49 protein-coding genes and 1 riboswitch (2 of these 50 running past the window's edge) are annotated in these 57,671 nt (G+C 49.9%); of the genes, 21 read left to right on the top strand and 28 right to left on the bottom strand.

Translation table 11 applies throughout. The annotated features are described in order from the left end of the window. The 6 genes in view from ACYQ2L_RS04390 to ACYQ2L_RS04365 are tightly spaced (at most 26 nt apart) and all read left to right on the top strand, a layout consistent with a single transcriptional unit that may run on beyond the window. On the top strand, positions 1-31 hold the 3' portion of the coding sequence (locus ACYQ2L_RS04390) for a polysaccharide deacetylase family protein (RefSeq protein ID WP_460051499.1). The gene continues 2,282 nt to the left of window position 1, outside the view; only the last 31 of its 2,313 coding nucleotides appear in the window; the start codon falls outside the window, past its left edge; its stop codon occupies positions 29-31. Positions 32-57: 26 nt separating this feature from the next. Continuing rightward, positions 58-480 (top strand): flagellar export chaperone FliS, encoded by a 423-nt coding sequence (gene fliS, locus ACYQ2L_RS04385; protein WP_460051497.1) that lies wholly within the window; start codon positions 58-60, stop codon positions 478-480. Continuing rightward, entirely contained in the window at positions 480-935 is a 456-nt protein-coding gene (locus ACYQ2L_RS04380) for a hypothetical protein (RefSeq protein ID WP_460051489.1), read from the top strand. Before fliS ends, ACYQ2L_RS04380 begins: the two co-directional genes overlap by 1 nt. A gap of 18 nt (positions 936-953) precedes the next feature. Further along, complete coding sequence (gene polA, locus ACYQ2L_RS04375) at positions 954-3,722, top strand: DNA polymerase I (protein WP_460051487.1); 2,769 nt, start codon at positions 954-956, stop codon at positions 3,720-3,722. Further along, complete coding sequence (gene coaE, locus ACYQ2L_RS04370; protein WP_460051484.1) at positions 3,722-4,294, top strand: dephospho-CoA kinase; 573 nt, start codon at positions 3,722-3,724, stop codon at positions 4,292-4,294. The genes polA and coaE overlap by 1 nt, the downstream gene beginning before the upstream one ends. 17 nt (positions 4,295-4,311) lie before the next feature. After that, positions 4,312-5,199 carry an SPOR domain-containing protein gene (locus ACYQ2L_RS04365; protein WP_460051482.1) on the top strand — a complete coding sequence of 296 codons (888 nt, stop codon included), beginning with the start codon at positions 4,312-4,314 and terminating at the stop codon, positions 5,197-5,199. Here ACYQ2L_RS04365 and ACYQ2L_RS04360 read toward each other — a convergent pair. The 10 genes from ACYQ2L_RS04360 to aspS form a co-directional block, all read right to left on the bottom strand. Then, entirely contained in the window at positions 5,183-7,156 is a 1,974-nt protein-coding gene (locus tag ACYQ2L_RS04360; protein WP_460051479.1) for a 7TM diverse intracellular signaling domain-containing protein, read from the bottom strand. The genes ACYQ2L_RS04365 and ACYQ2L_RS04360 overlap by 17 nt on opposite strands. Positions 7,157-7,222: 66 nt before the next feature. Further along, entirely contained in the window at positions 7,223-8,113 is an 891-nt protein-coding gene (locus tag ACYQ2L_RS04355; RefSeq protein WP_460051476.1) for an adenylate/guanylate cyclase domain-containing protein, read from the bottom strand. 3 nt (positions 8,114-8,116) lie between these two features. Then, positions 8,117-8,497, bottom strand: coding sequence for a DUF1987 domain-containing protein (locus tag ACYQ2L_RS04350; RefSeq protein ID WP_460051474.1), 381 nt, complete (start codon positions 8,495-8,497; stop codon positions 8,117-8,119). 18 nt (positions 8,498-8,515) lie between these two features. Then, on the bottom strand, positions 8,516-9,055 hold the full coding sequence (locus tag ACYQ2L_RS04345) for a SiaB family protein kinase (RefSeq protein ID WP_460051472.1): 540 nt from the start codon (positions 9,053-9,055) through the stop codon (positions 8,516-8,518). 45 nt (positions 9,056-9,100) lie between these two features. Then, a complete protein-coding gene (locus ACYQ2L_RS04340; RefSeq protein ID WP_460051470.1) occupies positions 9,101-10,357 on the bottom strand; it encodes a GGDEF domain-containing protein in 1,257 nt (418 codons plus the stop codon). 65 nt (positions 10,358-10,422) lie between these two features. Then, complete coding sequence (locus ACYQ2L_RS04335; RefSeq protein WP_460051468.1) at positions 10,423-11,328, bottom strand: DMT family transporter; 906 nt, start codon at positions 11,326-11,328, stop codon at positions 10,423-10,425. Between the two features lie 10 nt (positions 11,329-11,338). Next, on the bottom strand, positions 11,339-12,436 hold the full coding sequence (locus tag ACYQ2L_RS04330; RefSeq protein ID WP_460051466.1) for a peptidylprolyl isomerase: 1,098 nt from the start codon (positions 12,434-12,436) through the stop codon (positions 11,339-11,341). A 17-nt stretch (positions 12,437-12,453) separates the two neighbouring features. After that, positions 12,454-13,623, bottom strand: coding sequence for a phosphoglycerate dehydrogenase (locus ACYQ2L_RS04325; RefSeq protein ID WP_460051464.1), 1,170 nt, complete (start codon positions 13,621-13,623; stop codon positions 12,454-12,456). A gap of 103 nt (positions 13,624-13,726) precedes the next feature. Beyond that, complete coding sequence (locus ACYQ2L_RS04320) at positions 13,727-14,566, bottom strand: M15 family metallopeptidase (protein ID WP_460051461.1); 840 nt, start codon at positions 14,564-14,566, stop codon at positions 13,727-13,729. A 2-nt stretch (positions 14,567-14,568) separates the two neighbouring features. After that, positions 14,569-16,359, bottom strand: a complete 1,791-nt coding sequence (aspS, locus tag ACYQ2L_RS04315) for an aspartate--tRNA ligase (protein WP_487247719.1) — start codon at positions 16,357-16,359, stop codon at positions 14,569-14,571. Positions 16,360-16,448: 89 nt separating this feature from the next. Between aspS and ACYQ2L_RS04310 the strand changes: the two genes are divergently transcribed. Beyond that, the gene (locus ACYQ2L_RS04310; RefSeq protein ID WP_460051458.1) at positions 16,449-17,876 is read left to right on the top strand and encodes a citrate/2-methylcitrate synthase; all 1,428 of its coding nucleotides are present in this window, start codon (positions 16,449-16,451) and stop codon (positions 17,874-17,876) included. A gap of 294 nt (positions 17,877-18,170) precedes the next feature. Here the strand turns inward: ACYQ2L_RS04310 and serC are convergent, their stop codons facing one another. Together serC and ACYQ2L_RS04300 are read right to left on the bottom strand one after the other, a co-directional pair. After that, positions 18,171-19,247 (bottom strand): 3-phosphoserine/phosphohydroxythreonine transaminase, encoded by a 1,077-nt coding sequence (gene serC, locus ACYQ2L_RS04305; protein WP_460051456.1) that lies wholly within the window; start codon positions 19,245-19,247, stop codon positions 18,171-18,173. A 129-nt stretch (positions 19,248-19,376) separates the two neighbouring features. Next, positions 19,377-19,718 (bottom strand): histidine triad nucleotide-binding protein, encoded by a 342-nt coding sequence (locus ACYQ2L_RS04300; protein WP_460051453.1) that lies wholly within the window; start codon positions 19,716-19,718, stop codon positions 19,377-19,379. Between the two features lie 80 nt (positions 19,719-19,798). On the opposite strand from ACYQ2L_RS04300, the gene ACYQ2L_RS04295 reads away from it, so the two are divergent. Continuing rightward, positions 19,799-20,218 carry an Lcl C-terminal domain-containing protein gene (locus ACYQ2L_RS04295; protein WP_460051451.1) on the top strand — a complete coding sequence of 140 codons (420 nt, stop codon included), beginning with the start codon at positions 19,799-19,801 and terminating at the stop codon, positions 20,216-20,218. Here ACYQ2L_RS04295 and ACYQ2L_RS04290 read toward each other — a convergent pair. From ACYQ2L_RS04290 to ACYQ2L_RS04275, 4 genes are read right to left on the bottom strand one after another with little or no spacing between them, the layout of a single operon-like run. Then, positions 20,209-21,081, bottom strand: a complete 873-nt coding sequence (locus tag ACYQ2L_RS04290; RefSeq protein WP_460051448.1) for a mechanosensitive ion channel family protein — start codon at positions 21,079-21,081, stop codon at positions 20,209-20,211. The two genes, ACYQ2L_RS04295 and ACYQ2L_RS04290, sit on opposite strands and share 10 nt — an antisense overlap. Positions 21,082-21,128: 47 nt before the next feature. Continuing rightward, positions 21,129-23,129, bottom strand: coding sequence for an ATP-binding protein (locus tag ACYQ2L_RS04285; RefSeq protein ID WP_460051445.1), 2,001 nt, complete (start codon positions 23,127-23,129; stop codon positions 21,129-21,131). A gap of 49 nt (positions 23,130-23,178) precedes the next feature. After that, positions 23,179-24,585 (bottom strand): Gfo/Idh/MocA family protein, encoded by a 1,407-nt coding sequence (locus ACYQ2L_RS04280; RefSeq protein WP_460051443.1) that lies wholly within the window; start codon positions 24,583-24,585, stop codon positions 23,179-23,181. Then, complete coding sequence (locus ACYQ2L_RS04275) at positions 24,566-25,942, bottom strand: MFS transporter (protein WP_460051441.1); 1,377 nt, start codon at positions 25,940-25,942, stop codon at positions 24,566-24,568. The genes ACYQ2L_RS04280 and ACYQ2L_RS04275 overlap by 20 nt, the downstream gene beginning before the upstream one ends. A 114-nt stretch (positions 25,943-26,056) precedes the next feature. On the opposite strand from ACYQ2L_RS04275, the gene ACYQ2L_RS04270 reads away from it, so the two are divergent. Beyond that, positions 26,057-27,442 carry an MATE family efflux transporter gene (locus ACYQ2L_RS04270; RefSeq protein WP_460051438.1) on the top strand — a complete coding sequence of 462 codons (1,386 nt, stop codon included), beginning with the start codon at positions 26,057-26,059 and terminating at the stop codon, positions 27,440-27,442. A 23-nt stretch (positions 27,443-27,465) separates the two neighbouring features. Here ACYQ2L_RS04270 and ACYQ2L_RS04265 read toward each other — a convergent pair whose 3' ends face one another. Together ACYQ2L_RS04265 and ACYQ2L_RS04260 are read right to left on the bottom strand one after the other, a co-directional pair. After that, positions 27,466-27,981 (bottom strand): phosphatase domain-containing putative toxin, encoded by a 516-nt coding sequence (locus ACYQ2L_RS04265; RefSeq protein WP_460051436.1) that lies wholly within the window; start codon positions 27,979-27,981, stop codon positions 27,466-27,468. 63 nt (positions 27,982-28,044) lie between these two features. Beyond that, the gene (locus ACYQ2L_RS04260) at positions 28,045-29,475 is read right to left on the bottom strand and encodes a pectate lyase family protein (RefSeq protein WP_460051434.1); all 1,431 of its coding nucleotides are present in this window, start codon (positions 29,473-29,475) and stop codon (positions 28,045-28,047) included. Between the two features lie 324 nt (positions 29,476-29,799). Here ACYQ2L_RS04260 and ACYQ2L_RS04255 point away from each other — a divergent pair, with 324 nt between their 5' ends. The 5 genes from ACYQ2L_RS04255 to ACYQ2L_RS04235 all read left to right on the top strand — a co-directional run bounded on the left by ACYQ2L_RS04255 (position 29,800) and on the right by ACYQ2L_RS04235 (position 37,050). Then, positions 29,800-31,254, top strand: a complete 1,455-nt coding sequence (locus ACYQ2L_RS04255) for a hypothetical protein (protein WP_460051431.1) — start codon at positions 29,800-29,802, stop codon at positions 31,252-31,254. 32 nt (positions 31,255-31,286) lie between these two features. Then, positions 31,287-34,073, top strand: coding sequence for a right-handed parallel beta-helix repeat-containing protein (locus ACYQ2L_RS04250; protein WP_460051429.1), 2,787 nt, complete (start codon positions 31,287-31,289; stop codon positions 34,071-34,073). Between the two features lie 62 nt (positions 34,074-34,135). Then, positions 34,136-36,343 (top strand): Ig-like domain-containing protein, encoded by a 2,208-nt coding sequence (locus ACYQ2L_RS04245; protein WP_460051425.1) that lies wholly within the window; start codon positions 34,136-34,138, stop codon positions 36,341-36,343. Positions 36,344-36,429: 86 nt separating this feature from the next. Continuing rightward, a complete protein-coding gene (locus ACYQ2L_RS04240; RefSeq protein WP_460051422.1) occupies positions 36,430-36,627 on the top strand; it encodes a hypothetical protein in 198 nt (65 codons plus the stop codon). Between the two features lie 33 nt (positions 36,628-36,660). Continuing rightward, a complete protein-coding gene (locus ACYQ2L_RS04235; protein WP_460051419.1) occupies positions 36,661-37,050 on the top strand; it encodes a dienelactone hydrolase family protein in 390 nt (129 codons plus the stop codon). Between the two features lie 71 nt (positions 37,051-37,121). Here the strand turns inward: ACYQ2L_RS04235 and ACYQ2L_RS04230 are convergent, their stop codons facing one another. Beyond that, positions 37,122-39,368: a 7TM diverse intracellular signaling domain-containing protein gene (locus ACYQ2L_RS04230; protein ID WP_460051416.1), complete on the bottom strand. Its 2,247-nt coding sequence runs from the start codon at positions 39,366-39,368 to the stop codon at positions 37,122-37,124. An 87-nt stretch (positions 39,369-39,455) separates the two neighbouring features. Here ACYQ2L_RS04230 and ACYQ2L_RS04225 point away from each other — a divergent pair, with 87 nt between their 5' ends. Beyond that, positions 39,456-41,615: a PAS domain S-box protein gene (locus tag ACYQ2L_RS04225; RefSeq protein ID WP_460051413.1), complete on the top strand. Its 2,160-nt coding sequence runs from the start codon at positions 39,456-39,458 to the stop codon at positions 41,613-41,615. Here ACYQ2L_RS04225 and ACYQ2L_RS04220 read toward each other — a convergent pair. Continuing rightward, on the bottom strand, positions 41,590-42,888 hold the full coding sequence (locus tag ACYQ2L_RS04220) for a hypothetical protein (protein WP_460051411.1): 1,299 nt from the start codon (positions 42,886-42,888) through the stop codon (positions 41,590-41,592). The genes ACYQ2L_RS04225 and ACYQ2L_RS04220 overlap by 26 nt on opposite strands. Positions 42,889-42,983: 95 nt before the next feature. On the opposite strand from ACYQ2L_RS04220, the gene ACYQ2L_RS04215 reads away from it, so the two are divergent. Continuing rightward, complete coding sequence (locus ACYQ2L_RS04215) at positions 42,984-43,820, top strand: EamA family transporter (protein WP_460051408.1); 837 nt, start codon at positions 42,984-42,986, stop codon at positions 43,818-43,820. 72 nt (positions 43,821-43,892) lie between these two features. Next, positions 43,893-45,962: a methyl-accepting chemotaxis protein gene (locus ACYQ2L_RS04210; RefSeq protein ID WP_460051406.1), complete on the top strand. Its 2,070-nt coding sequence runs from the start codon at positions 43,893-43,895 to the stop codon at positions 45,960-45,962. 18 nt (positions 45,963-45,980) lie between these two features. Here ACYQ2L_RS04210 and ACYQ2L_RS04205 read toward each other — a convergent pair whose 3' ends face one another. Further along, positions 45,981-46,895 carry a hypothetical protein gene (locus ACYQ2L_RS04205; RefSeq protein ID WP_460051404.1) on the bottom strand — a complete coding sequence of 305 codons (915 nt, stop codon included), beginning with the start codon at positions 46,893-46,895 and terminating at the stop codon, positions 45,981-45,983. A gap of 128 nt (positions 46,896-47,023) precedes the next feature. On the opposite strand from ACYQ2L_RS04205, the gene ACYQ2L_RS04200 reads away from it, so the two are divergent. After that, positions 47,024-47,584, top strand: coding sequence for a hypothetical protein (locus ACYQ2L_RS04200; RefSeq protein ID WP_460051403.1), 561 nt, complete (start codon positions 47,024-47,026; stop codon positions 47,582-47,584). Here the strand turns inward: ACYQ2L_RS04200 and ACYQ2L_RS04195 are convergent. Beyond that, the gene (locus tag ACYQ2L_RS04195) at positions 47,571-49,112 is read right to left on the bottom strand and encodes an HAL/PAL/TAL family ammonia-lyase (RefSeq protein WP_460051401.1); all 1,542 of its coding nucleotides are present in this window, start codon (positions 49,110-49,112) and stop codon (positions 47,571-47,573) included. The genes ACYQ2L_RS04200 and ACYQ2L_RS04195 overlap by 14 nt on opposite strands. A 137-nt stretch (positions 49,113-49,249) precedes the next feature. Between ACYQ2L_RS04195 and ACYQ2L_RS04190 the strand changes: the two genes are divergently transcribed. Then, positions 49,250-49,999 (top strand): glutamine amidotransferase, encoded by a 750-nt coding sequence (locus ACYQ2L_RS04190; protein ID WP_460051399.1) that lies wholly within the window; start codon positions 49,250-49,252, stop codon positions 49,997-49,999. A gap of 10 nt (positions 50,000-50,009) precedes the next feature. On the opposite strand, the gene ACYQ2L_RS04185 is transcribed toward ACYQ2L_RS04190, so the two are convergent. From ACYQ2L_RS04185 to ACYQ2L_RS04170, 4 genes are all read right to left on the bottom strand, one after another. After that, positions 50,010-51,683: a ribonucleoside-diphosphate reductase subunit alpha gene (locus tag ACYQ2L_RS04185; RefSeq protein ID WP_460051397.1), complete on the bottom strand. Its 1,674-nt coding sequence runs from the start codon at positions 51,681-51,683 to the stop codon at positions 50,010-50,012. A 9-nt stretch (positions 51,684-51,692) separates the two neighbouring features. Further along, positions 51,693-52,967: a ribonucleotide-diphosphate reductase subunit beta gene (locus tag ACYQ2L_RS04180; RefSeq protein WP_460051394.1), complete on the bottom strand. Its 1,275-nt coding sequence runs from the start codon at positions 52,965-52,967 to the stop codon at positions 51,693-51,695. A gap of 98 nt (positions 52,968-53,065) precedes the next feature. Continuing rightward, a riboswitch (adenosylcobalamin-variant (AdoCbl-variant) riboswitch) is annotated at positions 53,066-53,144 on the bottom strand. 129 nt (positions 53,145-53,273) lie between these two features. After that, positions 53,274-53,798, bottom strand: coding sequence for a YeeE/YedE thiosulfate transporter family protein (locus ACYQ2L_RS04175; protein ID WP_460051392.1), 525 nt, complete (start codon positions 53,796-53,798; stop codon positions 53,274-53,276). Continuing rightward, on the bottom strand, positions 53,795-54,364 hold the full coding sequence (locus ACYQ2L_RS04170) for a YeeE/YedE thiosulfate transporter family protein (RefSeq protein ID WP_460051389.1): 570 nt from the start codon (positions 54,362-54,364) through the stop codon (positions 53,795-53,797). Before ACYQ2L_RS04170 ends, ACYQ2L_RS04175 begins: the two co-directional genes overlap by 4 nt. 264 nt (positions 54,365-54,628) lie before the next feature. Here ACYQ2L_RS04170 and ACYQ2L_RS04165 point away from each other — a divergent pair, with 264 nt between their 5' ends. Then, positions 54,629-55,558 (top strand): InlB B-repeat-containing protein, encoded by a 930-nt coding sequence (locus ACYQ2L_RS04165; protein WP_460051387.1) that lies wholly within the window; start codon positions 54,629-54,631, stop codon positions 55,556-55,558. An 81-nt stretch (positions 55,559-55,639) separates the two neighbouring features. Here the strand turns inward: ACYQ2L_RS04165 and ACYQ2L_RS04160 are convergent, their stop codons facing one another. Together ACYQ2L_RS04160 and ACYQ2L_RS04155 are read right to left on the bottom strand one after the other, a co-directional pair. Beyond that, positions 55,640-56,278 (bottom strand): hypothetical protein, encoded by a 639-nt coding sequence (locus tag ACYQ2L_RS04160; RefSeq protein WP_460051384.1) that lies wholly within the window; start codon positions 56,276-56,278, stop codon positions 55,640-55,642. A 143-nt stretch (positions 56,279-56,421) separates the two neighbouring features. After that, a complete protein-coding gene (locus ACYQ2L_RS04155; protein WP_460051381.1) occupies positions 56,422-57,423 on the bottom strand; it encodes an aldo/keto reductase in 1,002 nt (333 codons plus the stop codon). Between the two features lie 124 nt (positions 57,424-57,547). On the opposite strand from ACYQ2L_RS04155, the gene ACYQ2L_RS04150 reads away from it, so the two are divergent. Continuing rightward, positions 57,548-57,671, top strand: the beginning of a protein-coding gene (locus ACYQ2L_RS04150) for a helix-turn-helix domain-containing protein (RefSeq protein WP_460051378.1). It continues 461 nt past the right edge of the window; only the first 124 of its 585 coding nucleotides appear in the window; its start codon is at positions 57,548-57,550; the stop codon falls past the right edge of the window.

The following is a 57,671-nucleotide window of genomic DNA, read 5'->3' as shown; positions in this document are numbered from 1 at the left end:
CGTGTCGACATTACGTGACCGGGTGCGATGATTGAGAGAAAGAAAGGGAGGCTGAGCATGGGATATTCCCGAAATGCACTGAACGCGTATAAAGAGACTCGTGTCCGGACTGCCAGTCGTGGAAAGCTCATTGTAATGTTGTATGACGAAGCAATTCGTCAGGTGGATGTTGCCATAGATATCCTGCAGCAGAAAACCCTGCAATACGATCAGGTGAATAGTGCGCTGACCAAGGCGAAGGACTGTATAACTGAACTCATGGTTTCAGTTGATTTCGAGCAGGGCGGGGAGATCGCAAAAAATCTTTTCAGCCTGTATAACTATTTCAGTCATCAGCTGCTCGAAGCTAATATTCAGAAGAATGCTGAAATACTGATTCCGCTCCGCAGACAGATGAGTACACTGCGGGATGCATGGGCGGAAATCGCCGGAAAAGCCCAGGACGGCAGCTCCATGGGTGGTGTGAACGTAGCTGGCTGATGAGCGGCGATATATCACAGCATGAAGCCATACTAAGACGGCTGAGGAAACTGCTCGAACAGCAGCGCAGCCGCTTTCAGGACTACCTCGACGTTCTGGATTCGCAATACGAGCATCTGGAAGCAGACAGCCTGGAAGGGCTGGAATCCAGGCTCTCTCTCGAGACAGAGATTCTTGAACAGTTAATTGAAACACAGAAAACGATTGCTCCTCTTGAGCAGATGTACCGCCGCCAGCCAGGTGCCGGACAGCTACCTTCGGATATTCTGAATATGCAGCAGAATCTGACGGGTTTGCGTGAGCGCATAGCGCGGCGGACAGAACAGAATCATGTAAAACTTGTGGAAAAGGCCGAATTACTCGGAAAAAAGATTACTGATCTGCGGATTCCCAAGCGCTATACCTCTCCATATGCCGGACAAAGCAGCGCTCAGATGCTGGATATTCACGGCTGAAACCCCTATTATTGAGGCATGAATCAGGAAAGCCTCTTTATACTGGATGGATACAGTGTTATCTATCGATCATATTTCGCCTTCATTCGAAGCCCGCTCCGGAATTCCAGGGGTGAAAACACCTCTGCCTTGTTCGGTTTTGCCAGGACTATCCTTCAGCTCTTCCAGCGTTACAGTCCTGGATATTTCGCAGTTGCTCTGGATTCAATCGGTCCTACATTCCGGCATGAGCAGTATCCCCCCTACAAGCAGACCAGAGATAAAACTCCGGATGATCTGATTTCCCAGATACCGCTGATCGAATCATTTCTGGATGCCCTCGGAGTTCCCCAGATACGGGTTGAAGGCTATGAAGCCGATGACATTATGGCAAGCTATGCACGCCTGGCCAGAGACTGCGGAATGAACTGTTACGTTGTATCCGGGGACAAGGATTTGTTGCAGCTTGTTGCAGGATCTGTAAAAATTCTCAAACCCGAGAAGGGTGGCCTCACAGAAATGGGCCGGGAAGAGGTTCGCGATGCGTGGGGTGTCAAACCTGAGCAGATTCTTGATTATCTATCGCTGGTCGGTGACAGTGCCGACAACATTCCGGGGGTAAAGGGCATTGGTGCTAAAACTGCTGCAGCTCTCCTTGCTGATTATCAGGATATGGATGATATCTACGCCAATATAGAAAAAATCAGCTCGAAAAGTCAGCGGAGTAAACTTGCAGAAGATCGTGAGAATGCCTATATGAGCCGTGAACTTGTCAGGCTTGTAGAAGATATGGAGCTTCCCTTATCACTTGAAGAGCTTCATGTACCCGAGCTCAGGTTTGCCGCCGCTGCCGGAATACTCGAGGATGCAGAAGTCGGATCGATAGCCGCTGAGCTGCGCAACCGTGCTGCCGCTGCCGGAAATTCAGCAACAGGAAATCCAGTCAGCGGCGAATCTGCTCCCGTTACACCAGCCGTCAGCGAAACAACTGAAGCTGCACAAACACCGGGCAGTCAGCAGCAGCAGGGGGATTATATCCTCGTAGACAATATAAAGAAGCTTGAGGAGCAGGTGCAGGCTGCCCGTAAGGCAGGAGTCTGCGCCTTCGATACCGAGACTGATTCTCTTGATGATATGACAGCCAACCTGGTGGGATTTTCCATGAGTTCAGAACCCGGGAGCGGCTGTTATTGCCCCCTGAAAGGGCCTGATGGACCAGTGCTGGCACTGGATGCAGTAGTTGAGACCCTACAGCCCCTGTTCGATGATGACTCAATCTGCCTGGTTTTCCAGAATGCAAAATATGATTACAAGGTGCTGCAGCGCCATGGACTTCGAATCCGGTCCATTGGATTCGATACCCTGCCAGCAGCCTGGGTCCTTGATGCATCTTCCAACAGCTTCGGTATGGATGCCCTTGCCGAGCGTTACCTGCAGTACAGCACCAGTAAATATTCCGATGTAGTGCCGAAAAACAGCAGTTTTGACCAGGTGGCTATGGAAAATGCAGTGCAGTATGCTGCTGAGGATGCAGATATTACCCTGCGTCTCTACACCGTATTCCGGCAGCAGCTTGCACAGCGGAAGCTGGAAAAAGTGTATTATGAGCTTGAACTGCCATTGATCCGTGTTCTGGCTGAAATGGAGCTTGCGGGAATTTCCGTCGATGTTCCGTATCTGGATGCGCTCGGCGCAGAGCTGGAAAAGCGTCTTGAACAGATCACTGCAGATATCTACGAACTTGTGGGCTACGAATTCAATATCAACAGTACGCAGCAGCTGCAGCAGGTGCTTTTTGAAGAAAGGAAACTCAAGCCGATCAAGAAAACCAAATCAGGGTATTCCACCGATGTTTCGGTGCTTCAGGAACTGGCAGCCGAGGATCCTGTACCGCAGCACGTCCTGCAGTACCGTCAGCTGGCCAAACTCAAATCGACCTATGTAGACAGTCTGCCGAAGCTGGTAAACCCTGAAACAGGAAGGCTTCACACCCATTACCATCAGACAGGAACTGCAACCGGGCGTCTGTCCAGCAAGGACCCCAATCTGCAGAACATTCCTATCCGTGAGGATGAGGGACGTAAAATCCGCGAGGCATTCAAGCCGGCAGATGGACATGTCTTTGTCAGTGCGGATTACTCCCAGATAGAACTGGTGGTACTTGCTCATCTCAGTGACGACCCCGGATTGAAGGCGGCCTTTACCAGTGGTGAGGATGTGCACCGCAGTACCGGATCACTGATCTTCGGAGTAAGTCCTGATGAGGTAAGTTCCGAGCAGCGGAGAATTGCTAAAACCATCAACTTTGGCGTAATGTATGGAATGTCCGCTTTCAGATTGAGCCGGGATCTAGGTATATCCAGGAAGGAGGCGGATCATTTCATACAGTCATATTTTGCTACCTATCCAGCCATTCAGAGATTTATTCAGGAAACCGTTCACAAGGCAGAGGAGAGTGGCCACACAACTACACTGATGGGACATGAGAGGGTTCTTCCGGCAATCAACAGCAAGAACAAGATGGAAAAAAGCGGGGCTGAGCGGGTAGCTGTTAATACACCCATACAGGGTACGGCGGCCGATATAGTCAAGCTTGCCATGCTCCGCGTAGACCAGAGGCTGCAGAAAGAGGGCCTCAAGAGCCGTATGCTGCTGCAGGTTCATGATGAATTGATACTCGAGTGTCCACTTGAGGAAGCTGACCGTATAGAGGCAATACTGGCGGAGGAAATGCCTGCTGCTATGGAACTCAGTGTTCCTCTGCAGGTAAGTATCGAACGGGGAAAGAGTTGGGGAGACATGCACTGATGGTCCTCGGTCTCAGCGGGAAGTACTGTGCGGGGAAAAGCAGTGCTTCAGCCTACCTCAGAAGTAAAGGCTGGCAGCATATTGATGTCGACCAGGTGGGGCACCGGCAGCTTGAAGCTCATTCTGCCGAGGCTGCTGAACTTTTCGGAAAGGAAATTATTCATGCTGATGGCTCGGTAAATCGCAAGGAGCTCGGCCGAATGGTGTTTTCAGACCCGGAAAAGCGCCGTCAGCTTGAGACTCTGCTGCACCCCGCGATGGTTGAAGAAATCCGTGTCCGGATTTCAGCGAAACCTGAAGCTGATTTTGTCCTGGATGCAGCCCTGCTGTTTACTATGGGGCTGGATAAACTCTGTGACAGGGTGCTGATTATTGACGCACCCCTGCTCAAGCGCTGGCTGCGTGCCAGAATACGCGACGGGAGATCAATTCCTGATTTTATTGCGAGGAACAGGGCACAGAAGCATATTGTTTCTCAAGCCCGGGACTCAGAAGCCGATATTCAAAGGGTATCGAACCGCGGGTTCCGCTGTAGTTTCTACCGAGCGCTCGAGCGCCGGCTGCCGCGCTGAATCAGGAAGAGGGAAAAATGGATCGAAATCGACAATTAATCACCGGACTGGGTGTAGCTCTGTTTTTGACATGTGTAGTATTAATTGGAACGTATTGGTTCTATCCGCGCCAGCAGGCTGCGGAAAGTGCCCTCGCGGCACGCGCAATGGATTTTGACCCCTTTGCCGAACTGGAAGCGCGCCAAAGACCTTCAATCAATGAGGTTCCTTTCGGTGAAGATCTCGAAGCTGATCAGCCTGGAGATCAGGCTCAGGACAAAGCTCAGGACCAGGCTATCAGGCAGGAGCTTCATGAAGACGGGATAACAATAGTCTTTGGGATCCGTGACGATGACTCCCTGAGCCGGGCTGCCAGACAGCGTCCTTCGGGTGTGTCGGCAGATGCTGCTGCCTATGAACAGATGCCGGAAAGCGATGAACCTGCTGCGGCCCTGGATCATACCAGCGATCGAATCAGCACAGAAACCCCGGTGCAGGATGCCCGGGTCAGTCAGACCGCTTCGAGCAGGGATCGTACAACCGCAGAAAGCACAGCTGCTGCACCAAAATCTACCACCACAACTGCGACAGCAACAGCTACTGCTACTGCAGCTGCAACCGCAGCAAGACCGTCAACCTCCGGATCCACAACAGGCAGACAGCCATCCGCCCCAAGCCGAGCAGAACAGGAGTTCTGGATTCAGATTTTCTCCGGCAGGAGCCGGGGTGGCGCAGATGCAGCCAGGGAAAAATTCTATGAGGAAACCTCCATGCATCCGCTTATGACTACGATTGACCATGAGGGCCAGATATTCTATCGGCTCAGGGTCGGTCCCTATATTGACCGCAGAGATGCCGAGCAGTTACTGGCTGGTTTATCTTCGGGAAGTTTCGGAGAGTCCTACATTTCTATTGTATATAATTAAGGCCGATAATAGTCAGGTCGGCCGCAGCTTTTCCATTGCGCAATCCAAGCAGCTCAATCAGCTTCTGGCGGTGGTTGCCGAAATGATCCTGTGCAAGTTCGGATATTGTCTTCAGAAAAGCCTCGTTTGCAGTTTCCGCCTCAGGCCGCAGGCTATGGGCATGCTGCATCGCAGCCCTGTTACATAGATACAGCGATTCTCCTGCCTCAACCTGAAACATGCATGTCTTGTCTGCAGCCGGTATGATTTCCTTTGCCTGTCCGTTGGATATCCGGAACAATCCGCAACCAGAAACCAGGGCCTGGATTCCGGCGTCCTTCAAGACCAGGACCAGCAGATTACTCTCTGTATGCAAGCGGCTGGTCACCTCGTTAAGGCTTTCCTTGAGTCTGGTTAATGTGTCTGCATTGTCCATGTAAGCAAGGCCTGAACGCAGCAGACTTAGAGTCTGCATTGCCATCATAGCTCCGGGAACTCCGCTGACTGCTGAGTCTCCGACTACCAGGCTTCTGGTGCTGTCGATACTGCTGAACTGATAGAAATTCCCTCCGATTATATCGCTGGTGTAATGAAGCAGATAGCTCTTCGTAAAAATTTTCTGCAGATCGGACTCCTCCTGCAGATTCGCTTTTTGTATCATCTGCGCATAGCTTATGCTTTCTTCAAGCTCCTGCGTGCGTTCCTGCAGTTCTCTGGTTCTGTCAGCAGCCATAATCTCAAGCTCACCTGAATATGCCTTCAGTCTGGCGCTGAGTTCCTGAACCTGGTTCAATGAAAAGGAAAACCGTGAGGCAATATAGTAGGCCTGGAAACACACAAAAGACAGAATTCCAACCGGTGAGAGGTACAGGGATTCAATAATATTTTCGCTGTAGAGCATATCATTCAGCCCGGCGAGTCCGAGTATCATTATACTGATCAGAAAGGTTGTGCTGCCGGGGCGTCCTTTCCTCATGGCCCGTACAAGCAGCCAGCTGCCGTATGCCAGGGCTGCTATTGTGATGGGGTGATACCATCCAAGCATATGAGTGATAAACGGCATATCTGTCAGGAATGTAACGAGCGTGAAAATAAGACCGGCTGCGGTGAACACACGGAAAACGGCAGGCTTCGCCTCTTCCTCAAATAGATTATGCAGGAAATACAGGACTGCCGGCGGTATCAGATAATAGCTGCTGAACCAGATTCTGGCGTACAGGAGAAACGGAAACTGCATAATTCCAAGCATTATCCGTTCACCCTCCAGCATTCCCCTGGCCGCGAAGACGGCACAAACGAGTGCAAAACTGAGCGGGAGAACCTGGTCACGACGGGACAGATACAGAATGAGGTGATACAGGCTGATGAGCAGCAAGGCACCAGCGATCAGGCTTTCTATAGCTATAGATCTGTGACGAAGATACATCGCGTTTTCGTTTGTGCCAATGAGAACAGGCCGTCTCCGTCCACCCTCACGATCAAGGAAATTCGCTGCATGCAGAACAATATCCAGCTCTTCTGCACCTCCCCGGTAATAACTGTTGGTCTGTGGAATAAGCTGCGGGTTTGTTGATTCTCTGTCTGTACCCGGGGATCCTGCGCGGCTCACCAGCTGACCATTGACATACATGGCAAAAGAAGTGCTCATCTCAAGTACTCGTATTCCGATTACTTCCGGCCAGGTTTCATTCAACTTCACTCTCAGGCGAAAGCTGGCATAGCCCTCAGCTGGCAGCGGGCCTTCAGGATGATCAACTGTATTCCATAGTGCAGGTTGGTAGACAAATACCGGCTCGCTGGAGGTAATACTATTGCCTGACATTCTGATTTCTGCAGAGGGCTCAATGAATTCCATCCAGTACATTTCCCATTCACCTCTCAGGTCAAGCATACCGTCCTGCTGGGGGTTCCAGCTGCCGGCGTCCAGAACGCCTTGTACTGCTTCCGGAGCTTCTGCGGAGCTGCATGAAATTAACATGAAGAGGGTCAGGATAAAGGCGGCAGCAGGCATGTATGTTTTTGCTGTTAAGCCGAGGAGCATCGCTTATACCTCCAGTTGAAGTGTGTGGGCCAGTGTTTGTATGGTATGTGCTTCTATCTGAATTATCTCGATCGGCTTCATTCGTCCTTTGACATACAGAGGAGTGCGGGGAAGCTCGTAAATACAGGGCTGATCTTCCTGCAGACCAGCTTCATCCAGGCAGGAACGGCTGATCATAATGCCTCCCGGCAGGGCATGAGTCTGCAGTCTGGCAGCTATGTTTACATTATCTCCCATATAGGTGTTGTCCTTGCGCCGCTGACCACCTACATTCCCGATTATTACACTGCCTGAATTGATGCCGATCCGGAGACCGAGATGCTGCATACTGTTTACCATGAACTGAATTCTGATTGCTGTCTCGAGGGCTGAACGGGCATCGAGGTAGACTGCAAAGATTGAGTCACCGATAAACTTATCAATGTCGCCTCCGCTCTGATGAATAAGCTCGACAACCGGTTGAAAAATAGTATTCAGGCTCTGCATGACCTCCTGCGGATTTCTCCGTTCACTGAAACGGGTAAAATCCACAACATCCAGGAACATGCAGACGCGATGTACTTCTTCATTGGGTATTTCGAGGTTCGGTGTGTGCGAATTCAGGTCGGCTTTTTCCCAGGTGTTTCTGGGGATATATTGCTGAATAATATTCTGGAGATTCTGATTCTTCTCGTTTTCATAGCGCAGGGCATCGTTTGTTTCCGAGAGCTGTCTCTGCAGTCTATCGCTGATTCTCATCAGCTTCCGGCTCTGTCTCAGCAGCTTGTGATAATGCCGTGATAGATTTTCCAGCTCATTCCGGTATTCGCTGCTGTCCTCCGGTTCCGTTTCAGCGAGGAAGTTCTGGGCATGTGAAAGAATGCGTTCCTCGTTATCAAAACCGGATTCGGCCACAATCTACTCCTCTAGCTCTCGTATCAGAAATGGGATCGACAGGTCTTCGCTGAACTCCTCTGCCAGTTCGACAGAGCTGTCATTTTCGGGATCGTACAGCCATTCTATCGTGATTCTATGACCAGCGCTATAAGATTCCTCTAGTAAATCAATAAAATCCATGAGGCATTTAGAGGAGGATGTGTTGAGATAATCAAGATTGAGCAGTACCCTGCATTCTCCATTGAGCGTTCGCAGATATTCTTCTATCCAGATGAACACCGGTTCGAAGAACTGGAATGAATTTTCAGGGTACGACTGGCCGCTGATTTTCAGAATTCCGGTGTCTGGTTTGAAATCAATTTCCGGTGATGATTTTGTTGACTCTATGAATAAAGCTTCCATGAATAAGCCTCCGTGCTGTTACAGTTGTACGCTGAGCGAAAAAAAATCATATGATGCGTCTACAGATGTAATGCTGTAGACGAGCTGTCTGTTTGCCTTCCGGGCCATGTCGATAAAGCCGAGCCCGGCGCTTGCGTTTCCCCGCTCGGAGCGAATAGTTTCCTTGTATAACTGTTTGAGTTCATCCTTGTTCATGGCCTGTATTTTTTTCAGCCGTTCTTCCAGGTCTTCACGATGACCTTTCAGTATTCTGTTCCCGGATTTTACGAAAAAACCATCCTCATTTCTTCCAATCACTACAATGCCGGATCGTTCGGCAGCCGCATCATGAAGCGAATCAAGGTAACGTTTGACGTTCTGACTCTGTTCAATAAAAACGGCAAAGACGTTTCTGAACACCGAGCGTGGTTCTTTTTTGTTATCCATGCTCTCGAGATAATTCTGGATCGCCTTCCCCAGCTCCTCAATCAGTTCCTGATGGAATGGACCACTGAAACAGAAGAGAATCATGCTTTCTCCGAGTAGTTCGTTCAGCTGAGGCAGTTGTGTGTCCTTCATGTGTAATTCCTGCTTTTTTTACCGTAGTTTCATCTATACCGTAGTCTATCCGATGGGATTGTGCAAATTCGAGCTGGCAATTACTACCCGATTTCTACCTTTCTTTTTGGCGGCGTAAAGTGCCTTGTCGGCATTCTGCAGCACCTGCTGGGGATTGGCTGATTTGCTGTTTGATTCAGATACTCCGATGCTGACTGTAATCACAATGCCCTCATGCTTCCCGGTTTCGGTCCTGATTTCTCTGTTTCTGGGAGATTTCCAGGTCCTGGTTGAGCGCTTGGTGAAGGGATCTTTTTCAATCTGTCTTCGAATGCTGTCACAGCAGGCAGCTGCGGCTTTGCTGTCCTTTCCAGGGAAAATGATGGTAAATTCCTCGCCTCCATATCGGTATACACGACCCCCGCCTTCGACTTTCAGAAGCTGGACTGCGGTCTTTTTCAGGGCCTGGTCACCTATCCTGTGGCCGTAGGTATCGTTGAATTGCTTGAAATGGTCGATATCCACCATTGCAATTGAATACTTCTGTCGCAATCGCTGGAGCTGCTCCTCGAGTGCTCTACGGTTGGGAACGGTGGTCAATTCATCCAGGTATGCCATGCTGTGGGCATGCTGGATCAGACCCGTAACAAGCACGGTTCCGGAAGCAGCAAGCCAGACAAGTGCTATGGAACTGTTCTCCATGTAGATAAGCGCAGTTTCAAGCGCAAGATAAGTACCGATCCAGGCAACCGAGAGTTGGGTGTCGGTGCGATGAACCGGTACTGCAAGAATAATACAGACAAAACCAAGAACCCCGATTAATGCACTAAGGTCGGTCATCGGAAGCAATGAGAGAGGTACCGGTAGAAAATTGAGGCTGTGTACACTCCGGATAAACCCCTGCAGCCAGTCGTAATGCTGGGTTCCCCAGGAAAGCAGCCAGATCAGTGCTATGAGCAGGATCCAGATCAGACTGACTCCGCCCAGAATGCGTCGTTTCGGAGAGAGAGCAATCAGAACGATGTACACAGGTACAGTGAGTCTCAGCAGATCAAATACAGCGCTGTTCGAGAAATCTGTGAAGAAGGCGATTTGCGGTGAGTGAAATACCAGAACCAGTATAAGAATGATCAATGATGCAAAGAAGGGCCGGCTGCGGTGAAACCAGGCGCTCATCATGATCCCGGCACTGCTGACAATAATAGATATGAATTGAACCGCTGATATCAGAGGAGGACCGAGTTGTCCGCTAAACGAAATCGAAGCCACCACTGTTATGAGAATCAGTAGAAGAGAAGGAAAAATATTTTTTAGATACACCACAATAAGAATAATAAGGATTTACACTGAAATTTCAAGCGCAGGAAATCGATATATATGGAATTTGATCAGGCTTCCTGAATTCCGGTTCTGGGAATAATTCTGGTTTGGGCAACTGAAACACCGGAGATTACTATGGCCATGCCGACCCAGACGCGGAGGACAAATGGATCCCCGAGAAAGAATATCGAGAAAAGGGTAGTAAAGACGGGAATGAGATTGGCAAAGGCATTTGCCCTGCCTGCACCAGCCTTCCGTATTCCATTGCTGAGCAGTACGAATGCTATGGTGGAAGGAAATACCGAAAGGAGAAGCAGCATCTGCCAGGACGTCGGGCTCGCAAGCAACAGATCAGCAGGTCTTTCAAAAAACAGGAAAAAAGGAAGAACCATAGGAATGCCCAGCAGGTTCTGCATTCTTACGATGGTAAATGCATCATATTTCTGCGGAACCCGTCGGACTGCTACGGCATATCCGGCAGCAGCGGCCACAGCAGTGAACAACAGGACTATTCCTGCGGGATCAACATAATCCCCTGAGCCGTCAAGACTGATCACAGCCACTCCGGCAACCGAGAGCAGCAATCCGACTACATTAAGTCTGGTAAGTTTTTCCCTGAGTATCGGGCCGGCTATCATGGGTGTGACGACCGGAATCGTACCGATAATTATAGCAGTGACGGATGGGGAGACCCTGCTTAGTCCGAAATTTTCCGCCATAAAATAGAGAAACGGCTGGAACAGGGCTACAAGCAGGAATGCCGGGAGGTGTCGTTTTTCTACAACTGATCTTCTGTTGCGTGTGCTGACTGCATGGATCAGATGCAGCAGTATGCTTGAGATGCTTATTCTTACAAGCAGTATGCTGATTGGCCCGAGCTCCTGCAGTACAAGGCTGGTGAGAATGAATGAAAATCCGTAAAAAAACATGGCGGCTACCAGACCCAGGTAGACCGCCATAAGTGATTTCTGCAAGGTTTCCTGCTTATTCGAGATCAAGCAGTTCGATTTCAAATACCAGATAGGCATTCGGAGGAATTACACCGCCGGCACCCTGACTTCCATAGGCCAGTGATGGAGGTATAACAGAAGTTCGTTTTTCTCCCACACGCATATCCCGCACACTCAGATCGAAGCCGGGAATGATCTGGCCGCCCTGAATCTGGAACTTGAGTGGTTCCCGTTCCAGAGAGCTGTCAAAAACCTGACCGTTCACAAATGAGCCGGTGTAGTGAATGCTGACAGTCTCGCCGGCTTCGGGTTTGGGTCCGCTGCCTTCCTGCTCAATCCGGTACCGTATGCCCTGCTCACCATCCTGCAGATCAGCGAAGCGTTGATTTATTTCTTCCTGCTGCTTCTCTGCCGCGCGGGCTGCTTCTGCTTCGGCAGCTTCCTGCATGCCTGCCAGATGACGATCGAAGTCTTCCTGGCTGGCGGTGAAAGCCTCGGCATCTGTACCGACACGGAGAATGCTGAGAGTCTCAATGCTGTCACCCTGCTGGATGGCATTTACCACATCCTGTCCGACAACAACCTGACCGAAAACGGTGTGGCGTCCGTCGAGCCACGGGGTCGGTTCATGGGTAATGAAAAACTGACTGCCATTGGTTCCCGGTCCGGCATTCGCCATGGAGAGTATACCTGCGGTATCGTGACGGAGCTCGGAGCGTATTTCGTCGGGAAAGCGGTAGCCCGGGCCGCCGCTTCCGGTACCCTGCGGGTCGCCACCCTGGATCATAAAATTATCTATAACACGGTGGAAGCTAAGACCATCGTAGAACGGTCCATCCCCGCGGGAATTGCTTATTGTTCCTTCTGCCAAACCTACAAAGTTGGTTACGGTCAGAGGTGTTTTTTCGAATTCAAGGTTAAGCAGAATGCTCCCCTTGCTGGTCTGCATAAGGGCATAAAGCCCTTCTTCCATTGTGTGGTCAATTGTTGACCCGCTGGCAGTCGTTAATTGCACTGCATCTCCTTGTGATGAAACGCGGCTTGCCTGCACAGAGTTTGATTCCTCTGCCGAGGTGCATGCCGCCAGTGCTGTGATTATCACAGCACTGATTAGTAGTGTTCGTATACGCATAGCGTTCCCTTGTTTTTTCAGACTTTGATAACCCTGACAGAGATTATTCCATCAATGGCCTTCAGTGTCTCAAGAATATCATTTCCAGGTTCTTTGTCAACATCTATAATGTTGTAGGCAATTTCACCTCGGTGGCGGTTCATCATGTCTTCGATGTTGATTCCGGCATCTGCCAGGGCAGTAGTAATCTGACCGACCATTTTCGGCACGTTTTTATTGCTTACAGTCAGTCGGATATTACCGCTCATCGGCATGGAGCAGGCAGGGAAATTTACTGAGTTGATTATGTTTCCGTTTCTCAGGAAATCATCCATCTGATTGGCTGCCATAATAGCACAGTTTTCCTCTGACTCAGGGGTTGAAGCTCCGAGATGAGGAATTGCAATAACATCATCCCGACCCAGCAGACCAGCATCCGGAAAATCAGTTACATAGGCATAAGCCTTGCCACTGTCGAGTGCCTTCAGCATAGCTGCATCGTCAACCAGACCACCGCGGGCAAAGTTGAGAATCCGTACTCCGTCCTTCATTTTTGCCAGACTTTCGCTGTTGATCATGTGCTTGGTGTGTTCATTCTGGGGAACATGGAGTGTGAGATAGTCGGCCTGTTGCAGTACCTGGTCCATGTTGGCTGCTTTTTCAACGGCTGAAGACATTCCCCAGGCTGATTCAACAGAAAGATAGGGGTCGAAACCCACAACGCGCATACCGAGTGCGGTAGCGGCGTTGGCTACCAGGACTCCAATAGCTCCGAGGCCGATTACACCGAGGGTTTTTCCGGCAATTTCCGGTCCGGCGAAGTTTGATTTTTCACTTTCAATCAGTTTCGGGACATCATCACCTTTGTCCTTGATGCTTTGTGCCCATGCAAGTGCTGGATATACCCTGCGTGAGGAGAGGAGCATACCGGCAATCACAAGTTCCTTCACACCGTTGGCATTTGCTCCAGGAGTGTTGAAAACCACAATGCCTCGTTCGGTACAGTTGTCTACCGGAACGTTATTGTAGCCAGCCCCGGCACGAGCGATCCCGAGTACCGAATCAGAAATTTCATCCGGCTGCAGTTTGTGACTGCGCAGGATAATACCCTCGGCATCAGTTGCGTTCTCGTCGATGGTGTAGCCCTTCGCGCTGAGAATATCCAGACCCTGGCTGGATATTTTGTTAAAGGTTTTAATCGTGCTCATAAACTCTCCTCCAATATATTGGTATATGCAGTTTCCTGAATGGCTCAAGGCTATATTACAGTTATACCTTGGTCAAGCAATACGGCTGCTAATAGTTAATAAATTATCGACTCATCAGCAGTTCGGGCCGGAATTCAAAATGAAAGCTATCGTAGTGGTACCATCTTCCGCCCCAGATAAATCCCTCATTCTCGAAAATTTCAACAATTTCCAGGGGGAGTCTGATTCTGTAGCGGTATTCCGCATCCCAGCGCCAGTAATCACCAAGGGCAGGATTTATATCGATTGCAATGCCGTAGGAGTGCATGCTCAGGCGCTCTGTCCCGGCTATTCTCCGCCAGTACCAGGTTCCGGCAGGAGGAAGCAGGTAGGGCAGGTATTCCTCCGGCAGCTGTTCGAGCCGGTTTGAGATCCGACGAAGGCGCTCGGGAATATCGAAGGCGGAATGAACCTGCAGCGGCGTGCCTGCATCGGGATGCCCGGCATTCGGCATCCAGTAGATTTCTTCGAGCTGTTCTTCTATTTCAATGCGGCTTCTTCCATACAAAGCACGGAAAAATCCTTCGTGGCGGATTCGTCCGGGATCAAAATTCTCCGGCGGCGGCTGTGAAGTCCTGCTGCCGGATGTATTTCCGACAGCAGGATAGCTGTAAAGAAACATATCCTTCAGATTGGGACGGGCCAGGAGATCCTCATATGATTCATGTTCGATACCCTCGTCCCATGGAATAAAGGTATTGTCGGGGAACAGAACTCCCCATTGCTCCGGGCGCTTCACAATTTCAAAAGCTCCCGGATAGGCCTGTGTAAGCAGCTGAAGATTATCCGGTGCGTCCTTGTACGTCCTGTTCTCTGTGCTGTCAGCAGACAGCTGGCTGCTGACAAGAAGCAGCAGCCAGAATATCAGAAACCGGTCAGCCACTGACCGCAGACCCGAAAACATGATTATTCTGTTTCAGTTCCGGAATCTTTTACAGGAATCCGCTGTAATCCCAGGTCCTGCAGCTGTATTTCATCGATCGGCCCCGGGCAGTCGTCCATCGGACTTATTCCCTGGGTGTTTTTCGGAAAGGCAATGACTTCGCGGATAGTAGGTGCTCCGCACATAATCATGAGCAGTCGATCCAGACCCGGCGCAATGCCTCCGTGCGGCGGTGCCCCGTACCTGAAAGCCTTGAGCAGAAAGCCGAAACGCTGTTCAGCCTCTTCACGGGGGAATCCTACTATCTGGAAAATTCTCTGCTGAAGCTCGGGATCGTGCACACGGATTGATCCCGATGCCATTTCGTATCCATTACAGACAAGGTCATAGAGATCACCCTTGACGGCGCCTGGATCGCTTTCCATGCTGTCGATGTATTCGGCACGGGGCATGGTGAACATGTGGTGTGCAGGTTCCCATTTCTCGAGTTCATCATCCCAGTCGAAGAGCGGGAAGTCTACAACCCAGGCAAAGGCGAATTTCGAACGGTCGATAAGGTCCAGTTGAGTGCCCAGCTTTGATCGGACTGCACCCAGGGCAGTACAGCTGACCTTCCAGCTGTCGGCAACAAACAGCAGCAGGTCACCGGTCTTTGCACCCAGTGCTTCCTTGATTTCTGCAGTTTTACTGCTGAAGAATTTTCCGATGCCGCTCTCGAGGCTGTCATCCTGAACCTTTGCAAAGGCCAGGCCCTTGGCATGGTAGGTTTTGGCTACATCCTCAAGCTCGGTAATCTGTTTCCGGCTGAATTCTGCTCCACCAGGAACGACCATAGCCTTTATCGATCCTCCGTTTTCCAGGGTGCCTTCGAATACACCGAAACCGCTACCCGGGACAAAGGTGGAGAAGTCCTGGAGTTCCAGATCAAAGCGCAGATCAGGTTTGTCCGAACCGAAGCGGTTCATGGCTTCATGGTAACTGAGTCGGGGAAACTGTGCAGGAAGTTCTACATCCAGACAGGTCCGGAACACATGCCCCATCATTCCTTCGGTAACCTGGAACACATCCTCCCGGCTGACAAAACTCATTTCCATATCAATCTGGGTATGTTCAGGCTGACGGTCACCCCGGGCATCCTCATCACGGAAACAGTGTGCCAGCTGAAAGTAGCGATCGAATCCGGATACCATGAGGAGCTGCTTGTAGAGCTGAGGACTCTGCGGCAGGGCATAGAAGCGGCCGGGATTCAGTCTGGAGGGAACCAGAAAGTCACGGGCACCCTCAGGTGTGGATTTGATCATTGTCGGAGTTTCAATCTCCATGAATCCCTGTGTCTGCAGATATTCACGTATGCTGAATGATACCCGGCTGCGCAGGGCAATTCGTTTCTGCATTCCGGCACTTCTCAGGTCCAGGTAGCGGAACTGAAGGCGCAGATCTTCTCTGGCTGAGGATTCATCCTCAATCATAAAAGGGAGAACCTCACAGCGTGAAAGAATCTGGATCCGGGCGGCTGAGAGCTCGATCTGGCCGGTCGGCATATCGTTGTTGATCATATTGTCAGGGCGCAGGCGGACAAGACCGGTGACCGAAATGCAGTATTCAAGCTTCAGACCTTCGGCAATTGAGCGCACTTCATCTCCAGCATCCTGGTCAACCACAACCTGGGTGATTCCATAGCGATCCCGGATATTAATGAAATGAATGCCGCCATGGTCTCTGGTCCGGTGAACCCAGCCGTTCAGTGTTACAGTCTGATCTTTATACTCGGGGTTTAGTTCCCCGCAGTTCATTGTTCGCTTCATGTATTCCATACCCTGAATGTACAGGAAATTCAGCCGTTTTGAACAGTAAGCAGGTAAGCTGTTTGCGTAAATCAGTGTTTTCGGTATATTCTTCTGGTATGTCAACAGAGAATATAGATAATAAAACGCTGGAAGAGCAGCACCTGGCTCAGGTAACCGAATTGATTTTAGCTGCCAAGCAGAAGGCAATGGATGAGAACGGGGGTGAGCTTGAACAGCGCGCGCCGAGTTCACTTGAATGGCCTCTGCAGTGTACCGTTGGCCCGGGGCTCGAAGGGGCAATCGCCTGTGAGACCAAGATCGGCTATGTAAACGGTGCTCAGGGTATGCTTTACTACCGGGGTTATAATATTTTTGACCTCTGTGCATATTCATCGTACGAGGAGACCGCATATCTGCTACTGCACGGGAAATTACCTTCAGCTGTCGAGCTTCGGAAGTTCGGCCGTATATTACGCAGGGAAATGCATATTCCTACAACTCAGCGACTGCTGCTTACCTTTCCGGTCGAGGAAATGGGGCCGATGGCTGCCCTGCGTTTAGGCACAAACCTGATGCGTCAGAAGCAGACTTATCGCGACCAGGATGCCGAATACTATTCGAATGAAAACATTGCCTCCGATGAAGATTCTATCGCGATGGAAACGAAGCCCACTGGGTCAAAAAAATCCCGATTTGAATTCCTGAAAAAAGTCATGAACCGTCCTGATGATATCGCTAAAAGCCTGGTTAGTGCTGAGGAGATCGAGAGTTGTTATAAACTTCTCGGCGGTGTCTGCAGTATTGCAGCAACAATCGGCCGGATCAGAACCGGACATATGCCGCTGGAACCGCTGAAGGATCTAAGTTTTGCCGGAAACTATCTGTACATGCTCACCGGAAAGCGACCGAGCAGGCTTGAAGAGAGGATTATGGACATCAGTCTGATTCTTCATGCCGATCATGGTATGAACGCCAGTACATTTGCCTCTCTGGTGGTGGCCTCAACCCTTTCGGATATATATTTTGCGATCGGTTCCGGGATTGCTGCCCTGAGTGGTCCACTGCATGGCGGAGCAAATGTCGATGTTGTTCACATGCTTGAGGAAATCGGATCAGCGGAGAATGCCAGGTCCTGGTACAAGAAGGCTCGTGCCGATGGGAAGAAGGTGAGTGGATTCGGGCACAGGGTCTATAAATCCTATGATCCGAGGGCCCGCATTCTTGGTCCTCTGGCTGGTCTTCTTGCAGAGGAAAACGAGAATCTCAGCCAGAGTTATGCGACTGCAAAAGCCCTGGAGAAAGAGGTGATTGAAACACTCGGCAGCCAGAAAGGTATTTACCCGAACGTTGACTTCTATTCCGGCATTGTGTATCAGAGTATGGGAATCCCAACTGATTTATATACCACTATTTTTGCTGTGTCGCGTGTTGCCGGCTGGACCTCACGCGTTCTTGAGTACCTGCAGCATAACCGGATTTTCCGTCCCCGGGCATATTACACCGGCACCCTTGACGAGCAGTATGTTCCAATCGAGGAACGCTGAAGATTCCAGGTTTCATTTTAGATATAAGGTCGATAAACTGCTCGTTGCAAAAAAAAAAGCCGGCCTTATGCCGGCTTTTATCACCGTCTCCCGGAGCACACATGGTGGCGGGAAGATCGGTCAATTTTTTTTCGGGGCCTCACGGACCCACTTTTCGGTACTTCATGCCGACATCAATATGTCAGCTGAAGCTGTAAGGCGGTTCAGTTGCTCCATTAGCCATGACGAACTCCTTGATTCAAGTATAAGTTCGGTCATGGCTATTGTCAAACAAATGATGCAGCAACTTTCTCCTTATGAATGTGCTTTGGCAAATGCATCCATGAACGCTGCGAGCTTTTCGGCACCTTCAATAGGCATTGCATTGTAGATAGATGCGCGGCATCCACCGACAGAGCGATGTCCCTTCAGGCCGATCATACCTTCTGCTTTGGCTTCGGAAATGAACTGTGCTTCGAGTTCCTCAGTCGGGAGACGGAAAACAACATTCATGTTCGAGCGAACCTTTTCATCTACCGGACAGCTGTAAAAATCACCGTGAGCAGCGATTGCATTGTAGACCGTAGCAGCCTTCCTTTCGTTGAGCTTTTCGACTCCGCTGAGGCCGCCGTTTTCCTTGACCCACTTCAGTACCTCGCCCATGGCCCAGATTGCAAATACCGGTGGGGTATTGTAGAGAGACCCGGCTTCGCTGTGGCTCTTGTAGTTGAGGTAGGCAGGCAGACTGTCAGGACATTTCTCGAGCAGTGCCTTGCTGATAATTACCAGGGTTACACCGGCTGGGCCGAGGTTTTTCTGGGCTCCAGCATAGATCATGCCGAACTTCTCGACTGGCAGGGGGCGGCTCATGATGTCACTGGATGCATCAGCGATCAGGGGAACATCTCCGGTATCCGGGAATGTTTTCCACTGTACACCGCCGATTGTTTCATTGCTTGTAATGTGCAGATAGGATGCCCCGGGGGTACACTTCACCGTTTCAGGCAGAGTAGTGTAGGAACTATCCTTGCCGTCGAAGATAATGTTGACCTTCCCGACTTTCGCAGAATCGGCAATCGCCTTTTTGGCCCATGATCCGCTGTGAACAGCATCACAGCTGCCTCCCGGCTGCATGAAATTGAGCGGTATCATTCCGAATTGCAGTGTAGCACCGCCTTGAAGGAGCAGGACCTCATGGCTGTCCGGAACCTGCAGCAATTCTTTTACCAGAGATACAGTGCCGGAATGTACAGCATCGTACTCAGGGCTGCGGTGACTGGCTTCGACAAGGGACAAGCCCATTCCCTGGTAATCTACCAGATCGTCTCGTAATGTCTCCAGCACGCTCACAGGAAGCGTTGATGGACCGGCGGAAAAATTAAATTTGCGCATATCAGCCTTCTCCTTATGAATATCTTTTTATCGAATTATTGTCGATTGGTCAAACCCGCAGAGCGTTATTTCCGGAATATGTGATGGCTGATGCACTAATCAATAGTACTGTAAACAGGTTTATCTGACTCAGCCGGGTGGCCATGACATTTTTCTTCCACCAAGAATGTGGGCATGAAGATATTCAACTGTCTGCAGGGCATCCTTTCCGGTGTTGAACACGACCCTATAGCCATTGTCTTCAAGACCGAGTTCTTTTGCTGTCAGTGATACCCCAGCCATGAATTTCCCGATCGCTTCGGCCTCGTCGGCATGTAGATCTGCAATACTTGTCCATCGTTTTTTTGGTACCACCAATACATGCACCGGTGCTTGTGGGTTGATGTCTCTGAAGGCAAGTACATCATCGTTCTCGAATATCTTCTCGCAAGGAATCTCTCCTGCCAGAATTCTGTCAAAAATTGTATCCATTGCTGACCCTCCATTTTCATGCCTTCTTCCTGGCAGTATACAATCTTGTGTTTTAGTATTCAATGAATTAGGCTGTACCTATGAAGATAGCTGTAGTCATGTGTCTGTGCTTGTGCCAGAGTCTCTGCCTGTCTGCGCTGGATGCTTCGGAGGATGAACTGGACGGATCGGTATATTTTGATTACTTCCAGTCGGCACCATATGACTGGTACTCCGAGGATGGTGATCCTTTGCTTGAGCTTGAATCTGCTCTTTCTCAGCTGGAAATACTCGAGATCGGAGGGCTGGGGGACTGGCGCTTACCCGAGGAAGATGAGCTGCTGCAGATGTTTGAAAATCGTCATGAGCTGTCCGGTCTGACGGTTCCCGGCTTCTACTGGTCAGCAAGCCGGCTTTCTGTGGGTATGAGGGTTGTTGATTTCTTTTCCGGGTATAAAGCCGAGAGCAGACCGGGTGATCGGCATCGTGTGCGCCCGGTCCGTTCCCTGACTCAGGATTGAATAAGCTTGCGGTGCGGAAATGGAATCTCGATATCTTCCTTATCGAAGCGTTCCTTGAGCATTCGCCGGTATTCCCTGCCGACCGCCCACTGCTGAATCGGTCTGGTCTTGATTCGTGCGCGGATTACCAGCGCACTGTCGGCGAAATCATTAAGTCCCTGAACTTCAATTGGTGCAATTATTTTATCACCCCATTCAGGCAGCGCCTGTAGTTCATCCCCGACTTCCTGCATGACCTGCATAACCCTGCGCACGTCTTCCTTGTATGCAACCCCGATGTCCAGCACAATAGCCGACCATTCCTTGGTCATGTTTGAAAGACTGTTTATTTTTCCGTTCTGGAATACATGCACCACCCCCGATGCATCGCGAAGACACGTTGTACGCAGTTCGATTTTTTCAACAACACCGCCGGTACCATTAATTACGGCGACATCACCGGTACGGATCTGATTTTCAAGAAGAATAAAGAATCCGCTGATTACATCCCTTACCAGCTCCTGTGCGCCAAAACCGATCGCCAGGCCGAGAATACCGGCACTTGCCAGAATCGGGCCTACGTTAACTCCGAAACGGGGTAGGAGGAGCATGAGCAGGAGAAACCACAGCAATATACGGACAGCTCCGCTGGCAATTGATATCAGTGTATTGATACGCTTGCCTGCTTCCTCGGTATCGGTGTCGGGGCTCAATTCGGCCCGCTGTAGTAGATAATTCCGGGTCTGGCGGAAAAAAGCTCCGACTGCCAGGCGGAGGATGAAAAATGACAGAATAAGCATGAGTGCTGCAGGCAGATCCCTCAGCACCCAGGTATTCAGGACTTCCGCATATCTGTATAGATAATTGTTCATGAATGACTGCATGAGCTTCAGTATAGTAAATGGCAGAGGGAATGTAAAACTACTGCCTGTTATTCTGTTTTGAAGTGAGCAGACAGGGTGAAGCAGGAGCCTTGTCCGTAGGTACTGTCAATTGAAATCTGCGCCCCCATTTTCTCTGCGAGTTGATGTGAGATTACCAGTCCTAATCCTGTGCCTCCGTACTTCCTGGTAGTTGAGCTGTCTGCCTGACTGAAGGCCTTGAACAGCCGCTTTTTCTGGTCGTCACTGATTCCGATACCGCTATCACATACAGTAAAGTCGATTTTAATCTCTGTGCTTTCTGTGTGTTCATACTTCAGTTTTAACTCAACAAAGCCCTTGTCGGTGAATTTCACAGCGTTCGATAGCAGATTGACCAGAATCTGTTTCAGCCGCACCGGATCGGTATAGATTATATCAGGCATTCCTTCAGGGATTTTTTTTACGATCTCGATTTTTTTTCCGTCGGCAGGAAATTTAATAATATCCAGGGAATCGTCCAGAATCTCGCTCAGCTTGCAGGCTTGAATTTCCAGTTCAAGCTGTCCTGCTTCAATTTTAGAAAAATCCAGAATGTCGGAAATAATCTCGAGCAGTAGTTTCCCGGAGGTATGGGCATGCCTGGCATAGGCTTCCTGTTCTGTGTCCAGGGGGCTTTCAAGGAGCAGGCCAGTAAAGCCGATTACGCCGTTCAGTGGGGTTCTGAGTTCATGACTCATGTTTGCCAGAAACTGTGATTTTGCGATGCTGGCAGCTTCTGCGTTTTCCTTGGAGTCCTTCAGATCCTGTATAGTGGTATTCAGTTGTTCCGACATCCAGATAAAAGTCCGGCCTAGAATACGGATTTCGCGGATCCAGCTCTGGACAGGAATGGTATCCGTGTACTGACCGGATGCAAGACTGTGGGCTGATCGGGTCAGTTCAGCAATCGGCGCATTGATCAGTTTGATAAGCTGCTGTGCAAGAATGAGAAGCAGTATCAGTATGACTGTCATTATGGTGAGCGCAAGCCGGTAGTTCTCCTGTACCTTCCGCATATAGCTGCTTTCAGGCACGACCGTGACAATGTACCAGTCCAGACCGCTTTCAGACTTGAAGCGGCTTGCAAGTGCCGTATGGACCTCGCCGTCCAGAGAAAATGAAAGCTGATAATACTCATTTCCGGAGTTCTGTTCCGCACCTCTGCTAAATTCTTCCATAAGGACGGCAGCAGTCCGGGCAGTGAGGCGATCGTTGCTGGCGGATGCGGCGAGGCGGATCCCTGTCTGTCCGCTGTCGCTTTGGCGGAAGGGGTTTTCCCCGCTTGATGATGAAATCATCAGGCCAGAGCGTTCCATAATAAAACTCTTTTCGGCTCTGTCGGCTGCAATGTCCGAAAGATAGCTGGTAATATGCGAAAAGAAAAGATCGACAGCCGTTACGCCAAGCAGGCTTCCGTCGCTGCTCCGTACAGCCTTACTGGCCGATACAGCCAGGTCCTGTCCGGTGAACAGGACATAGGGTTCGCTCCAGACAGTCCCGGTCTGCCCGAGGGCATCCTGGTACCAGGGGCGTTCACGCGCATCAAAATCGGGAATGGAAGAGACCAGCTGGGCAGGACGTCCTTCACTGTCAGTTGCATATTTGCTGAATCTACCGGCACTGAAATCCTCGGTCGTAATCTTGTAGAGGCTGCCGTCCAGGGCTTCACGCCCGGCATTGGTCAGACCACCTTCCGGGTTACCGAAATACATGCTGCTGACGCCGGGGAAAATCTGAATCAGCTCCCAGAAATAACTTCCAAGGCTTTCCTGGTCGTCATGGGGAATGTTTCCGCGCTGTATGGCTCCGGCAGTGGCTTCGTTTATTCTCGGCGGAAGTGAAAAGAAGCTGTCGAGATGTTCAATAATTCTTTGATTGACTTCTGCTTTCAGTGAATCTGCGATACTGGCAATAGAGTCCCGGCTGGCAGTATATGACAGCGAACCCATAACAATAATGACTGCAGCAACCAGAAGGATGATCAGACCCGTCAACAGACTGCGGAGTGATAGTACGGGTGCTGCTCTCATTTTACCTCCATCATTATTCAGTGATTTAAATGATAGTCTTTGTGGAATCTCAAGTAAAGTCCCGGAGTAAATCTTCGAGCAGAATAGAGTGCTGCTGCTGTACTGATTCATCCGCAGCGAATGCCATTATATGACTGAGGGCTGATTCCCTCGCGGATGTTGTCAGCGGAGCGCCAGCGAGAACCTTGACCCAGTTTTCCACAATAGCAGTGTCGGCTTCGCTGTGACCGATAAAATCGCTGTGTACCGGAAGCTCTTCGGTCTGTCCGCTGTGGTGATGATGGATGCTGATTGATGAGCCACTTCCGAACTTGCCTCTGAGACTGGCCAGGCTGCCGTCTATTCTGATGCTGCGGCCCTCCTCATGGCTAAGTCCATGAAGCCGGAAGACAGCAGTTGCGCCGGAGGCAAAGTCGATAAGGGTTTCCTGGTGTTCAGGCTGATTTCCGCCGGTTTTCCAGGCACAAACCCCGTATGGTCCTTCCCTGAGCGCGCGGCTTATTCCTTCATGACTGAGATCATCACTGATGGTGCTGGTCGGCCATTCCTTCCAGATATGGTAGTTCTTCAATCCGGGGATTTTCCGGCTTATTGCCGGATGTTTCAGACTGAATCCTGCAGCCGCCCCGAGGAAGCCTGGGCTCCGCGACAGTGCCTGTTTGAGAGGAATGCCGTGGAGATAGGTCCGTTCCGCTTCGTAGGGGCAGCTGTCGGCATAACGGCAGCCGTCGGTGCAGCGTCCTGCGGATCCAGGAGGTGCTGCCTGCTCTATGAACAGGCGACGCTGTGCACTGCTTGAAATACGGGTAGGAGGACTGTCCATGAGCCACTGTATAATATCCAGGTCGTGGCAGCTTTTGGCCAGAATCAGCGGGGAAGAACTTTCTGAGTCCCTCCAGTTACCCCGGACGTAGGAATGAACGAAATGATACCATGCAACATTTTCTGCATAATACATGCTCGCGATCTGTCCGAGTATGCCAGAATCAACCACCGATTTCAGGGTCTGAAAGAAGGGACTGTAGCGCAGTACATGGCAGATGCTCAAGCTTCCTTTGGAGGCATCTGCTGCTTCGCAGATTTTCCGGATATCCTCTCTGCGCACCGCCATTGGTTTTTCAAGCAGTATGTGCGTGTTCAGCTCGAGAAAGGCCAGCGCAGGTTCGACATGTTCGTGGTCTCCGGTGGCAAGTATCACAGCGTCGATATGGAGGCTGCCTCTGCGGCAGGCATCAGCTGCCTCTTTATAGTCGGAGAAACAATGGTCTGCGGGTATATGGTGACGGGTAGCAAAGCTGCGGCGGCGCTGCTCGATTGGCTCGGCAACGGCACAGACTCTTGCTGGAGACTTGTGGCCTCCGGAGGCCTTGCCGAGCAAGGCATCGCTGTACACACGCCCCCTGTTTCCCGCGCCGACAAGCAGTATCTGTTTCTGTTCAGCTGTTGACTGCTGCATTTCTGAACTCTTCCAGCTCTCTGCTGATTTCTTTCTGGGGATAAAAGCGGAATACAAAGAAACCGATGAGAACAAACAGTCCTCCAACCGGTCCGGTCAGCATGACTCCCAGCGGTTCAGCTGCATCCTTGCCGAAAAATGCGAACAGACTCGCGGTAATCGCCAGGGCAATGCCGTAATTGACCTTCATGAACAGGCCCTGGGTGCCGAAGAACATGGCTTCGCGGTTTATACCCCGTCTGAAGCTGTCGAGCTCGCTCAAGTCGGCTACTGCGGCATTCGGAATAACCAGCAGTATGGATACCGGAAAACCGAGAACAGCCATCTGCACCAGAGCAGCCGCTGAGGCATATTCACCGAAGGCCGGCACAAATATCGTGAACGTCATTCCGACCGAGAGGCTGAGCATGCCGGCCAGCATAAGCTGCTTGTTACTGAAGCGTCTGGAAAGCAGAGGAAGGAAGAAAAATACGATAAAGGCTGTTCCGAAGAGGGCTGCCATCAGCAGGGTCTGAAAGCCTGATTCTCTATTCAGCAGTACAATCGGATAATATGCGATTGCAGCTCTGATCATGTTGAAAGCGAACCAGTAGAGGATGGTGCCAATCATATAGATAATGAACCATCTGTTCTGCACAGTCATTTTTATTGATTCCATGAGCTTCACATTGGCAGGTTTTCCCCGTGAGTAGCGTTTTTCATTTACCGGGAGACCGGAGGTAAACATGGAGACCGCAGCGATAAGTGCGAGAATCAGCATGCTGAACTGGAAACTTCTGCTGACGCTCAAGCCTGCCGTCTGGAAGGCTTCCCAGATAATCGGGCTGACTATCATGACGATTATTGCACCGACCAGGGTGAAAACGGCCTGCATTACAGTGAGATTGACCCGGTCGGCGTTGTTGCGGCTGAGTTCGGGTATGAGCGCCAGGCTTGGTGCCATGAACCAGGTATAGAAAAAGAAAAACAGACCAAGCAGCAGGGCGGTGTACCAGGCATTGGCGGTGCTGATTCCAGTGGTCGGCTGGAAGAACAGCAGTGCCCCGGTGAGTGCAAATGGGATAGACCCGGTCAGAATAAAGAATTTCCGCCGTCCGATTCTGAAAGTGGCATTGTCACTGAGCCAGGCAATAAAGGGATCGGCCAGAGAATCGATGATTCTGCCGAATAGATTGATGATCCCGATAATGGTAATGCCGAACAACAAGGGTCTGTTGTCGATGAGCTCCGGCATTCCCAGTTCTTTCGGGGGCAGCAGAAAGAATACGAGGTACACCCCGTATATATTGTCCATAATCGAAAAGCCGAGTGTACCATTGGCATACACGAGCTGGCGCCAGCGAGGAAAACGTTCCATTGTGCCCCCTGAATGTGTCTTCTCACAGGCTATGCCTGCCTTGAGCTATTGTCAAGAAAGATTGATCTTTCCCACTGTATTGCTTCAATTATATATAATCAGTACTGTATCTCAATGGAAAATCAAAAAGCCCAGGCAGCAGCTGCCCGGAATGAAAAGCTTGGCAGCCTGCCCATAGGGCCGCTCCTGATGAAACTCTCGATACCGGCCATGGTCGGTATGTTTGTCAATGCACTGTACAATCTCGTGGATACCATTTTTGTCGGGCACGCAGTCGGTGCTGCCGGAATTGGCGGTTTGGCAATTGCCTTCCCCTTCCAGATTTTTCTTTTTGCCATTGCAACCATGATCGGGGTTGGATCGGCTTCTGTGGTGAGTCGGGCACTCGGAGCTGGAGATGACGAAAAGGCATCGCGTGCTTCAGGCAACGCCCTGGCTGTAGGTGCGGTAACCGGCATTCTGGTGCTGGTCTCGGCCTGGTTTGGGCTGGATCACATTCTTGTCGCATTCGGTGCAACCGAAAGTCTGCTTCCCTATGCCAGGGATTATCTGCAGATTGTATTGCTCGGTTCACCGTTTCTGATTGTTGTGGTCACGGCGAACAACCTGATCCGCAGTGAGGGACATGCCAAGTCCGCTATGCTTTCTATGCTGATTGGTGCCGGAGCCAACCTGATTCTGGATCCGATCTTTATTTTTGGATTCGGAATGGGAGTTCGTGGCGCTGCTCTGGCAACGGTGCTGGGCTTTATCCTTTCGTTTTTGTTTGTACTCGTCTATTATATAAGCGGTCGAAGCAGCGTGCATCTGCATCTCAGGAGCTATATGCCTGAGCGTGCGCTGATTCGGGAAATACTGGTGCTTGGCTTTCCGAATTTCGTGAAGCAGGTCGGAGGCAGTATACTGGCAGTTGTTCTGAATAATGTCCTCCGCGTCTATGGCGGTGATATTGCGATCTCGGTTTTTGGAATAATCAACCGGGTCATGATGTTCTCGATCATGCCGATGTTCGGTATCGTCCAGGGTTTTCAGCCTGTAGCCGGATTTAATTATGGCGCAGGTAACTATGCCAGGGTCGATGAGGCGGTGAAGAAGGCATCACTGGCAACAATCGGTTTTACCCTGATTGCGTCGCTTTTCATGCTGCTGTTTCCGCAGTGGATTATGCGGGCCTTTGGAAACGACCCCGAGATGATCGCCATGGGGGCTTCTGCCTTGAGAATTGTGGTTCTGGTTCTGCCGATTATCGGTCTGCAGCTGGTCGGGGCAGCGCTGTTCATGGCAATAGGCAAGGCTCTGCCGGCATTCTTTCTTTCGATATCCCGGCAGATCCTGTTTCTGATTCCTCTGGTGCTGATTTTTCCGATGTTCTGGGGGCTGAGCGGTATCTGGTTCGCCTTTCCGGTGGCGGATATTCTGGCCAGCAGCATAACCGTTCTTTGCGTGCGCCATGAGCTGGGTAAGATGAAGCAGCTGGGAGTGCAGCCGCTGCAGGCTTAGAATCGGCTCAGATTATGCCCAGGTCAGGCGCTGACAAACTGCTGTATGTAGTTCTGATGCACTGGAAGCTGAAGGGCATTCGGACGCAGCTTCCTGATTTTTTCGGCTGCTTCTTCCAGTTTCCATCCCGCAAGCAGCAGAATGCGGGCCGCAACAAGGCCCGTTCTCCCGGTCCCGCCCTTGCAGTGAATACTTACACCTTCGTTACTGTCCAGAATCAGTTTGATTTGCGGCCAGACAGCCATGAATGCCGGTTCGAAGTCCGATTCCGGGGCATGATCATCTTCTATGGGGAGATGCAGCCACTGCATGTTGAAGCGTGCGCAGAGAATCCGCATCTGGTTCAGTCCGTTCTGTTCAAGCTCTTCCCATGGCATGAGAGAGATCACCATGCGGCTGCCGGCAGCAGAGAGCTGGTCCAGGCTGCTTTCCAGATTGATGCCCTTGCTGCCCGGGCAGGGTGTGAGCAGCAGAAATCCGTTTTGTTTTGTATTGCCGTTTTCCGACAGTTCAAGTTTCCAGAATGGGTGTTGATTCATGCCCCTTAATATACGCAGCCCCGGGACATGAATCAATCTATTTCTCTCTATATATTAGCTGGCCTACATGCTGGTAATCTGCTCATGCTTCCAGTTCAGGTATTCTTCAATGACTGTGTATGGCGAGTCCGGACGTCTGATGGATGGATCTTCGGCGCTCATGCCGTGTTCGGTTTCCCAGGCAGCCTGCCAGTCGTCGGCTATGCCATTGCGGTCTGTGTCAGTCGGGGCTGGTAAGACCTCGTGGACTGGATATCCGCCGGCCTCGGAAGGGGTGTTGATCCAGCCGGCTGCACCGCTGCCTGTTCTGTTGTTCGGTCCTTTTTTGTCACGGACTTCCTGGTTTACCCTGGCATCCACCGCGTCGCGGGGCCAGGCACCGCCGATGTTCAGAACCAGCTCATAGGCTGCAGCTGCAGTAATCGGATCCGGGGTGAACTCGGTTTCGAACTCTTCAGTGGCTGCGTACTCGTGCTGAATCTCGATTGTCAGTGAGCCGTAGTCAACGTTGCCATAAGCGAAACCCGGCACATTGCCATCCAGGGCATTGCCGCGGAAGTGTCCCCTGGCATTTTCTGCCCGCTCCTGAAAAATGACGGTGCTACTGCTGGTCATCGGGCCGCGTTTATAGGCATTGTTGATAAAATTGTAGTAACTAATCGCACCATTGCTGTCATGGTTGTAGCCGGCCCGGCTGCCGCCCCAGTTGTAGAACACATTGTTGCGGAAATCGCTCACACCGCCAAGGGGATCAACATCGGGAGTATTGTAGTTACCCGGTCTCGGTGAGCGTCCGCTGTGGTGTGCCCAGAGATTCTGGATGAAGCTGTAGCGTGAACCATGCTCCATTCTGATGAGTGAACCATAGCCGTGTATACCTTTGTCATGACTTGATTCATAGAGGCTCTCGGTAATAAAGCTGTTCTGCACGGTAACATCACCGGCACGAACAACAGACAAGGTCTCGTCTATTGCCCAGCTGGCGGAAACATGGTCGAGAATTACTTTGTGACCGCGTACTTCAATGGCATCTGGTTCATCGCTGTGATCGGCGACCCTGTCGTCTCCGGTGCGTACACGCAAATGGCGCACTATGACATGGTCAGCACGAATGGCTAATACATGATTTTTAAGGGTAATTCCACCAGGCGAGGTCTGCCCTGCTATGGTCAGATAGTCATTGTCGACTCGCAGAGGAGAATCAAGTTCGATTATTCCCGAGACCTCGAAGACCACTATGCGCGGACCTTCTGATTCGACTGCTTCCCGCAGGCTTCCCGGGCCTGAGTCGTTCAGGTTCGTGACTATATATATGTCACCACCACGGCCGCCTTGTGCGTCGGCGGCAAAACCCATTGCGCCGGGGAATGCAATCGATGCAGCTTCAACCACTGTAACGCTTACTTCTGTATGGTCTGTTTCCAGCTCTGTCTGATCCAGGGGTTGTATACAACCGGTAAATATCAACAGCAGGCTTAATAACAAATATTTCATGAATAATTCCTTTCAAGGGCCTCTGAATGAGGCCTGTATTGATCGATTCATTCTATATCTGCTTTCGGGTATTTTTCTGACTTCCATTTTCACTTTACCGTTCAGCTGCGTGCCTGCCTTTTGAGAACAGGTCTGAAATCTATAAATATGTCCGCTTTTCTAAAAAAATGTACCTTTCTGATCCGGCATACCGGGGGCAGAATCACCTTGTGGCAGGAAATCTACATTTTGAAATCGAGTTTCAATTAATCGTTTCAGTTACAGATTATCCTGCTGCCAGATATGTATTCTAAATATGCATGCTGCATTTGGTCAGGAGGTAACATGAAAAAGCAGCTATTGATTCTTTGTATTGCACTGGGACTGGTGATAAGTGCCCAGGCAGATATTTCCATCCGGACCGAGAGTACCGGTTTTCTTTCCTATGGTATCGTTGGAGAGGACCAGATGCTTCCGACAAGCACGGAGCCTGGACTCTTTTATGAAACCCGCAATGGCTATCTGACACAGGGAAAGCTGCAGATAAGCGGTGGGATGCAGAATCGTTATGACTATGTAATGGATCTGTCAGCAACATCTCGTACAGGTTCACCCTACCTACCTCTACAGATGAGTAGAACTGGAGTCGGGGCGTATCAGTTGAATATTGACAACCTGTATGCCCGTCTGTACCTCTCCCGGCTTTTTGTTCCGAATCTGAATATCGCTGGTGCCGAGACCCGCGTGAATCTGCTTGCCGGTAAGTTCGGTATGTCGTCTCGGGATGCATCCGTATCAGGCTATGGCCTCGAATCGAGTCAGAACATGATTTCCATGTCCAATGGTCCGGCTCTTGCCCTCGAGACGGTTGTGTTATTCCCGGGTTCCCTGCAGATGTACCGTGGAGGCAGAGCCAATCTCCGACTTGATGCTGCGGTTTCCGGGCTGACTGATGAATCTGTTCCACGTCTGTATGACACCGACGGTGGTGTCTCGAGTCATGGACGACCTGTTGTCGGAGAGTATGCGACCCAGGCTTATGCGGGCTTGTCTCTGAATAACTATCAGTTGCCATTCGGTTTCGTCTCGGCATCTGTTAACTATGCATTGAATGGTGCCGGTATTTATTCCGGTCATTCTGCCGGAGCCTCACTTACGTTTGTTGCACGGCCATTGCCGGATAAACTGCACGTTCCTGTAGCCCTCAGTGGTGCATTCTACGAGAAGAACATCGATGTACTGGCAGCCATGGCTGATGCCTCCGAACGCAGAACTACCAGTTTCAGAAGCAGCATCAAGGCAGGCGCCGCCGTAGGTGTACAGTATTTCGGCCGCGGATTTGCCGGTTTCGGTGATCCGGTACCGACTGGTGATCTGACCCTTTCGGGATCATACAGCAATGTTGATCATATCTACCGGGATCCAATAAATCTGATCAGTCTTGGAATCGATGGTGAGTATTCAGTACTGCAGAATCTGTACCTTGGCGGTGGAGCTGTACTCGGAACCCTGGCTGACGTTACCTGGGAAACCAGTGATGGAATCTCTTCAGCTTACGACAATTTTTCACATGTGTTCACACTGGCAGAAAACTTCGGCTACGAAGCCTATGTCGGTTTCGAATTCTTCCAGAACGCAAAAATGTCTATCGGCTTTGCAAACATGAGAGGGCTCACGATCAATCGTGGTCTTGAAAGCATGCAGAGCGGCATGGTGAAGCTGCGACAGGAAGGTACTGCAACTGCAGACCGCCTGTATGAGACAAGGGGTGTATTCGTACGCACCACTATAAAACTGTAATTACCCGGCTTCAGACTTTGAAGGAGATTTTTATGAATGGTATTCGGAATACATTGTTCCGATTTCGAACAATCCTTTACATGGCTGCTGTTCTCCTTGCGGGAACAGTAGTCCTGACAGGTTGTGAGAATATATTCGGTGGTGGATATACAGAATTCAATCCCGATTCCAGCGTTACTCTGGATTTCTTCGAGACCGCTGTCCGCGCAGCCTTCGGGGAAAGTTCAGGAAATGCCAGCCAGAACTGGGTGAAACCAGATTATGAAGCTGGTACGGTGGAGCTGTTTGCACGGAATGAGACAAACAGTGCTGGTAAGATCAAGGACTCATCGGATGGCATAAGCTTCTTTTTTCGTGAAGTGCCTGCAGACAGAAACTTTCGTCTTAGCGCTACTGTTGAGGTGATCAGTTTTGGTGGTTGGCGCGATGGGGACCCGAATTTCATTACTTCTAACGGTCAGGAAGGTTTCGGCCTCATGGCTCGAGACTGGGTGCCCTTTTATCAGACCCGTGGTGGTGTCTCAACAGATGATGAGTTCGATATGGATAAGCTCTTCCAGGTGCGTGAGTACCAGGAAGGTGAAGTAGCAGCTGGTGACGGCAGTTACTATCTTGCGGCACTTGACCCTCCTGGTCGCAGTAATATGGTGTTTTCTGGTGGAGTGAAGCGTGGTGTCCGATACGGCTGGAGGACCGGCGTAACTGGACAGCCTGAGGTTGTGACGGATTTCGCTGAGCAAGCGAATTCCAGCAATGCCGAGTTTACCTATTTTCCTGCTGAACTGGATGATTATTCAGAATGGGAAAATATGGAGGATCGCCCGGACTTTCCGCTCATCGGTGGCAAGTATCGCTATACTCTCGAGAAGACAAATAGTGGATTCCGTGTGTCCGTAGTTCCTCCTGCAGAAAAAGGGGAAGCCTGGGAAGATTTCATCTGGGAACCCGACTTACTCACGAATATAAACAAGGATTCATTTTATGTAGGTTTCTTTGCTGCCCGCGCAGCGCATATCAAGGTTTCCGATGTAAATTACTCTGAATCAGATACAGAGCAGGATGCTTTGCGTGAGTTTCCCGATGCGGAAATAATCCATCCAGATTTTTCAATTGATTCTCCATCGACTTTTGCCTCTACCACAGGTACAGGATACAGGTTACGAGCGACTGCAAATGTTCCTGGGTATCTCAGTGTCAGATTGAACGGACGAGAAGTTCGTGGTTCTGAAGATTCCGAACTGATCGAAAGTGACTGGCTGATTAATGATGGTCCGAATGTAAGAAGACCTGCGCATTTCAGTGTTCAGACTGTTTTCAGAGATTCCTCAGGAAGCTGGCAGAATGCATTGAGAGAAGGTGAGAACATATTTCAGGTAATCTTCTATCCTGCAGAAACATATCCGGGTCGTGATGATCTGCTGATTGGAAATACCGAACCTATCAAGAAAACCTTTTCTGTTGATCGGTCATGGTTTGGGGATGTTAATACTCCACTCTATGTTTCACCTAATGGACGTGGCAACGGACTGGGTACCAGAGCAAACCCTCTGGATATTGATACAGCAATTGCATATGTCCTGCCAGGACAGACGATCACCATGCTTGATGGTGTCTATAAACTGCGGGCATTCAGAATTCCACGTTACAACAATGGGGTTCCTGCAGCCAGAAAACGGATTGTGGCTGAAAACAACGGCAAGGTAATTCTTGATTTCTCTGATTTTGATCCTTCGGTTGATTCAATTAATTCTGCAGCAGTCATTGCTGGTAACTATTGGGACTTTATTGGTATTGATGTGAAAAATGCGCCGGATAAGATCAAGGGCTTTCAGGTTATGGGTAGCTATAACCTGGTTGAGTGGGTGCGGACCTACAACAATGGTGATACTGGACTGCAAATCAGTGGCCTGAGTACCCTCCCGAGAGCAATGTGGCCTGAAGGTAATACTATTCGCTATGCAGAATCCTTCAACAATATGGATGCTGCCCAAACCGACGCTGACGGATTTGGAGCAAAGCTGACAGTTGGCCCGGTAACCCCAACTGGTGGAATAATTAATGATCCTACCAGGTTTAACAGGTTTGAATGGTGTATTGCCCATAATAATGCCGACGACGGCTGGGACCTATATGCCAAGGGTGAGACTGGAAACATCGGAATCATCGTAATAGAAAACAGCATTGCGTATCGCAATGGAATAATGCTGGATGGAAGTACAGCCAGGGCTGGACGAAACGGGTTTAAACTTGGTGGTGAAGGTATTCGTATACCACATATTACCAGGAACTCTGTTGCTTTTCAGAATGGCGCTCATGGTTTTACCAGCAACTCTAACCCGGGTATTATTCTCGAGAATATTACCTCATTTGATAACGGTGGTTTTTATAATCGCATCTCCGGATCGGATAGTCGTAACCTTACGATTTACGGTTCTGACACCATAACTGCTCAGGTTACCGGTGCTCTCTCTCTATATACACCCGATAATGCTCAAAATCGTGGATCAGATGGATTTACTCTCAGTGCTGTATCCAATGGTTATCTCTGGAATGGCAGTGCAACAGTTAATCGAAATGGTTCGGTATTAACAACTGATGCAGTTAAGAGTGTACTACCTCCTCTTTACTCTGACATGGAGCGAACACAGAAGATTGCTGATTCGGAAGTTCTTACGAGTGAAGGTTTTATTGCTTTTGTAGAGGATGTGGATGGCGGATGGAAATTTGACCTGGGTGATTTTCTGGTGCTGGAAGACAGTGTCAGGAATGCATTATTGCCAGCTGAACAGACTGCTGGTATTGGTGCCTGGTTTGATTAAGAAGCCAGCGTTGCTGGTTTACATAAAGCGGGTGAGAGCCCGCCAAAAAAGGAGAAATGATCATGAAAAGTATTAAGCTTTTTTTAGTGGTCGGTCTTGCAGCAGTTATGCTGTTCGCATCTTGTAGGAATCCTGTTACCAGTGATCCCTCGAGTGATCAGGATGTAACTGTAGCAATAGATAGCCTGAGTTTTTCTCAGTCTTCAGTAAACGTTGAAGTTGACGATACAGTTAATCTTGCAGCCCTGTTGACTGTGTCCCCGAATGATGCAACTGAGGATGTTGTCTGGGAATCCGGTGATACAAATGTTGCGACCGTAAGCAACAGTGGTGTAGCAACAGCAGTAGCCCTTGGTAGTGCAACCATTGTTGCAGCAAACGCTGATGGCACTGTAACTGCTTCAATTACCGTGAATGTCATTGAAGAAGCCATCGCCCTATCTGGTTGGGCAATTTTTAACCAGGCTCGTGATGGTGGAGAGACAGCGCCGCTCCCTGGGACTGCAACGACTGTACCTGAGTTAATTGGTGGAAAACTGAATCTTGTTAACACACATGGTGTTGAACAGTCTGGTATCCGTGGTTCTGGAATGACTGGTTTTACCATTATGCATTTAGACGATGCAGTCAGCGGGGATTTCACTATCCGTGCTCGAGTGCGTATGTATGATGTAGTTGCTCCAAATACTGCACGTGGTGTTATAATGGGTGCATTTGGTGTACCTGCTGGTGGTGACCTTGGTGACAGCGATACACCAGTAGCAGTAATGTTTAATCGTGGCAGTGGAACAATCGTACGTTCCTTCTGGACAAAAGATCCAGGTGGAAACGGTGTTGGTGCACCTACAATTGATCCGTCCATCAGTGAATACATCTATGAAGTATCTCGTGATGCTGATGGCTATGTTTTCTCAGTGTTTGGCAGTCAGGATGGTGAACTGATTGAATCATCAACGGTACCACATGACCATACAACCAGTGCTGATCATGATGCTGGAATGGATGTCGCATTACGGAATGGAGAGCCGGTTTACCTCGGTTTTGCTGCTGGTGGTGCTTCAATGGAAATTTCCAATATCAAGATTACTGTAGATGGAGCCGTTCTACTCGAAACTGAAGATGTTGATGGCAGTCCGGTACCTGTCGAGCAGATTCTGCTTGAAGGAAAACTGGTAAATGCTGACGATACCAATCAGTACCAGAACTCTCTTGCCAATGCCCAGGCTGATAATATCTATCTGCTGGCAACCGTTCTCCCGGATGTATCTGATATTCCAACAGTAACCTGGGATTCAACACAGCCTTCTGTAGCAACTGTAGCTGCTGTTAATTCAGAAGACGCAGATTACCTGGATGCACTTATCGCAGTTGGACTCCTCCCTGAAGGAACTACTGAAGTTCCCGAGGAATTTGAGCAGCCTGCAAACCAGCATCTCGCAAAAGTGAGTGTAGATACTGCTGGTACTGTTACCATCCGTGCTATAACGGTTGATGGATCACTGATCGCTACTTATAACATGTTCATTTATGAAGGTGCGCAGGCCGTAAGTTCTATTACTATAGAAGGTCCTGCAAAGGTAATGGTAGGTAATGATATTTTTGCTTACCTTGAAGCTGATGTAGTACCTAGTTTCGCAACCAACCAGGTATTAGACTGGACATCAGATAACGAAGCTGTAGCTACTGTTGATGCTAATGGTGCAGTCACTGGTGTTGCTGCTGGAACAGCTACAATTACTGCTGCTGCTACAGATGGTAGTGGAGTAACTGGCACATGGGACATTGAGGTTCTTGCTGGAGGAAATCAGATTCACTGGAATTTCTCTGATCTGCCTGATGGATATGTTCACCATAATGATAATAATGTGGTGACACCAGCAGATTTTGAAAACGGCCTTACCTTGGTAGGTGAAGTTCGTGTTCGTACTGGTGGAGCTAGTGTAAGTGGTACTGATTACGAAGGAACATCCTTTTTCACTGCTGACTACCTTGATACAGGTGGTTCAGGTCCCTTTGTAGAGGTGACTGCGCAAGGACCGTTCACTGTTCAGCTCTATGGAAGAAACTCTGGTAGTGGTGTCAGAAGATTCATGGTTATGGACCCAGACAACGAGAATGAAGAGCTACTTCGTGTTCTGGCAGATGTTGATGTGAACAAGGGTCATGTTATCGTATCTTACCTGTACGAAGGCACTGATGAGAAAACACTGGTGCTTGAAGGCGGCGGTGGAGGATTGCGTGTTCATGACATTACCGTGACTACAAACTAAATTTGAATTATTAATGTTTGGTTGAGGTTTTTGGGCAGTCGCAGCAGCGGCTGCCCTTTCTATTTAACTACCTTACAGGAAGTACAATGAATAGCCACGAGCCATTCCTTTCTCAGGGAATAAGCGATGCACACGAGTCCCTTCCTCTTGAATTTGAAAAGCTCAGGTTCGAGATGCTTCTCCGATACTCACGTAATAACTGTCTGCAGCGAGCATCAATATACACTGATCCAGATATAGATTCCCTTGTCTCATACGAGCACTGGCATAAACGTACCTTCTAGAAAGCCAGGGAATTGATTTTGTGGGATCAGCTTATGCCGGAGTTTAATGACTGCGAGGTTCAGCAGGAGGATAGGGGAAACTATGTGTGCCGAGTGCTGGCACGGAATATACGGCCACATGTCAGGATACCGGTGTATGTACTGGAACCGAAGAGTGGGGGCAGGAAACCGGCTGTACTGCTACTGCATGACCATGGCGGTCGATTTGATATCGGTAAGGAGAAATATCTGCGACCAATTGCAGGGCAGCCTGGCATGGCAGCATCCGGGGAATGGGCGGAGAAATATTTCAGTGGGCGGTTTGTCGGGGAGCTTTTGGCTGAACAGGGCTTTGTTGTGCTTTCATTCGATGCCTTGGGATGGGGACACCGCAGCTGTAGGGGTTTTAATGCCGATTCGCAGCAGGCTCTGGCTTCAAAATAATTTCATCTGGGTGAGTCCTGGGTCTCCATTATTGCCCAGGACGATCTGTATATAGCACACATACCCTAATCCTACCCCTGCTCCACCAATTCAACCAGACGATTCAGTGCAGATTTGTTGTGGTCCTGGGCATTCTTCAGGGAATCGAGTACGGTTTTCAGCTGACGGGTGCGTTCTATCATAGATTCGAGACTGTCATGAACGGATCCGCTGACCTTGGCGAGTTCCTGCATGGAGGCCATGTTCTCTTCGGTTTCGGCCCGCAGCCCGCCGCTTTTATTCTGGACCTCGACGGTGCTTTCTGCCATTGATTCGAGCCTGGTCCTGATCAGGGAGCTTTCGGATAGCTGGGCGCTTATAATCGATCTGACACTCTGCAGTTCATTCGAGAAATGCTGAACCAGCCCGCCTATTTCTGTGAAGTAGCTGAATGCTGTTTCAGAGCTCTGGACTGCGCCCTGAATGGACTCGAGGATTGTTTCAAGCTCCGATCCAGTGTACTTGGACTGTTCAGCTGTCTCTTCTGCAAGTTTCCGTATTTCCGAGGCGACGACTGCGAAACCGCGGCCGGCATCGCCGGCATGGGCGGCTTCGATTGCCGCATTCATGGAAAGCAGATTGGTCTGACTGGATATGCTGGCAATAAGCTCGTTGGTTTCCCTGAGCCGTTCCGATCTGGTATTGATTTCTCGTACCCTGCTGCTCAGCTCTTCTATATGGCTGACGCCGTCGGTGCTGGTGGCCGAAATTTTTTCGAATGAATTGTCCAGACCGGCAAAATGCTCATGCAGACTGTCCAGGGCATCCACCATTCTGGTGACACATGAGCTTGAGTCTGTGACGCTGACTTCCTGCTGCTTCAGGGTCTCTATGAAAGAGCTGAAGAATGTGCCGACGTGGGTGCTGACATCCTTTGCTTCATTGAGGCTGTTGCTCTGCATTTCCATTGCCTGTTCCAGATCTCTCAGGTAGCTTTCCAGGCTGTCAATGGCGCTTTCTGCATGAAGGAGTTTCTGCTCGAGAATTGTACTCGAATCGCTGACAACGGTACCGGCATTCTGTATTTCGGAAAAGACGGAGTTCAGGCGGTCGCTGGAGATCTGCAGATTCTGGCCGAGACGCTCACTTTCCTTCTTTTCCCGGGTGAACCGTCGGGCAAGAAACATGGTCTGACACATAAAAAACAGCAGGAGCCCTGAGCTGATAATCGATCCGGTCTGTATAATTACCAGATTATTCAGCATGTCATTTACAAAGGTTATGAGCAGTGCACCTACAGCCGCCAGCATGAAGAGGCTGCCTTCACGCTTGCGTACATAGGTGAGCACTGCGATGTAGGTAACGTAGAAGACCTGCACGGCCATTACAAGCTGAAAGGACCGAGCCAGAATCGGGAAGACATTTCCCGAGCTGAACAACACGAGCAGTCCATAGAGGCTGGCTGCTGACAGAAAAATTCGTGGAACCCAGCGATTGACTTCTTTCGGGTAGATGTCCTTGAGGAAGTACATCATGGGAATTACCAGGAATATAAACGAGAAGTATTCCAGCTTGTAGACAGTCAGCCATGAGAGAAAGGGGAAAAGCTCCTGAATGAACATATGTTCGGTTGTCAGAATCCGCAGTGCACCGAGAAAGGTGAAGAGAAAGAAGAACAGGAGGTTTTTTTCTTTTGGCTGGTAGAAAAAAAGGAGCAGATGATAGAAGGCCATGGTCAGGGCAATACCCATGAACATTGCCTCAAGCAGACGTTGACGGTTCCATTCAGCGGCCAGAAGCTGATAATCACCGATTACAATCGTATTATGTAGACCTCCGGTTCGCTGGTGAAAATTGCTGACCTGAATGACAATATCCATTGTTCCATTATGCTCCGGTAGTGGTGCGAGCACATGATCGTATAAAGGAACGGTGGTAGAGGCTGAGTCTCCGGCTAATCCGCGCTCGGCAATCAGTCTTCCGTTGGCGTATGCTCTGAAGGCATTGTTTGGTCGTCCAATGCGTAAGCCCAGGTTCTGTACGTCCGGATCCAGGCTGATTTTCAGGCCGTATGTGCCGTAACCGTGAAAGGGGATGGGTTCATTCGCAAGCTGCTGATCCTCCCAGCGGCCCGGAACCCTGATGCTGTCAGCAAGCTGGCTGCTGCTGTCGGTGAACTGCATCCAGCCGAAGCTCCACTCACCATCGAGATTTATCCGGAAATCTTCCGAGCGTGACTCCTGTCTCAGGTCGGCAGCACCTCCGCTGACAAGTTGAGAGAAGACCTGCATAGGCAGGCAGACAAGGAAGAGGCTGAGAATAATATGTACAGGCTTCATGCAAGTAATTGTTGTGTTTTTACTAGCCGATGTAAAGCCTGAAAGAAAAATATTTGCAGAGAGCTTCACAAGTCATATACTTGAAGTATGAAGACAATCCTGCTGGTTGAGGACGAAAAAATTATCGCCATGAGTCAACAACGGATTCTCGGGCGCAGGGGATATACAGTCCTGACCGCAGGTTCAGGGGCAGCTGCTGTCGATGCAGTGTCGGAAAATCCAGAAATCGATCTGATTCTCATGGATATAGACCTGGGTGGAGGGATGGATGGAGTCGAGGCGGCCCGGGAAATACTTTCTGAACGTGAGATACCCCTGGTGTTTGTTTCATCCCACACACAGCAGGATGTTGTCGATCTGACTGAATCTGTCAGTCCCTATGGCTATGTGGTCAAGGGCAGCGGTGAGACAGTGCTCGTGGCTGCCATCCGGATGGCTTTTCGGCTGTTTGAATCCCGGTTGAAGGAACGTGAAGCTCTTCAGGAGATAAGAAACTCCCGTAATCTCATGCGCTATGTGGTAGAGCATATGCGTGGCGCGGTAGCAGTGCATGACCGTGATTTGAGGTATATATATGTCAGTCAGCAATACCTTGAGGATTTCCGGGTTACTGAAACCGATGTTATCGGCAAGCACCATTATGAAGTCTTTCCTGAAATCCCCGAAAAGTGGCGTGAGGTACACAGGAAGGCCCTGCAGGGGATCGTTTCCAGCGCTGAGAATGATCCCTTCGAACGTGCTGATGGAAAGATCGACTGGACCCGTTGGGAGTGCCGGCCCTGGTACGAGGATAATGGAAGTATAGGCGGAATAATCATCTATACAGAGGTTATAACCGAACGCAGGAATGCTGAACTGCTTCTGGAAAAAAGCGAAGAGCGCTACCGGGAACTTTTCGAGACCCTCTCGGAAGGTGTCGTGTATCAGGCCGCCGACGGCCGGATTATTTCTGCAAATCCGGCAGCAGAACGGATGCTGGGTCTGACCCTGGATCAGATGCAGGGAAAAACCTCCATGGATCCGGGTTGGCAGATGATCTGTGAAGATGGTAGCCCTGTTCCGGGCAATGACCACCCTGCTATGCAGGCCCTGGCCAGCGGCAGGACGGTAGGTCCTGTACTGAGAGCAGTGCGCCGTGCGGACAGCAGCGAATATTCATGGTTCTCGATTACTGCTACACCTCAGTTCTGTCCCGGTGAGGATGCACCGTTTCAGGTATATGCGGTCATGGTCGATATGAATGAGACTCATAGAATGCAGATCGCACTGAGAGACAGTGAGGAGCGTTTCAAGGCCCTTCACAATGCCTCTTTCGGTGGTATTGGAATTCATGACAAGGGTATAATTCTTGAGTGCAATCTCGGGCTCTCGGAAATGACCGGGTATTCAATTGAGGAATTGATCGGCATGAACGGCCTGCTGCTGATTGCAGAGGAAGAACGGGATTATGTACTGAGCCGTATTGCAGAGGGTCATGAAAAACCCTACGAGGCGACCGGAATCCGCAAAAACGGTGAGGAATATCCTCTGCGTCTGGAAGCCAGAAATATTCCGTACAAAGGAAAGCCTGTGCGGGTTGTCGAGTTCCGCGACATCACCGAGCAGAAGCAGGCAGATGCTCAGGTGCAGCGGTTACTGCAGGAAAAAGAAACCCTGCTACGGGAAACACACCATCGAGTCAAGAACAACATGAACACGGTCTACAATCTTCTGTCGCTGCAGGCTGCAGATCAGGATGATGATAAGTGTCGCTCAATACTCGAGGATGCAGCCCGACGCATACAGAGCATGATCAGTCTCTATGACAAGCTGTACCGCAGCGAAAGCTACCGGGAGCTGCCGGTAGAGGAATTTCTGGAACCATTAATCAATGAAATCATTGAGTTGTTCTATATCATTCCTGAGGTGCGGGTACAGGTTGAATGTGATGACTTTATGCTCAGTACCCGTGAGCTCTCACCAATCGGAATAATACTGAGCGAGCTGATTACCAATTCCATGAAGTATGCCTTTGATGGCATGGAAGCAGGTGAGATACATGTTGAAATGCGGCGTTCCGGTGAAACAGTTACATGCAGCTACAGCGACAACGGAAAAGGACTTCCGAAGCATATATCTCCAGGAAATTCATCCGGGTTTGGTCTGCTGCTTGTCCAGCTTGAAGTCCAGCAATTATGCGGTGAACTGGAAATTGTGAGGGACAGGGGTACCAGGTTTCTGATTACTTTTGTTCCCGGGAAGTATTAAATTCGCGCAGAGCCTCTTCAATGCTGATTTCCGGCTCACGGTTGCTGTCTCCGCATACTGCCCGGAAATATCTGTCACTGAAATCCATATAGTATTCTGCCTGTGCTGAACAGGAATCAGGGTGGATCTTTTTGGCAGCTATTCTGATTGGACGGTAGTAATTGTCGTGCCAGTCAGTAGTGAGTTCGTGTATATAGGGAGCGCGTTTATATGAACGCTTCAGGACCTGGGCATATCCATGAATCAGCTGTTGGTAGAGGTAGCTGTATACACCTTTTCGTTTCTCGAGCGGGCAGAAATCCGGTACCAGTTCTTCGATTCTGCTGATAGAAGCGAATACGCGATACTCATCCTCGGCACTCATGAGCCTGCTTCGAATACGGCTGATGAGGAACTGAAGAATGCTGCGGATCCGTTTCTGTCTGCGCTGCTTTTTCAGGAAGATCTTGTACATTTCGCCGAGCCAGATCTCATCGGGTTTGTCAAAGCTGTTCCAGGTCTTGATTAGCTGAGCCACGATATCTGTTTCAGCCATTCCCGGAAAAAGGTAGCCAAGCGAATTGCGTCGTACATAATCGAGTACATTGATGTAGCAGTTATCATACCAGAGATTGATCTGTTCTTCCGGACGCTCAGGTTCTCTGCCGAACCTTCGTACGAACCAGGAATGATTATCCACCAGGATCTCTTTTTCCAGCAGTTCCCAGGTTCCTGTTTGACGGACGTAAAAATCATCATCATTTATATGATTGAAGATTCCAGTGTTTTGCTGGAATCGATCCTTGGCGGCAAGAAGCCTGAGTTTGTTCCGATCGAGTCCGCTGGGTAGTCTGTACGGTAGGGGGCAGCTCTTGACTTGAGCCGAGATAAACTCCGTGCCGAGCACTTTTGCGACAGAGATGCGGTGATGGCCATCCCGGACAAAATACTTGCCACCGATCTCGATCAGGGAGACGGCTTCATTGAGCTCTCCATTGTACATTAGCCGGTAAACTCGTGACCAGCGGATTTTCATCCAGGATCTGACTGGCAGAAAACCGCGGGAAAAATCATCACCGCGGTCTTCGGAACCGATTACATCTGCGGTGTGGAGGTCCTGCATGCCGAGATAGTTTTCCTGACCAGCGTGCACTATCTCCTGGACCTGTGAAAGTGTGAGCAGTCGGTTATCATGACCAAAAAGCCGTGAGATTATCCCGGTATCATTTTTACCGCTTCTAAGTGCCTGATCAAATGCCCCGGAAGACCGCATGTCAGAATCAATAACGCGCATTTCTACAGTGTACGCCCTGCCTGTCATGGTATCAACATGTATTCCTGAATTAATGGTTATTGTCAGCTCCCTCCCTTTCATATAGGCTCGGGTTTATGGGAATTCTAATGGCTGCACTGGCAGCTGTGTTCTATGGCAGTGCGGATTTTGCTGGCGGTCTGGCTACCAAACGAAATTCAGTCAGCTCGGTACTGGTTACATCGCAGGTGGTCGGGCTCGTGATTGCAGTTATTGCCGCCCCTTTGCTCGGCAGTACACAGGTCTCTGCTGCTGATCTTCTGTGGGGAGCCGCAGCGGGATTAAGCGGAGCCGTCGGGCTGGCTTATCTCTATAAGGGCATAGCTCATGGCATTGTGGCTATTGCTGCACCAAAGGCTGCAGTTGTAGGGGCAGCGCTGCCAGTTGTGGGCGGTGTTCTGCTGGGACAGATGCCTGAAGCCAGTGCCTGGGCCGGAATTATTATCAGTATTATTGCGATTTTTCTGCTGTCCTGGGAGAAGATTGATCACAGCAGCCGGAAGCTTGTGCACCTTTCCCTCAAATATGGACTCATAGCCGGAACTGCGTTCGGCGGATTCTCGATTCTCATTTCACAGACCTCGGATACTTCGGGATTCTGGCCTCTGGTCTCTTCACGTGCTGTTTCGGTAGCAGTGGTTTTCGCGATGACGGTATTGAATGGGCGGAAGGTCCGTCTGGCCCGTGAAAGTCTTGCCGCCGTAAGTGTTGCCGGTTCAATGGATATTCTCGCCAACATCTTTTTTCTGATTGCTGTACGTTTGACATTACTTCCGATTGTGGCGGTTGTTTCCGGCTTCGCTCCAGCTCCGACGGTATTGCTCGGGCATTTCATTCTGCATGAAAAGCTTGGCTGGAATCGCGTACTTGGACTGGCTGCTGCACTGCTGGGAATAGTCCTGCTTAGTTTGTGAAACACCGCCTGAATATTTCAGAGCGTGTTTCCACTATATAGATTATAATAGTAAGTGAAAGAAGGTGCAGAAATGAAATTGTTGAATAGTCTCTCGATCGGGAAAAAGCTCACCGGCTGGATTGTGCTTCTGATGCTGCTGCTGGCTGCAGGCATCGGAATTGCATCCTATGTCCAGGCTTACCAGGCCGTACAGAATCAGATCCGTATGAATGCACCGCAGATGGCCGCATATGGAGCGGATGTAATCAGGGGAGTTCTTGATCGCTACCTGGCCGTTGCAGGTGAAATGTCCATGCATCCGGAGATCAGGAGTATGGAATGGGAACGGCAGCGCCTGGAGCTGGAGCGGCAAACAAACCGCGGTGGATTTCTTGGAATGGGTATTATTTTTTCTGACGGAATAGCGCGATATCCGGATGGAACAACAGCAGATCTTGGTGACCGTGAGTATTTTCAGTGGGCAATGAGAGGTGAGGCCAACTTCTCGAATGTTATTATTTCGAGGGTAACCAATTCTGCAGTTATGATGATTGCCGCACCAATTCGAAACAACAATGGTGATATTTCTGCAGTGCTGATTGCAAGGCAGGATGCAGGCTGGTTGATCGATACTACCAGCCGTATTGGCTATGGCGAACGAGGATATTCCTATGCAATCGACGGCAGTGGAACTCTGATTGCACATGATAATCGTGATCTGGTTATGGAGCAGGTCAATTTTATTGAAGAATCCAGACGGAATCAGGAATATGCCGGCCTCGCAGAAATGTTGCGGGACATGGTTCAGGGCAGAAGCGGGTACCATGAGTACTTTTTCGAAGGACAGACCAGAGTCTTCGGATATGCGCCTATTCCTGGTAGCAGCTGGTCGATTGCTGTCGGTGCAGATCAGAGCGACGTATTTTCTGAAATCTATGCTATGCGTCTGGGGATAATTCTCATGACGCTGCTGTTTCTGGCCATAAGTGTGATTCTTGCAGTGCTGCTTGCCAGGAGTATCTCCCGTCCAATTCTATCTGCTACAGCATTTATGGATGTGCTCTCAGGTGGAGAGCTGGCACATAGTGTATCTGCAGATCTGCTCGAACGCGGAGATGAAATAGGAACGCTTGCTCGGGGTATGCAGACCATGCGAACGCGCTTGTATGATACCGTGCAGAGGATTAATGATTCTTCCCGGCAGGTTGCAGAAAACAGCAACGAGTTAAGTGAGATAGGACAGCAGGTTGCCTATGGTGCCAGTCAGATGTCGAATGTCGCGCAGGAAATGTCACAGGGAGCCAGTGAGCAGGCGGCATCTGTGGAACAGGTTTCGGCTTCCATGGAAGAGATAGCCGCCAGCATTCAGCAGAATGCCGATAATGCTGAAGCAACCGAACAGATTGCCCGTCAATCCGCAGAAAACGCGAGCAGGAGCGGAGATGCGGTGGCTGAGACCGTCGTAGCCATGAAGCAGATCGCCGAAAAAATCAGCATAATCGAGGATATAGCCCGTGAGACCAATATGCTCTCACTGAATGCAGCCATTGAGGCTGCGCGGGCCGGAGAGCATGGAAAGGGTTTTGCAGTGGTTGCCGCCCAGGTTCGGAAGCTGGCCGAGAATTCCGCTGCCGCAGCCAAGGAAATCAGTCAGCTCAGTACCTCCTCGGTTATGGTGGCCGAACAGGCTGGTGGAATGCTGTCGGAAATGGTTCCCCATATTCAGCGAACAGCTGAGTTGGTTCAGGAAATAAGCGCGACCAGCCGTGAAATGAACAGCGGGGCCAGTCAGGTGAATACAGCAGTTTCCCAGCTTGATCAGGTTGTCCAGCAGTCTGCTGCTTCAGCCGAGGAAGTTGCATCGACCAGTGAGGAACAATCGAGTCAGACCGATACCCTTGCTTCTACCGCAGAGCAGTTGTCATCCCAGGCACAGGATCTCCGCGATATTATTGCCTTCTTCCGCCTCGGTCAGCAGGAAGCACTGGAGCAGAGCCCTGCAGCGCGAGCGGCCAGGCCGGCTGTAACCAGCAGAGCGCATAGCACCCGCAGTCCGGGAGCTGTGAAACCTGCAAACCGGACAGAGCCAAAATCAACTGGTATTACACTCAGGGACAAGAGGTTTCAGATTGAGGATGATTCGGATTTTGAGGAGATGTAGTGGGTCTGTCTGAAATCTTCATCTGCTGCCAGCAGAAACTCCAAAGCCCAGAATAGTAGTGGGGTAGGTTTTACTGGCGTGCTGCTCGGTGTCAACGCTATGGTAGCCATGCAGGTACAGGTCGATTCCTGATTGATCCGTACCCAGGCGCAGGCCAAGTCGCCCGGCTGGTTCAATATCATAGCCGGGTTCTGTCCTGTTTCTGTGCAGACGGGGCTGAAGTTCAATGAACAGGCTGCTTTGCCTGCTGATATTGTGCCGAAAATCGAGAAGGATTTCCAGAGTCAGAAGATTTCTGGGTTTTGCCAGGTTGCTTCCCCAGAAGTCCCATAGATCCGAATAGCGGAGGAAGACTGCGGCATCCAGTCCGGATATGCTTTGTACAGGTTTGAGTGTGGCCAGTCCTATGAAGATCTGGTCACGGGCGACTTCCGAGTAACCCTTGCGCAAAGGATGCAGACTGGTGCGGCGGTATCCGGTAATTATGTCGGCAAAGGGGCTGCGTACTGCTGCATGCAGACCATATTGGTACTGGACAGCATTCATCCACCATTCGGCGATGCTTGCTGCCTGTTCATCTGCATGAACCGGTCCAACCACGAGAATGCTGGATAGATGAACCTGCAGCGCGAAACTGTCATTCCAGCTCAGAAGTCTTGATGCACCTTGCGTTCCCAGTGTGAATGCATCTTCCCCACCCGAGCTGTAGCCGGCATGTTCATACCAGATCCTGCCATAGAATCCGGATCCGGCCTGGAGTCCAGAGATGGTTTCAGTACTCCCGTCTGCAGCCTGTAAACCGTGGAGCGAATTAATCAGTGCCAGTGGATTAATAAGTGCCAGAGGCTCGGCATAATCACGGGTATGCAGAGTTCCTGCTGTCAGCAGGAACAGCAGCGGTAGCAGAACCGCTGAAGCTTTTACTCGTATCATGAGAAAAGAATACTCCATGCGGATCCGGTTTTCCACTCGGCCAGTGTTATTACAGAAATTCTTCCTGATCATAAAGGAAATGCCTACACAGCTGCTGTAATTAGGTGTAAAGTATAAGGAGGAATATAGTGGGGAGTTCAGCGATGCAATTGGGTGATCAGGAGCTGCAGGTAATAGGTGAATATGTCAGGACTCATCTGCCTGAGTGGACAGGCCAGAATCGATCTATGCAGACCGGTTTGATGCAGCTTGATGTATCCCTTATCGAGCGGATCATCAGGCTTGAAGAAGGAATGAAATCACTGCATGAATTGATCGAGCAGCGCACACTATACCTCGAGCGGAGTTTCGGACAGATTGAACGCCGCTTTGAGCAGATCGACAAACGCTTTGAGCAGGTGGATCTCAGGTTTGAATTGATTGAGCGTCGCTTTGAGCAGATCGACAAACGCTTCGAACAGGTCGAACGTCGCTTCGAGCAGATAGATCAAAGGTTTGAGCAGGTCGAGCGTCGCTTTGAACAGATCGATCAAAGGTTCGAGGCGGTCGAGCGTCGCTTCGAGCAGATCGATAAACGTTTCGAGGACATGTTGCATTACATGGACAAGCGATTTTCTGTTCTGCAGTGGGTAATTGGTCTGGGCTTCACTGCGATCGCGACACTCATGGCTTTATTTAACTATCTGTAAAGGCTGGGTGAAATCTTATTCTCCCGGCAAGCTTTTCTATTTCATGTCCCAATGCGGTGTTTTTTTTAATGAACGGAATGTCCCGACGGACAAAGTCTATAAAATCATGAGCTTTGCTGCTGGAACATTCGGCTATCTCCAGGGCCTGTGCCGTTGCTGCCAGTACATGTGCAGCACACAAATACGACATATCCAGAGATTCTACCAGTTTCAGGGCGGACAGGGTTCCCATGGAAACTACATCCTGATTTCCGCTTTCGGTGGGCCGTGAGAGTACCGAGATCGGCCCTGCCAGCTGCTGGACCTCAGCCGCGAGAGCGCTGGTGCTGATGCCCAGGGCCTTGAGGCCGAACTGTGGACTGCCATGCGTGTTGGTATCGGCTTTGGACGGCTGTGGAACCAGGTTTGCCGGCAGTATAGCGCTACCTTCAAGCAACAGCTGCATCTGCCGGTCAAGAAGATTAACCGTTGTTGCAACAGCAGTACGAAGAAAGTCGCAGGCCGCACTGATATGACCACCGTAGAAATTCCCGGTGTGCCAGGCACGCTGTGCTCCGGCCTCAAAAAGAGGATTATCGTTCGCAGAGTTGAGTTCCTGTTCTATCCATGCTTGAACGGCTGTCACTGTATCTCTCAGAACACCGTTTATCTGGGCCGCACAGCGAAGGCTGTAACGCGCCTGGATATTTCCGGAGCTGTGAGACTGGCTGATAGGTTTTGTATCCAGATCAGCAGCTGATCTTATTGCCCGTGCGGAATCGATTTGACCGGGATGGTGTTTGCTCTTATGTACCCATTCACCAAAAGCTTCTTCTGGAATACGCAGTGATTCTGCAGCGGCAGCGGTAATCCTGTCACTCCACTCAGCCAGGCGCTCAGCTTCATCAACAGAGAGTGCCGACAGGGCTGTCATTACTGCCGTGCCGTTGATCAGTGCAAGTCCTTCTTTTATGTCCCACGACCAGGGTTCTATTCCGGTTTGCTGCAATGCTTGAGCAGAAGATATCCGCTGCCCTTTGAACCATGCTTCGCGCTTGCCGGCCAGCAGAGCCGCTGCATAGCTGAGAGGTGTCAGATCGCCGCTGGCGCCGACGCTCCCGCGGCTTGGTATTACCGGGGCGATTCCGGCATTGTAGACACGGACCATGTGTTCAAGCAGTTCGGGTCTGATTCCGGAAACACCTCGCGCCAGACTGATTATTCGTGCCAAAAAGACTGCGCGCGATTGGCGCTCGGATAACAGGGGGCCGATACCTGCTCCATGGTACTCGATCACTGCTTCCTGCAGGGCTAATTGCTGTTCGGGCGGTATCTGTATATCGCCCTGGGCACCGAAGCCGGTTGTTACCCCGTAAACGGACTCGCCATTCTCTACTAGTTGCTCCAGCACTTTACGGGAGGCAGTTGCTTCTTCTATAACTGTTCCGCTTACTTCGATTTTCTGCTGCGTGTCGATTGCGGAAATGAATTCCTGAATGCTGACTTGCTGGTTTCTGCTGCCTCCGAGTATGAGCGGCTGTATTGTCATCTGTTTCTCCGTTATCCTAACCTTCTTGATGGCTATTAGCCTACATTTTTGTAGGCTAATGAGCGCGTTTCATGCAATATTGTCACAAAAAGACTTGTCCTGCTACAGTTTGATCATTCCTGATTCTGGAGGTCAGTATGAAGGACAGAAGTCTGTTTGTCATCAAGATCGGAAGTAGTTTTCCGGAACTTGTTTCGGAGAATGGTGATTTTGATCTCTGGACCCTGAATGGCTGCCGGGTTCACGACAATCGGTGCAGGATTATTGATGCAGAACACGGACAGAATCTGCCGGATCCAGCTGTCTGTGCAGGTGTGGTGCTGACTGGGTCTCATAGCATGGTAACTGATTATCTGCCATGGAGTGAACGCACGGCTGAGTGGATCAGGCAGCTGCTTGATGAACGGATTCCGATTCTCGGTATCTGCTACGGACATCAGCTCTTGGCTCATGCAGTAGGTGCCCGGGTCGGTTTTCTGCCCGGCGGGATTGAAATCGGTACTGCTGCAGTGCACCGCAGACGCAAGGAGGCTGTCGATGATCCATTATTTGTGCATCTACCGGCATGCTTTCAAGCGCAAACTGCTCACTCACAGACGGTTCTGGAACTGCCGGACGACGCTGTACATCTTGCCAGCAGCAGGCGAGACCCTCATCATGCATTCCGCATTGGAGACAATGCCTGGGGTGTGCAGTTTCACCCGGAATTCTCTCCGGTTGTTATGCGGGAATATGTACGGCGTCATAGAACTGATATTGAACAGAGTGGACAGAACTATGAGACTTGCTTCAAAGGTGTCACTGAAACTCCCCAGGCACAGGGCTTATTAAGCCGTTTCGCAGATCTCTGTCTACGCTCGGTACTAAGTTGCAATAACCCCGACTGAATGACTTGAACTATGCCTCACAGGCAGTCCCGCAAAGTTTGCTTTGACTGAACTTCTGGGCAGCATTGGTGGAGTGCTGATAATACAGGCTCTTGATCTGCAGCTTCCAGGCAGTAATATACAGTGAGTTTATTTCTTTGGCAGGCATCTGTGGGTTAATCATCAGATTCAGTGATTGGCTCTGATCGATATACAGCTGTCTGGTGCTTGCCTGATCGATTATCTCCATGGGATCAATCTCGCTGAAGGTTTTGAAGACCATTTTTTCTGAATCAGTCAGAAAATCCAGATGCTGTACCGATCCATCATGATCGCGGATGTCGCTCCAGACCTCGCGTGTATCATATCCCTTATCAGCAAGCAGTTTTTTCAGGGCCGGATTATAGATTGTAAGCTTCATTTTATCGATGTCCTTGACATAGCAGTTCGACCAGATCGGCTCTATGCTCTGCGAAACCTGACCCAGAATAAAGGCCGATGAGGTGGTCGGGGCCACAGCATTCAGGGTGGTATTCCGACGGCCGTAGCCATCAAGGATTTTCGGCTCTCCGTAAATCCGGGCGAGTTCCGCCGAAGCAGCATATGAGCGTTCCCTTATCAGCCTGAAAATCTGCAGATTCAGTTTTTTGGCTTCCATGCTTTCAAAGGGAATCATTCTTGACTGGAGATAGGAATGCCATCCCAGAACCCCGAGCCCAAGAGCCCGATTTTCCACTGCAAAATTATAGGTTCGCTCCATATAGTGAAATGCTTCGCGGTCTGACTTCTTTTCTGAATCCCGAAGTTTTTCGAGTTTGCCTATAAAGTCTGTCATGACCGCATCCAGAAAATAAATCATGGTCTCTACGGCGTCGGTATCCTTCCATTCATCAAAGTGAAGCAGATTCATTGAGGCCAGGTCACAGACAAAGGACCAGTCCTCATTGTCAGGAAGAGCAATCTCTGAACAGAGATTACTATGTGTGATTTTGAGGTTTTTCTCCCGGTATACATCCACGGTGTTTCTGTTGACCGTATCGGTGAACAGAATATATGGGTATCCGATCTCTACTCTTCGCTGGATTACCTTGGCCCATAGCGCACGCTTCGCTGAATCTCCGTCTATCATGGACTGCATCCATTTATCACTGACGGTTACACCATGCGTCAGGTTCTGAATCGGATTTCCTTCTGTGCCGATATCGAGAAACTCGTCGATATCCGGATGATCGATCGGCAGATACGGAGAGTAGTGGCCCCGGCGCGTAGATCCCTGACTCACAACATTGATTATGGTTTCAAACAGCTGCATGAAATGAACGGCACCTGAGGATTTTCCGTTGTTTCTGATCGGGGCGCCACGGTGACGCAGGTCTCCGAAATAGCCGGAAGTACCGCCGCCGAACTTGCTCATCATTCCAGCCTCAGCCTGTGAAAACAGGATGCTGCTCATATCATCGGAGATATGTCCTCCGAAACAGCTGATCGGCAGTCCTTTATCGATTCCAAAATTAGACCATATCGGAGAAGACAGGGAAAAGAATCCCCTGGACATATAGTCTACGAACTTCTCTGCAAATCCCGGTTTCTTAAGCAGTTTTTCTGCTGTTGCTGCAATAAAGCGAATGCGCTCCTCAGGCTGCACTCCCTTGGTGAGGTATCCCTTCGCCAGAAAAGACCGGCTGTAGTCGTTAAGCCATTCCATTGTTCACTCCTAAAATAGATCGTCGCTGGTTATACTTTTTGATCGCTTGTTGTAATTGATAGATCTCTTGACGAAAAAGTCGCCGTGCTTGGTTGCAATCACCTCATCATCAAACCAGTCAGTTTGCTGGAGAAGTTCAGAATCTACTGAAAACATGGGCTTTTCTCCTATGCGCTCAAGTGAGTTGTTCAACCGGGCCTTTACGAATTCTTTTACCAGGGCTTTCGGAAGGAAATCGAGTTCACCCGTCTCGAAAAACCAGTCGATGATAGCTGATTCTGCCTTATAGGCCTGTGCACACATATCAGCAATGGTTTTCGACATTTCTGCTGTGAACCATTCCGGCCGCTCCTCTTTTATAATGTTGATCAGATCGATTCCGAATAAACCATGAATCTGTTCTTCCTTGGATGTAGCCTCGATCACATTCGAGATCCCCTTGAACAGGTTCCGGTACTTGTTGAACGACATCATTATGAGGAACTGGGAAAAAAGTGATACGTGTTCAATGAAGAGAGAGAAGAGAAGAATCGACAGGGTGTAATCCTCCGGTTGTCCGCCTTGAGCCGCCAGATTGGCCTTTTCCAGATAATTAATGCGCTGGATGATGCAGGGGATTGAACTGATCTGTTCGAATTCGTGATTCAGCCCCAGCAGTTCCAGTAAATGAGAATAGGCATCATGATGTCTCACCTCACTCTCGGCGAAGGTATAGCCTACCGAACCAATCTCTGGTTTGGGAAGTTTCTTGTGTATGTCACCCCAGAAGGTTTTTACCGAGACCTCGATCTGGGCGATCGCGAGCATTGTTTTCCGGATAACATCCCGCTCGGCCTCAGTGACATTTACCTTGAAGTCCTGAATGTCGGCTGTGTAGTTGAACTCGCTGTGGATCCAGTAGGAATGCCTGATGGAATCAACATATTCTGCAAGCTCAGGGTATTCATAGGGTTTCAGGTTAAGCCGACGCCTGAAGATATTGCGTTTCCGCTGCTGTGCATGTTTTTCCCGGTACAGAATATAGGCCTTGGCGGTGAGCTTGTACTCTGAATCAAGGAGAATCTCTTCAACGAAGTCCTGTACCTGTTCAACGGTGAGTTCAGCAGGATTTCTCTGCTGAATAAGCTCAAGTGTTTTCGAACAAAGTACGTCTGCCTCGGCATCAGCGAACTCAGCGGTGCTGTTGCCAGCCTTGAGAATCGCATTCATGATTTTGCGGGAATCGAAGGTAACAGAAGCACCGTCACGCTTGATTATATAATCGATAGGAAGTCTGGTTTGCATAGCATCTCTCCTGAATCTGAAATTTCAGAGCTGCGTGCAAGGAATTCCAGAAGAAATGCTGAAAGTGCCTGACGCGAGCAATGTGAATCCAAACGGACACATGAATCAGGATCGGACTCTAACCGTTGCGCGACAGTGCCGGAATTTCACCGGACTTCACTGATTCAATCACCAGCTAAATGTAACCAATCAAGGCAGGGCTGTCACTAGAATCAGGGTTGATTATTAGTAATTTGCATAGGTATTGTAGGTGATTATATGAGAGCCACCGCCTGTAAATCTCAGGCGGTGACTCTTCAGGGAATATTACAGCCCTTTTCGTTCGAAAAAGCGGAAGAGAAAGAATGCACCTACTGTCAGAGCTGCTATGACGATCCAATGATTCAGGCCAAGAAGACCGGGCAGGGATATGCTTCCGAAGGACCCGATAGGTGCGATGAAATTCTGAACGAAAGGATAAATAAATGCGTAAATCAATCCACCAATAAGCATGCCGAGTATCGGGTATGCCGTGTGGAGGCGTCCTTCACAGAGCGAGCCGATACTGGTGCCTGGACAGTATCCGATGACTGCCCATCCGATGCCGAAAAGTAATCCGCCGATAATCTGCAGACCCAGGCTGAGAGCTCGGGGAGCAAACTCAATGACACCAATGTCACTCAGGAAGTGGATACCGATTGAACCAACTACGATGGTGCTGAGCATGAACTTAACGATGGTCATGTCCTGCAGGCGCATGGCAGCAACCTGTTTCTCGAAGCGCAGTACGGATGCTTGCTGGAGAAATGCTCCGAAGAGCGCTCCGGTAATAAGTCCATATATTAATGTCATACTTTTCCTCCTTCAGAAGCTGATTTTTGCTGTGATGCACGGCCCGGTGAACCGTAGAGTATGCGGGCAGTAATTATCCCGCCGGTAAAGAACATTGCGACCGCAATGAGGCTGCTGACACCAAGTTGACTGACTCCGCTGACACCATGGCCGCTCGGGCAGCCTCCAGCCATTCTGGCCCCGATCATAGCGATGGCACCGCCGGCAAGAGAGAACCAGACTCTCGTGCTGGTTTTGCTGCCAAATCGTTCCACCCACATAGGTGGAAGTTTTTCCTGCTTGAAAGTACCGGAGAGTTTAGCCGAGATAAATGCTCCTATACCAATCCCAAGCACGAACAAGAGCTGCCAGTTCGGGAAAACGGCGGCAGTGAATGTTCCTTCGCGAACCGCGTAGAACTCAATCTGTGAGAGATCGACACCGAACATCTGCACGAAGAGTGACGCAGCACGTGGAAAGGTGGTTGAGGTGCCGAAGAACTGGCCGGCAATTGCGACGCTGACGGTCAGCAAGAGACCGGACAGGGCCCCGAATATGTAGGGGCGGTAGCGGGAATCAATTTTCATGATAGCCTCCTGTAGTATTTTGGTTTTTATTAATATACGAATTTTACTACATATAGTAAAGTGAATGTAGTAAAATTTTATTAATGGGCTGCGATTCATTGTCTTTTTCTGTGAATGCGGGAAAATCAGAAAATATACCATATGGTAGATGCCGATTAAAATGCTCAGCAATATGTTTGCTGATATTCCCAGTTCTGTTTGAACAGGAATCGGGGAATATAAAAATACTGTCGTGCCTGATGGCTGCGACACAAGGAGAGTACTGTGAAACAGATAAAATCTTTCGCCATGATAATCCTGATTTCCATGACGGGTTTGCTGATGCTTGCATGTGAGAATCCCGCAGGGTCTGATGCAGGATCTGATGTGGTGGATGATGTCAGCGATAATGCTGCCGGGGAGAGTTCTGAGGATTCCGGTTCCGGAAGCTTCAGTATTACCTACGATGCGAATGGATACACAGGCAGTTCGGCACCTGTAGATTCTACAACGTATAGTTCAGGGGATACCGCAGTTATTCTACGAATGGAGACCCAGTTCTATAACTTGTACGAAGATGATGATTTTGTAGGGGTAAATCATTTTTTCGGTTGGAATACCCAGGCAGATGGAGAAGGTAGTACTTATCATCCTGACCGCAGTCTGACTGTTAATGGAAATATTACCCTGTATGCACGCTGGTCCACAGAGGCAAGGCAGTTCCTGCGCTTCGGACCGGCTGGAGGTGCATGGCCGCCTCCTTCAGATGGAAATCAGTACATGGTTGGTGACACGGTTCCATTGCCTTCCGGAGACATTGTTGATACGCCTGAAGGTCATGAGTTTGTACAATGGGAGCAGTTCGGCTCGGATACTACCTACGAGGCAGGTGAAATCTTTTCAGTTACTGCCAGCTCTAATACGAATATTTTCCTGCCAGAATTCAGGAAACTGTCCTATACAGTGACTGTTGATCTCCAGGGAGGTTCATGGACAGGTGAAGACCTGGGTACAGTTTTTGAAGATGTTGAGTACGATTCCTCACTTTCAGGTATCGGCTTGTCGACACCGGAGAAGGAAGGTCATAACTTCGTGTACTGGGAAATGTATTTTCCGGAAGAGGATGATGGCTATTGGGACAATATACAGCTTGAGACGCAAAAAATGCCTGGGCGGGATGTTGAGCTGCGTGTAGTGTGGGAAATTGTCTTGTAGCTGACAGTATGAAAGAAAAGCCCGGCAGCTTTATATAGGCAATTGCCGGGCTTGGCTATTATGTTTTTTTCACTGATATGTTTACTTACCTGTGAGAATTCCACCCAGGAACATGACGGATCCGCCGATTGAAAGATAGCTTGGATTAAGTCCGGCATCCGGTGTTCCAATCAAATGGTATGCAAGATAAAAATTTGCGTCTCTGAATCGCAGGCCGATTCGCGGTGATATTCCGGTTGAACGTGCGTCCTCGATCTCTGTGAATTCATATTGTTCAGGCCCGATCTGTCTGGCCGCCTGTCCTGAGAACGTGTATCTTCCGAGCGACAAACCGCCCATCAGAGAAATGTCCAGTGGTCCGGAGAAACGGTGCCAGTAATCTGCACCGATGCTCCAGGAAGAAAACATAGTCCATGCAACACCGCCAATTCCGAGATCGTCTACAAAGGCAACGGCTACCCCTGGCTCAAATAATGCAAATGCATTTACCATTCCCCTTGCGCTGTCGACAGGGAAATCCAGCAGGAAGTAGCCTGCATGTATTGGTATGCTGAAGCCTGCTGTGTGCTCGAAATCACCGGTCAGCGAGGTTAAACCTGTGCCAACACCTAAATTCAGCCTTTGAAACAAGCCATATTCCTCGTCGTGTCCGTTTTCTTCTGCTGCAAGACCAGCAGCGCCTAAAATGAAAATCAGAATCAAAATAATTTTTCTATCCATTGCCTATCTCCCTCATATACTTATTCTTTACAAAAATAGTAATGTATATATAAGAGTAATTGCAAGGCGAAATATAAAAAAACTTCCAGCCGTATCTGGACTGGAAGTTTATAGACTTTAATTCAAGTCAGATGACAGGCTTTCTACCAGGCATATGCCTGAGGGGCTTGACCGCCGGGCCCGGGGAATATTTCATCAAGTCTGGCAAGGGTTGCATCATCCAGCTTCACTGAAGCGGCGTGAACGGCGTCTTCCAGCTGTTGGAGATTGCGGGGGCCGATAATCGGGGCGGTAACAATCGGATTATGCAGAAGCCAGGCCAAAGCCACGGTTGCCGGTGTTTCACCCAAATCCTTACAGAGTTTTTCGAATGCTTCCAGTTTGCTTCTGTTTTTGTCCACTTCTTTCTGGAAATCCTCGCTGGAACGCCTGCCGGATTCTGCTTTAGCTAAAGCACCGCCAAGAAGTCCACCGGATAAGGGACTCCACGGGATGATGCCCATTCCATAGTGTTCGGCTGCGGGAAGCACTTCCAGTTCAACCATCCGGTTATTCAGATTGTAGACGCTCTGTTCGGAAACGAGGCCGGTCATGCCTCGCTTTGCGGCTTCCTGGTTGGCTGTAGCCAGGTCCCATCCGGCAAAATTACTGGAGCCGGCGTAGACCACCTTCCCCTGATGAATGAGTGCATCATAGGCCTGCCAGGTTTCTTCCCAGGGGCATTGTCTGTCGACATGATGCATCTGATACAGGTCGATGTAATCAGTCTTGAGACGCCTCAGGCTGTTATCGCAGTGCTTCTTTATTTTTACTGCAGAGAGATTACGATCGTTGTGGTTTGGATCCGGAATATCACCCTCAACTTCAGCAGGATTGTAGACCTTGGTTGCCAGAATAACGGCTTCACGCCGGCCACCTCCGCCTGCAAACCATTTGCCGATTATTTCTTCGGAGTGGCCCGAGTGGGTAGACCAGCGCCCGTAGACGTCGGCTGTATCAAAGAAATTGATTCCAAGTTCCAGGGCTCGGTCCATGATTGCAAAACTGTCTTTCTCACTGGTCATCCAGCCGAAATTCATCGTTCCCAGACAGAGATTGCTGACCAGAACCCCGTGTCTGCCTAATCGTTTGTGAGTAACTGCCATAGTGTCCTCCTGTATTATTACAGTTTAGTCTACCTGACTCTATTATTCCAATTCTGCCTACTCTACGGACCGTTGATTGCAAAACAAGGGAATTGAATCTACTTTAAGCAAGGAAGGTAAGACGATGGATAGCAGAAAAATCGGTGAATTGATTCTGAGATTACGCAGAGAAAGAGGGTTGACACAGCAAGCTCTGGCAGATGCATTGTATCTCAGTGATAAGACAATATCTAAATGGGAGCGTGGAG

This window comes from Spirochaeta dissipatitropha (assembly GCF_054657935.1).
Note: the sequence above shows the minus strand (reverse complement) of the source record. Positions and strands in the feature narration are given on the sequence as shown.

Excerpts from the sequence above, each read along its gene's own strand:
- fliS (WP_460051497.1), top strand. The coding sequence starts at position 58 with ATGGGATATTCCCGAAATGCACTGAACGCGTATAAAGAGACTCGTGTC.
- ACYQ2L_RS04380 (WP_460051489.1), top strand. The coding sequence starts at position 480 with ATGAGCGGCGATATATCACAGCATGAAGCCATACTAAGACGGCTGAGG.
- polA (WP_460051487.1), top strand. The coding sequence starts at position 954 with ATGAATCAGGAAAGCCTCTTTATACTGGATGGATACAGTGTTATCTAT.
- coaE (WP_460051484.1), top strand. The coding sequence starts at position 3,722 with ATGGTCCTCGGTCTCAGCGGGAAGTACTGTGCGGGGAAAAGCAGTGCT.
- ACYQ2L_RS04365 (WP_460051482.1), top strand. The coding sequence starts at position 4,312 with ATGGATCGAAATCGACAATTAATCACCGGACTGGGTGTAGCTCTGTTT.
- ACYQ2L_RS04360 (WP_460051479.1), bottom strand. The coding sequence starts at position 7,156 with ATGTTAATTTCATGCAGCTCCGCAGAAGCTCCGGAAGCAGTACAAGGC.
- ACYQ2L_RS04350 (WP_460051474.1), bottom strand. The coding sequence starts at position 8,497 with ATGGAAGCTTTATTCATAGAGTCAACAAAATCATCACCGGAAATTGAT.
- ACYQ2L_RS04345 (WP_460051472.1), bottom strand. The coding sequence starts at position 9,055 with ATGAAGGACACACAACTGCCTCAGCTGAACGAACTACTCGGAGAAAGC.
- ACYQ2L_RS04330 (WP_460051466.1), bottom strand. The coding sequence starts at position 12,436 with ATGCGTATACGAACACTACTAATCAGTGCTGTGATAATCACAGCACTG.
- ACYQ2L_RS04325 (WP_460051464.1), bottom strand. The coding sequence starts at position 13,623 with ATGAGCACGATTAAAACCTTTAACAAAATATCCAGCCAGGGTCTGGAT.
- ACYQ2L_RS04320 (WP_460051461.1), bottom strand. The coding sequence starts at position 14,566 with ATGTTTTCGGGTCTGCGGTCAGTGGCTGACCGGTTTCTGATATTCTGG.
- aspS (WP_487247719.1), bottom strand. The coding sequence starts at position 16,359 with ATGGAATACATGAAGCGAACAATGAACTGCGGGGAACTAAACCCCGAG.
- ACYQ2L_RS04310 (WP_460051458.1), top strand. The coding sequence starts at position 16,449 with ATGTCAACAGAGAATATAGATAATAAAACGCTGGAAGAGCAGCACCTG.
- serC (WP_460051456.1), bottom strand. The coding sequence starts at position 19,247 with ATGCGCAAATTTAATTTTTCCGCCGGTCCATCAACGCTTCCTGTGAGC.
- ACYQ2L_RS04300 (WP_460051453.1), bottom strand. The coding sequence starts at position 19,718 with ATGGATACAATTTTTGACAGAATTCTGGCAGGAGAGATTCCTTGCGAG.
- ACYQ2L_RS04295 (WP_460051451.1), top strand. The coding sequence starts at position 19,799 with ATGAAGATAGCTGTAGTCATGTGTCTGTGCTTGTGCCAGAGTCTCTGC.
- ACYQ2L_RS04290 (WP_460051448.1), bottom strand. The coding sequence starts at position 21,081 with ATGCAGTCATTCATGAACAATTATCTATACAGATATGCGGAAGTCCTG.
- ACYQ2L_RS04285 (WP_460051445.1), bottom strand. The coding sequence starts at position 23,129 with ATGAGAGCAGCACCCGTACTATCACTCCGCAGTCTGTTGACGGGTCTG.
- ACYQ2L_RS04280 (WP_460051443.1), bottom strand. The coding sequence starts at position 24,585 with ATGCAGCAGTCAACAGCTGAACAGAAACAGATACTGCTTGTCGGCGCG.
- ACYQ2L_RS04275 (WP_460051441.1), bottom strand. The coding sequence starts at position 25,942 with ATGGAACGTTTTCCTCGCTGGCGCCAGCTCGTGTATGCCAATGGTACA.
- ACYQ2L_RS04270 (WP_460051438.1), top strand. The coding sequence starts at position 26,057 with ATGGAAAATCAAAAAGCCCAGGCAGCAGCTGCCCGGAATGAAAAGCTT.
- ACYQ2L_RS04265 (WP_460051436.1), bottom strand. The coding sequence starts at position 27,981 with ATGAATCAACACCCATTCTGGAAACTTGAACTGTCGGAAAACGGCAAT.
- ACYQ2L_RS04260 (WP_460051434.1), bottom strand. The coding sequence starts at position 29,475 with ATGAAATATTTGTTATTAAGCCTGCTGTTGATATTTACCGGTTGTATA.
- ACYQ2L_RS04255 (WP_460051431.1), top strand. The coding sequence starts at position 29,800 with ATGAAAAAGCAGCTATTGATTCTTTGTATTGCACTGGGACTGGTGATA.
- ACYQ2L_RS04250 (WP_460051429.1), top strand. The coding sequence starts at position 31,287 with ATGAATGGTATTCGGAATACATTGTTCCGATTTCGAACAATCCTTTAC.
- ACYQ2L_RS04245 (WP_460051425.1), top strand. The coding sequence starts at position 34,136 with ATGAAAAGTATTAAGCTTTTTTTAGTGGTCGGTCTTGCAGCAGTTATG.
- ACYQ2L_RS04240 (WP_460051422.1), top strand. The coding sequence starts at position 36,430 with ATGAATAGCCACGAGCCATTCCTTTCTCAGGGAATAAGCGATGCACAC.
- ACYQ2L_RS04235 (WP_460051419.1), top strand. The coding sequence starts at position 36,661 with ATGCCGGAGTTTAATGACTGCGAGGTTCAGCAGGAGGATAGGGGAAAC.
- ACYQ2L_RS04230 (WP_460051416.1), bottom strand. The coding sequence starts at position 39,368 with ATGAAGCCTGTACATATTATTCTCAGCCTCTTCCTTGTCTGCCTGCCT.
- ACYQ2L_RS04225 (WP_460051413.1), top strand. The coding sequence starts at position 39,456 with ATGAAGACAATCCTGCTGGTTGAGGACGAAAAAATTATCGCCATGAGT.
- ACYQ2L_RS04220 (WP_460051411.1), bottom strand. The coding sequence starts at position 42,888 with ATGCGCGTTATTGATTCTGACATGCGGTCTTCCGGGGCATTTGATCAG.
- ACYQ2L_RS04215 (WP_460051408.1), top strand. The coding sequence starts at position 42,984 with ATGGGAATTCTAATGGCTGCACTGGCAGCTGTGTTCTATGGCAGTGCG.
- ACYQ2L_RS04210 (WP_460051406.1), top strand. The coding sequence starts at position 43,893 with ATGAAATTGTTGAATAGTCTCTCGATCGGGAAAAAGCTCACCGGCTGG.
- ACYQ2L_RS04205 (WP_460051404.1), bottom strand. The coding sequence starts at position 46,895 with ATGATACGAGTAAAAGCTTCAGCGGTTCTGCTACCGCTGCTGTTCCTG.
- ACYQ2L_RS04195 (WP_460051401.1), bottom strand. The coding sequence starts at position 49,112 with ATGACAATACAGCCGCTCATACTCGGAGGCAGCAGAAACCAGCAAGTC.
- ACYQ2L_RS04190 (WP_460051399.1), top strand. The coding sequence starts at position 49,250 with ATGAAGGACAGAAGTCTGTTTGTCATCAAGATCGGAAGTAGTTTTCCG.
- ACYQ2L_RS04185 (WP_460051397.1), bottom strand. The coding sequence starts at position 51,683 with ATGGAATGGCTTAACGACTACAGCCGGTCTTTTCTGGCGAAGGGATAC.
- ACYQ2L_RS04180 (WP_460051394.1), bottom strand. The coding sequence starts at position 52,967 with ATGCAAACCAGACTTCCTATCGATTATATAATCAAGCGTGACGGTGCT.
- ACYQ2L_RS04175 (WP_460051392.1), bottom strand. The coding sequence starts at position 53,798 with ATGACATTAATATATGGACTTATTACCGGAGCGCTCTTCGGAGCATTT.
- ACYQ2L_RS04170 (WP_460051389.1), bottom strand. The coding sequence starts at position 54,364 with ATGAAAATTGATTCCCGCTACCGCCCCTACATATTCGGGGCCCTGTCC.
- ACYQ2L_RS04160 (WP_460051384.1), bottom strand. The coding sequence starts at position 56,278 with ATGGATAGAAAAATTATTTTGATTCTGATTTTCATTTTAGGCGCTGCT.
- ACYQ2L_RS04155 (WP_460051381.1), bottom strand. The coding sequence starts at position 57,423 with ATGGCAGTTACTCACAAACGATTAGGCAGACACGGGGTTCTGGTCAGC.